General features: G+C 38.9%; 58 protein-coding genes, 1 tRNA gene and 1 other annotated feature (2 of these 60 only partly in view). Of the genes, 45 read left to right on the plus strand and 14 right to left on the minus strand.

The annotated features are described in order from the left end of the window. The 8 genes from IGI52_RS19640 to IGI52_RS19675 all read left to right on the plus strand — a co-directional run. Positions 1-663, plus strand: partial view of a tyrosine-type recombinase/integrase gene (locus tag IGI52_RS19640; protein ID WP_438782180.1) — the 3' portion only. Its footprint begins 525 nt before the window's first position; 663 of the gene's 1,188 nt are visible here — the last part of the coding sequence; its start codon lies beyond the left edge, outside the window; the stop codon is at positions 661-663. A 382-nt stretch (positions 664-1,045) separates the two neighbouring features. Then, positions 1,046-1,594, plus strand: coding sequence for a DUF1836 domain-containing protein (locus IGI52_RS19645; RefSeq protein ID WP_127978657.1), 549 nt, complete (start codon positions 1,046-1,048; stop codon positions 1,592-1,594). Then, positions 1,584-2,441: a DegV family protein gene (locus tag IGI52_RS19650; protein WP_161169075.1), complete on the plus strand. Its 858-nt coding sequence runs from the start codon at positions 1,584-1,586 to the stop codon at positions 2,439-2,441. The genes IGI52_RS19645 and IGI52_RS19650 overlap by 11 nt, the downstream gene beginning before the upstream one ends. 218 nt (positions 2,442-2,659) lie before the next feature. After that, positions 2,660-3,364 carry a response regulator YycF gene (gene yycF / locus IGI52_RS19655; protein ID WP_010740621.1) on the plus strand — a complete coding sequence of 235 codons (705 nt, stop codon included), beginning with the start codon at positions 2,660-2,662 and terminating at the stop codon, positions 3,362-3,364. A gap of 2 nt (positions 3,365-3,366) precedes the next feature. Further along, on the plus strand, positions 3,367-5,196 hold the full coding sequence (gene walK, locus IGI52_RS19660) for a cell wall metabolism sensor histidine kinase WalK (protein WP_016180436.1): 1,830 nt from the start codon (positions 3,367-3,369) through the stop codon (positions 5,194-5,196). After that, positions 5,193-6,506, plus strand: coding sequence for a YycH family regulatory protein (locus IGI52_RS19665; protein WP_127978661.1), 1,314 nt, complete (start codon positions 5,193-5,195; stop codon positions 6,504-6,506). The genes walK and IGI52_RS19665 overlap by 4 nt, the downstream gene beginning before the upstream one ends. Continuing rightward, positions 6,507-7,352 carry a two-component system regulatory protein YycI gene (locus IGI52_RS19670; protein WP_016180438.1) on the plus strand — a complete coding sequence of 282 codons (846 nt, stop codon included), beginning with the start codon at positions 6,507-6,509 and terminating at the stop codon, positions 7,350-7,352. A gap of 48 nt (positions 7,353-7,400) precedes the next feature. Beyond that, entirely contained in the window at positions 7,401-8,210 is an 810-nt protein-coding gene (locus IGI52_RS19675; protein ID WP_102872468.1) for an MBL fold metallo-hydrolase, read from the plus strand. A gap of 29 nt (positions 8,211-8,239) precedes the next feature. On the opposite strand, the gene IGI52_RS19680 is transcribed toward IGI52_RS19675, so the two are convergent. The 3 genes from IGI52_RS19680 to IGI52_RS19690 all read right to left on the minus strand — a co-directional run bounded on the left by IGI52_RS19680 (position 8,240) and on the right by IGI52_RS19690 (position 11,151). Then, positions 8,240-9,685, minus strand: coding sequence for an IS1182-like element ISEfa7 family transposase (locus IGI52_RS19680; protein ID WP_438780458.1), 1,446 nt, complete (start codon positions 9,683-9,685; stop codon positions 8,240-8,242). 123 nt (positions 9,686-9,808) lie between these two features. After that, positions 9,809-10,429, minus strand: coding sequence for an NAD(P)-dependent oxidoreductase (locus IGI52_RS19685; protein ID WP_438782181.1), 621 nt, complete (start codon positions 10,427-10,429; stop codon positions 9,809-9,811). 80 nt (positions 10,430-10,509) lie between these two features. Beyond that, the gene (locus tag IGI52_RS19690; RefSeq protein ID WP_102872470.1) at positions 10,510-11,151 is read right to left on the minus strand and encodes a CPBP family intramembrane glutamic endopeptidase; all 642 of its coding nucleotides are present in this window, start codon (positions 11,149-11,151) and stop codon (positions 10,510-10,512) included. Between the two features lie 196 nt (positions 11,152-11,347). Between IGI52_RS19690 and groES the strand changes: the two genes are divergently transcribed. The 8 genes from groES to IGI52_RS19730 all read left to right on the plus strand — a co-directional run bounded on the left by groES (position 11,348) and on the right by IGI52_RS19730 (position 22,357). Further along, a complete protein-coding gene (groES, locus tag IGI52_RS19695) occupies positions 11,348-11,632 on the plus strand; it encodes a co-chaperone GroES (RefSeq protein WP_016180442.1) in 285 nt (94 codons plus the stop codon). A 24-nt stretch (positions 11,633-11,656) separates the two neighbouring features. Then, positions 11,657-13,285 (plus strand): chaperonin GroEL, encoded by a 1,629-nt coding sequence (gene groL / locus IGI52_RS19700; RefSeq protein WP_016180443.1) that lies wholly within the window; start codon positions 11,657-11,659, stop codon positions 13,283-13,285. Between the two features lie 291 nt (positions 13,286-13,576). Continuing rightward, positions 13,577-13,936 carry a DUF1827 family protein gene (locus IGI52_RS19705; protein WP_016180444.1) on the plus strand — a complete coding sequence of 120 codons (360 nt, stop codon included), beginning with the start codon at positions 13,577-13,579 and terminating at the stop codon, positions 13,934-13,936. A 186-nt stretch (positions 13,937-14,122) separates the two neighbouring features. After that, the gene (locus IGI52_RS19710) at positions 14,123-15,595 is read left to right on the plus strand and encodes a nicotinate phosphoribosyltransferase (RefSeq protein ID WP_127978664.1); all 1,473 of its coding nucleotides are present in this window, start codon (positions 14,123-14,125) and stop codon (positions 15,593-15,595) included. Between the two features lie 16 nt (positions 15,596-15,611). After that, the gene (gene nadE, locus IGI52_RS19715; RefSeq protein ID WP_102872758.1) at positions 15,612-16,436 is read left to right on the plus strand and encodes an ammonia-dependent NAD(+) synthetase; all 825 of its coding nucleotides are present in this window, start codon (positions 15,612-15,614) and stop codon (positions 16,434-16,436) included. A gap of 249 nt (positions 16,437-16,685) precedes the next feature. Continuing rightward, on the plus strand, positions 16,686-18,491 hold the full coding sequence (locus IGI52_RS19720; RefSeq protein ID WP_438782182.1) for an LTA synthase family protein: 1,806 nt from the start codon (positions 16,686-16,688) through the stop codon (positions 18,489-18,491). Between the two features lie 22 nt (positions 18,492-18,513). Beyond that, entirely contained in the window at positions 18,514-19,293 is a 780-nt protein-coding gene (locus tag IGI52_RS19725) for a tRNA 2-thiocytidine biosynthesis TtcA family protein (protein WP_161169071.1), read from the plus strand. 388 nt (positions 19,294-19,681) lie between these two features. Further along, positions 19,682-22,357 (plus strand): cation-translocating P-type ATPase, encoded by a 2,676-nt coding sequence (locus IGI52_RS19730; RefSeq protein ID WP_438782183.1) that lies wholly within the window; start codon positions 19,682-19,684, stop codon positions 22,355-22,357. A gap of 50 nt (positions 22,358-22,407) precedes the next feature. On the opposite strand, the gene IGI52_RS19735 is transcribed toward IGI52_RS19730, so the two are convergent. Beyond that, the gene (locus IGI52_RS19735) at positions 22,408-22,914 is read right to left on the minus strand and encodes a GNAT family N-acetyltransferase (protein ID WP_438782184.1); all 507 of its coding nucleotides are present in this window, start codon (positions 22,912-22,914) and stop codon (positions 22,408-22,410) included. Between the two features lie 151 nt (positions 22,915-23,065). On the opposite strand from IGI52_RS19735, the gene IGI52_RS19740 reads away from it, so the two are divergent. Further along, positions 23,066-23,491, plus strand: coding sequence for a hypothetical protein (locus IGI52_RS19740; protein ID WP_016180452.1), 426 nt, complete (start codon positions 23,066-23,068; stop codon positions 23,489-23,491). Positions 23,492-23,842: 351 nt separating this feature from the next. Here IGI52_RS19740 and IGI52_RS19745 read toward each other — a convergent pair whose 3' ends face one another. Continuing rightward, positions 23,843-24,004 (minus strand): hypothetical protein, encoded by a 162-nt coding sequence (locus IGI52_RS19745; RefSeq protein ID WP_164872420.1) that lies wholly within the window; start codon positions 24,002-24,004, stop codon positions 23,843-23,845. Between the two features lie 34 nt (positions 24,005-24,038). Further along, entirely contained in the window at positions 24,039-25,058 is a 1,020-nt protein-coding gene (locus IGI52_RS19750; protein ID WP_438782185.1) for a lactonase family protein, read from the minus strand. Between the two features lie 106 nt (positions 25,059-25,164). Here IGI52_RS19750 and IGI52_RS19755 point away from each other — a divergent pair, with 106 nt between their 5' ends. Both IGI52_RS19755 and IGI52_RS19760 read left to right on the plus strand, forming a co-directional pair. Beyond that, positions 25,165-25,509, plus strand: a complete 345-nt coding sequence (locus IGI52_RS19755; RefSeq protein ID WP_127978669.1) for a PTS glucitol/sorbitol transporter subunit IIA — start codon at positions 25,165-25,167, stop codon at positions 25,507-25,509. 12 nt (positions 25,510-25,521) lie between these two features. Beyond that, positions 25,522-26,691, plus strand: a complete 1,170-nt coding sequence (locus tag IGI52_RS19760) for an AI-2E family transporter (RefSeq protein WP_102872477.1) — start codon at positions 25,522-25,524, stop codon at positions 26,689-26,691. 15 nt (positions 26,692-26,706) lie between these two features. Here the strand turns inward: IGI52_RS19760 and IGI52_RS19765 are convergent, their stop codons facing one another. Together IGI52_RS19765 and IGI52_RS19770 are read right to left on the minus strand one after the other, a co-directional pair. Further along, on the minus strand, positions 26,707-27,327 hold the full coding sequence (locus IGI52_RS19765) for an FMN-dependent NADH-azoreductase (protein WP_016180457.1): 621 nt from the start codon (positions 27,325-27,327) through the stop codon (positions 26,707-26,709). A 99-nt stretch (positions 27,328-27,426) separates the two neighbouring features. After that, positions 27,427-27,735, minus strand: coding sequence for a rhodanese-like domain-containing protein (locus IGI52_RS19770; protein WP_016180458.1), 309 nt, complete (start codon positions 27,733-27,735; stop codon positions 27,427-27,429). Between the two features lie 303 nt (positions 27,736-28,038). Between IGI52_RS19770 and IGI52_RS19775 the strand changes: the two genes are divergently transcribed. The 3 genes from IGI52_RS19775 (at position 28,039) to manA (ending at position 31,081) form a co-directional block, all read left to right on the plus strand. Continuing rightward, the gene (locus IGI52_RS19775; RefSeq protein ID WP_127978671.1) at positions 28,039-28,860 is read left to right on the plus strand and encodes a VOC family protein; all 822 of its coding nucleotides are present in this window, start codon (positions 28,039-28,041) and stop codon (positions 28,858-28,860) included. Between the two features lie 148 nt (positions 28,861-29,008). Next, positions 29,009-30,040, plus strand: a complete 1,032-nt coding sequence (locus IGI52_RS19780) for a serine hydrolase domain-containing protein (protein ID WP_438782186.1) — start codon at positions 29,009-29,011, stop codon at positions 30,038-30,040. 90 nt (positions 30,041-30,130) lie between these two features. After that, positions 30,131-31,081 (plus strand): mannose-6-phosphate isomerase, class I, encoded by a 951-nt coding sequence (gene manA / locus IGI52_RS19785; protein WP_161169063.1) that lies wholly within the window; start codon positions 30,131-30,133, stop codon positions 31,079-31,081. A 65-nt stretch (positions 31,082-31,146) separates the two neighbouring features. On the opposite strand, the gene IGI52_RS19790 is transcribed toward manA, so the two are convergent. The 4 genes from IGI52_RS19790 to IGI52_RS19805 all read right to left on the minus strand — a co-directional run bounded on the left by IGI52_RS19790 (position 31,147) and on the right by IGI52_RS19805 (position 35,544). Beyond that, positions 31,147-31,833 carry a type 1 glutamine amidotransferase gene (locus tag IGI52_RS19790; protein WP_438782187.1) on the minus strand — a complete coding sequence of 229 codons (687 nt, stop codon included), beginning with the start codon at positions 31,831-31,833 and terminating at the stop codon, positions 31,147-31,149. Next, positions 31,826-33,178, minus strand: coding sequence for a Mur ligase family protein (locus IGI52_RS19795; RefSeq protein ID WP_016180463.1), 1,353 nt, complete (start codon positions 33,176-33,178; stop codon positions 31,826-31,828). Before IGI52_RS19795 ends, IGI52_RS19790 begins: the two co-directional genes overlap by 8 nt. Positions 33,179-33,297: 119 nt before the next feature. Then, positions 33,298-34,695 carry a TrkH family potassium uptake protein gene (locus IGI52_RS19800; RefSeq protein WP_016180464.1) on the minus strand — a complete coding sequence of 466 codons (1,398 nt, stop codon included), beginning with the start codon at positions 34,693-34,695 and terminating at the stop codon, positions 33,298-33,300. A gap of 117 nt (positions 34,696-34,812) precedes the next feature. Beyond that, positions 34,813-35,544, minus strand: a complete 732-nt coding sequence (locus IGI52_RS19805) for an SDR family oxidoreductase (protein WP_016180465.1) — start codon at positions 35,542-35,544, stop codon at positions 34,813-34,815. A gap of 82 nt (positions 35,545-35,626) precedes the next feature. On the opposite strand from IGI52_RS19805, the gene IGI52_RS19810 reads away from it, so the two are divergent. Beyond that, a complete protein-coding gene (locus IGI52_RS19810) occupies positions 35,627-36,085 on the plus strand; it encodes a MerR family transcriptional regulator (protein ID WP_016180466.1) in 459 nt (152 codons plus the stop codon). 16 nt (positions 36,086-36,101) lie between these two features. Here the strand turns inward: IGI52_RS19810 and IGI52_RS19815 are convergent, their stop codons facing one another. Next, positions 36,102-37,637, minus strand: coding sequence for a YfcC family protein (locus IGI52_RS19815; protein WP_016180467.1), 1,536 nt, complete (start codon positions 37,635-37,637; stop codon positions 36,102-36,104). Positions 37,638-37,846: 209 nt separating this feature from the next. Between IGI52_RS19815 and IGI52_RS19820 the strand changes: the two genes are divergently transcribed. The 6 genes from IGI52_RS19820 (at position 37,847) to upp (ending at position 43,683) form a co-directional block, all read left to right on the plus strand. Further along, a complete protein-coding gene (locus IGI52_RS19820) occupies positions 37,847-38,431 on the plus strand; it encodes a thymidine kinase (protein ID WP_016180468.1) in 585 nt (194 codons plus the stop codon). Between the two features lie 63 nt (positions 38,432-38,494). Beyond that, positions 38,495-39,568: a peptide chain release factor 1 gene (gene prfA, locus IGI52_RS19825; RefSeq protein ID WP_016180469.1), complete on the plus strand. Its 1,074-nt coding sequence runs from the start codon at positions 38,495-38,497 to the stop codon at positions 39,566-39,568. Then, on the plus strand, positions 39,561-40,391 hold the full coding sequence (gene prmC, locus IGI52_RS19830) for a peptide chain release factor N(5)-glutamine methyltransferase (RefSeq protein ID WP_016180470.1): 831 nt from the start codon (positions 39,561-39,563) through the stop codon (positions 40,389-40,391). Before prfA ends, prmC begins: the two co-directional genes overlap by 8 nt. Before the next feature lie 179 nt (positions 40,392-40,570). Further along, complete coding sequence (locus IGI52_RS19835; protein ID WP_016180471.1) at positions 40,571-41,584, plus strand: L-threonylcarbamoyladenylate synthase; 1,014 nt, start codon at positions 40,571-40,573, stop codon at positions 41,582-41,584. Positions 41,585-41,652: 68 nt separating this feature from the next. After that, the gene (gene glyA, locus IGI52_RS19840; protein ID WP_016180472.1) at positions 41,653-42,894 is read left to right on the plus strand and encodes a serine hydroxymethyltransferase; all 1,242 of its coding nucleotides are present in this window, start codon (positions 41,653-41,655) and stop codon (positions 42,892-42,894) included. A gap of 159 nt (positions 42,895-43,053) precedes the next feature. Further along, entirely contained in the window at positions 43,054-43,683 is a 630-nt protein-coding gene (gene upp / locus IGI52_RS19845; protein ID WP_016180473.1) for a uracil phosphoribosyltransferase, read from the plus strand. A gap of 111 nt (positions 43,684-43,794) precedes the next feature. Here the strand turns inward: upp and IGI52_RS19850 are convergent, their stop codons facing one another. Beyond that, complete coding sequence (locus IGI52_RS19850; RefSeq protein WP_154059440.1) at positions 43,795-44,031, minus strand: hypothetical protein; 237 nt, start codon at positions 44,029-44,031, stop codon at positions 43,795-43,797. A gap of 134 nt (positions 44,032-44,165) precedes the next feature. Here IGI52_RS19850 and IGI52_RS19855 point away from each other — a divergent pair. The 16 genes from IGI52_RS19855 to IGI52_RS19930 form a co-directional block, all read left to right on the plus strand. Then, a tRNA-Thr gene (locus tag IGI52_RS19855) sits at positions 44,166-44,238 on the plus strand. Between the two features lie 159 nt (positions 44,239-44,397). Next, positions 44,398-45,018, plus strand: coding sequence for a DUF1361 domain-containing protein (locus tag IGI52_RS19860; RefSeq protein WP_154059640.1), 621 nt, complete (start codon positions 44,398-44,400; stop codon positions 45,016-45,018). 89 nt (positions 45,019-45,107) lie between these two features. Then, entirely contained in the window at positions 45,108-46,304 is a 1,197-nt protein-coding gene (locus IGI52_RS19865) for an FtsW/RodA/SpoVE family cell cycle protein (RefSeq protein WP_070558304.1), read from the plus strand. Beyond that, on the plus strand, positions 46,297-46,650 hold the full coding sequence (locus IGI52_RS19870) for an arsenate reductase family protein (protein WP_016180477.1): 354 nt from the start codon (positions 46,297-46,299) through the stop codon (positions 46,648-46,650). Before IGI52_RS19865 ends, IGI52_RS19870 begins: the two co-directional genes overlap by 8 nt. 4 nt (positions 46,651-46,654) lie before the next feature. After that, the gene (locus IGI52_RS19875; RefSeq protein WP_016180478.1) at positions 46,655-46,987 is read left to right on the plus strand and encodes a glycine cleavage system protein H; all 333 of its coding nucleotides are present in this window, start codon (positions 46,655-46,657) and stop codon (positions 46,985-46,987) included. Between the two features lie 62 nt (positions 46,988-47,049). After that, positions 47,050-47,302 (plus strand) — a binding site (T-box leader). A gap of 423 nt (positions 47,303-47,725) precedes the next feature. Then, the gene (locus IGI52_RS19880) at positions 47,726-48,760 is read left to right on the plus strand and encodes a methionine ABC transporter ATP-binding protein (RefSeq protein WP_438782188.1); all 1,035 of its coding nucleotides are present in this window, start codon (positions 47,726-47,728) and stop codon (positions 48,758-48,760) included. Next, complete coding sequence (locus tag IGI52_RS19885) at positions 48,753-49,439, plus strand: methionine ABC transporter permease (protein ID WP_311895131.1); 687 nt, start codon at positions 48,753-48,755, stop codon at positions 49,437-49,439. The genes IGI52_RS19880 and IGI52_RS19885 overlap by 8 nt, the downstream gene beginning before the upstream one ends. A 55-nt stretch (positions 49,440-49,494) precedes the next feature. Beyond that, positions 49,495-50,337 carry a MetQ/NlpA family ABC transporter substrate-binding protein gene (locus IGI52_RS19890; protein WP_311871978.1) on the plus strand — a complete coding sequence of 281 codons (843 nt, stop codon included), beginning with the start codon at positions 49,495-49,497 and terminating at the stop codon, positions 50,335-50,337. A 227-nt stretch (positions 50,338-50,564) separates the two neighbouring features. Beyond that, on the plus strand, positions 50,565-51,023 hold the full coding sequence (locus IGI52_RS19895; protein WP_438782189.1) for a PTS sugar transporter subunit IIA: 459 nt from the start codon (positions 50,565-50,567) through the stop codon (positions 51,021-51,023). Further along, complete coding sequence (locus tag IGI52_RS19900; protein WP_142447352.1) at positions 51,020-52,417, plus strand: PTS fructose transporter subunit IIC; 1,398 nt, start codon at positions 51,020-51,022, stop codon at positions 52,415-52,417. The genes IGI52_RS19895 and IGI52_RS19900 overlap by 4 nt, the downstream gene beginning before the upstream one ends. Next, positions 52,417-53,277, plus strand: a complete 861-nt coding sequence (locus IGI52_RS19905; RefSeq protein WP_271819191.1) for a ketose-bisphosphate aldolase — start codon at positions 52,417-52,419, stop codon at positions 53,275-53,277. Before IGI52_RS19900 ends, IGI52_RS19905 begins: the two co-directional genes overlap by 1 nt. A 95-nt stretch (positions 53,278-53,372) precedes the next feature. Then, the gene (locus tag IGI52_RS19910) at positions 53,373-54,143 is read left to right on the plus strand and encodes a DeoR/GlpR family DNA-binding transcription regulator (protein WP_102872497.1); all 771 of its coding nucleotides are present in this window, start codon (positions 53,373-53,375) and stop codon (positions 54,141-54,143) included. Between the two features lie 160 nt (positions 54,144-54,303). Continuing rightward, positions 54,304-54,726: a GFA family protein gene (locus tag IGI52_RS19915; RefSeq protein ID WP_438782190.1), complete on the plus strand. Its 423-nt coding sequence runs from the start codon at positions 54,304-54,306 to the stop codon at positions 54,724-54,726. 140 nt (positions 54,727-54,866) lie between these two features. Further along, positions 54,867-55,637, plus strand: coding sequence for a Fe-S cluster assembly ATPase SufC (gene sufC / locus IGI52_RS19920; protein WP_438782191.1), 771 nt, complete (start codon positions 54,867-54,869; stop codon positions 55,635-55,637). A 13-nt stretch (positions 55,638-55,650) separates the two neighbouring features. Then, positions 55,651-56,928: a Fe-S cluster assembly protein SufD gene (gene sufD / locus IGI52_RS19925; RefSeq protein ID WP_438782192.1), complete on the plus strand. Its 1,278-nt coding sequence runs from the start codon at positions 55,651-55,653 to the stop codon at positions 56,926-56,928. Beyond that, positions 56,928-57,671 carry the 5' portion of a cysteine desulfurase gene (locus tag IGI52_RS19930; RefSeq protein ID WP_438782193.1) on the plus strand. Its footprint extends 492 nt past the window's final position, so the window shows 744 of its 1,236 coding nt (coding positions 1-744); its start codon is at positions 56,928-56,930; its stop codon lies off the right edge, out of view. Before sufD ends, IGI52_RS19930 begins: the two co-directional genes overlap by 1 nt.

A 57,671-nucleotide genomic window follows, 5' to 3' on the forward strand; every position in this document is an offset into this window, starting at 1 on the left:
GTAAAAAGACCAAAGAAGAACCATTTTATGCAAAAATATTACAATAGTGAAGAAGTTACAGAGCTGATAAAAGCTGCTCATGGAGAGAAACTTAAACTAGTAATACTACTCACTGCTTTCTATGGTTTAAGAAGAAGTGAAGTTCTAGGTCTAAAATGGAGTGCCATAGATTTTGTTGAAAAAAAAATTACAATAAATCATGTTGTAACTGATAATCCAGCAGACTACTCCAATCCACTTCGTTTGGATCGAACAAAGAATAGTACCAGTTATAGAACCTTGCCTTTAGTAGAAGGCATAGAAAAGGAGCTGGTTAATTGGGCCAAATGGCAACAATCAAATAGGAAGGATTATGGAAAAGAATATTACGAAGACGATAATGAGTATCTTTTTACTATGGAAGATGGACATCTTATGAAACCAACTTATATTACTCATCGTTTAAATAAAATCATGAAAAAGAATAATCTTAGAGTCATTAGATTTCATGATTTGAGGCATTCAAATGCATCCATTTTACTTGCTAATGGTCAAGATATGAAAAAGATACAAGAATGGTTGGGCCATGCTTCTTATACAACTACTGCTAATCTATATACGCATTTAAATGCTAATTTCAAAACTGAAGTAGCAAGTTCATTAGAAACCTCGCTGCAAATTTAGGATTTAAAATAACAGAAAAGGACTAAGCGACTCTCACATTGCTTAGTCCAAAAAACAAAAAAAACGATTTAAAATCGTTGGCAATTTGTTGGCAAATTATTGTTGTTAACAAAAACCTCATCAAAAATCCCCTTAGAAACCTTACATATCAACATTTCAAGAAGAATCCCTTTATTTCAGCACCGCTGATTAAGAGTCAGCTGCTCTACCAACTGAGCTAACGGCCCAAACAAAGTACTTTCATATATTAGCACTGAGAAAAAAAGAATGCAAGGATAAACTAAAAAAATTTCATTAAAAATCTCTTCAATTACCTAGTTTTAGAAACTATATTGTATAATTTCCATAATTTTGATAAAATGACACTGAAAGGGGTGTAAAAATGGAAGAGACTAAGCTCAGATCCTGGGCAGAAGGACTAAAGGAATTACGATTGCCTCGTTGGGAAGAGCTACCCGAATTAGAATTATATATGGATCAAGTGATTACTCTAGTTGATCGGTATTTATCGCCGCTGATTGAAGATGAAAAACATCAACTTTTATCTAGTGCGATGGTCAACAATTACGTTAAGCATAAATTAGTACCACCACCAGTAAAAAAGAGATACAATCGGAATCATTTGGCATATCTGATCGCGATTACCTTATTAAAACAAGTTTTTGCAATCCCAGATATTAACGAGTTGATTCGTATGCAACTGGCAATTAACGAACCGAAGGATGCTTACAATAGTTTTTGTGAGGTACAAGAAGAAGCATTGAGGCAAGTTTCTAAAATCGTTTTAGGTGAGGACGTTCATTTGACTCGCAGGAGCGATGACTTTTATTATTTAGCGATGGAAAGCGCTGTTGCTTCATTCACACAAAAAATGTTAGCTGAAAAAATCATTCAATTGGATCAACAGAAAGAAGGCGAAAATGATGAATGAAAAAATTGCGATCCTAGTTGACTCTGGGACGGATGTTCCAAGAGAAGTTATAGATAATGGTCCTTTTTTTATGGTACCATTACGGATCATTTTTAGTGATCGAGAATACCGCGATGGGATTGATATCAGTTCTGATACTATTTTTCCATTGATCAAAAAAGAACTACCGACGACTTCTTTGCCTGATGGTGAATTGATTCATCAAGTATTTGATGATATCAAAGCACAAGGGTTCACACATGTAATCATCGTAACGATTTCCAGTGGCTTGAGTGGAACGTACAATGCATTGCGTGTGCTGGGCGAACATTATGAAGGCTTAGTCTTTCAATCAATTGATACGAAAAATGTTGGGATTGGTGCGGGGATTTTAGCAATCTATGCTGGTGACTTGGTTAAGCAAGGAAAATCTTTTACAGAGATTATCACAGAAGTTGAGAGCAAAATTCCAAAAACAAAAATTTTTTTCAATGTTGATACATTGGAATACTTGCAAAAAGGTGGAAGAATTGGCTTAGTTTCTTCTTTATTGGGCAGTGCCTTGAAATTGAAGCCGATCATTTCATGTAATTCAGATGGTATTTACTATACTGTTGCAAAAGTAAGAGGGTTGAATAAGAGTATCGACAAAACACTTCAATTGGTGAAAGAGCACATTGGAAATCACAAGCGGTTCAATTTAGCAGTCACACAAGCTGATGCATTGGAAACAGCAGAAAAAATTAAGCAACGATTACAAGAACTATTTCCTACAGCTGAGAATATTTATTTCGGTAAAGTCTCACCAGCATTGTCAGTCCATACAGGTCCTGGTTCGCTGGGTGTGGTATGCCAAGTATTGGACTAATATAAAGGCGTAAGTCTCTATTGGAGATTCTGGAATAAAAGATGGGCGTGTGCTCATCTTTTTTATTATGGCTTCAATAAATGAATATTTTATCTAGTTTTTCTTAAGTAATAGTTGTAAAAGATTCGTCGTCTGTTTGAAAAGATGAAACAGCTCTGAAATTATTGTATAATGGTATGGCGTACATACAATCTTACAAAGGTATGAGGTGACTCTTAGTGAAAAAAATTCTAGTAGTTGACGATGAAAAGCCGATTTCGGACATCGTGAAATTCAATTTAACCAAAGAAGGCTATGAAGTCTTTACCGCTTACGATGGTGAAGAAGCCTTGGAAAAAGTCGAAGAGGTCAATCCAGATTTGATTTTATTAGATTTGATGTTACCTAAAAAGGACGGTTTGGAAGTGGCTCGTGAAGTGCGCAAGACCCATGAAATGCCGATCATTATGGTTACGGCAAAGGATTCTGAAATCGACAAGGTTTTAGGGTTAGAATTAGGAGCGGACGATTATGTAACTAAACCGTTTTCTAATCGTGAATTAGTGGCTCGTGTAAAAGCAAATTTACGTCGGGGCGGACAAGCGCCAAAAGAAGAAGAGCAAACAACACAAAGTGATTTGACTATAGGTGATTTAACGATTCATCCAGATGCTTACATGGTAACTAAGCACGGAGATACGATTGAATTAACTCATCGTGAGTTTGAATTGCTGCATTACTTAGCAAAACATATTGGTCAAGTGATGACTCGGGAGCATTTATTGCAAACTGTTTGGGGTTACGATTACTTCGGGGATGTACGTACCGTGGATGTGACTGTGCGTCGTTTGCGAGAAAAAATCGAGGATAATCCAAGCCATCCAACCTATTTAGTAACAAGACGTGGCGTAGGTTATTATTTACGCAACCCTGAACAGGAGTAAGTATGGAAAAGAAAGTCCGTTTTTATCGATCAGTCAACTTTAAAATCGCCTTTTCATTTATTTTAATCTTACTGATATCCATCGAGATCATCGGAGCGTACTTTATTCGAGGGCTTGAAAAATCAACGATTGAGAATTTTACCAAAGAAATGAATCAACGAGTAGCATTGTTGAGTACAACACTTGGTTCGACGATGGCAGAGGATAGCGAGAACGAAGCTGATCAGCTGCAACGTCTCTTGGAAAACAACTCCGCTGCTGATATTAAGGAAATGTGGGTTGTAGATGATAAAGGAATCGTTCTAGCAACCAATGACGTAGGCCAAAAAGATTCTATCGTTGGGAAACGAAACGAATATAGTGATATTGATGACTTTTCAATGAAACAATACGTCACTTTGGATGACAATAATAAACGGGTATATATCAATGTTCAACCAATTCAGTCCCCGACCGGCGATTCGGCTGTGATCGGGGCTCTTTATGTTAAGAGCGATATCGAACAGAAATACTCGGAAATCGGTAATACTGCATTAATTTTCTTCACTGCTTCTTTGATTGCAGGGTTAATTTCAATCGTTGTGGCATTATTGGTGGCGCGTTCCATTACAAAGCCGATCAAGGAAATGCAAAAACAAGCAGTACGAATCGCACAAGGTGATTATTCAGAAAAGGTTGATGTTCAAGGACATGACGAATTAAGTCAATTAGCGGAAACCTTCAATAAACTATCTGATCGAATTGAAGATGCCCAAGATACGATGGAAGCAGAGCGAAATCGTTTAGACAGTGTTTTGACTCATATGACAGATGGGGTTATTGCTACGGATCGCCGTGGAAAAGTTATCACTATCAATGAGATGGCTCTGTCCTTGTTGAACACGACGAGTGAACAAGCCATCGGTCAATCAATTTTGACTTTGTTGGATTTAGAGGAAGAGTACACATTACGGAAATTATTAGAGACACCAGAAGAGATATTAATTGACCGTTCAAAATCTGACTCTGAGGAAGATCGCATGACGTTACGATCAGATTTTGCTATGATTCGTCGTGAATCTGGCTTTATCAGCGGTTTAGTTGTTGTCATCCATGATGTCACTGAACAAGAAAAAACGGCGGAAGAGCGACGTCAGTTCGTTTCGAATGTTTCTCATGAATTACGCACGCCCCTAACTAGTGTTCGCAGCTATTTAGAAGCATTAGAAGAAGGCGCATGGGAGGATAAGAGCGTAGCACCAGAATTTATCCATGTGACTTTGGGTGAAACTGACCGTATGATTCGTATGATCAATGATCTGTTAAATCTTTCTCGGATGGATTCTGGAGCACAGCAGATGGATCTTGAGTTGGTTAACTTCAATGAACTGGTGGATTATATTTTGGATCGCTTCGACATGATGGTCAACAACCAAGAGAAAAACTATCGAATTGTCCGTGAATTTACAGAGCGGGATTTGTGGGTTGAAATCGACACAGATAAGATTATGCAGGTAATCGACAATATCATGAATAATGCGATCAAGTATTCACCAGACGGCGGAAAAATCGAAGTTCATTTGATGGAGACGCACAACAATGTTGTTTTGAGTATTTCTGATGAAGGCTTGGGAATTCCTAAGAAAGATTTAGAAAAAGTATTTGAGCGTTTCTATCGTGTAGATAAGGCAAGAGCCCGTCAACAAGGGGGCACAGGGCTAGGTTTAGCTATCTCTAAAGAAGTTATGAAAGCCCACCAAGGTCAAATTTGGGTCGAAAGTGTTGAAGGGAAAGGTTCCACCTTCTACATTTCTTTACCTTATGAACCTTATGAGGAGGATATTTGGGAATGAAATTATCAGAAAAAATCATCCGCATCGCGCTTTTTATTCTGATCTTGCTCAGTCTCGTCTTGACTTATGCCATTTGGCTTAGTCCCACCTCAAAAACTGCCGATATCAATACAAGTAAGCAAGCAGTGAAAAATGATCAGAATTACGCGAAGGCAACAGATGCTTTTTTACCGATCCGTGGTATTTGGGATGTGAGCGAAGGTAAATTTCAAACAAGTAGCGAAAATTTATTAGCTACAACCCAAGCACGTTTAACAGAAAGTACTTATGGACAACTTCAAGAGGTCGCACAGGGTGAAGAAGAGATAAAGAATTACTACAGCTTAAATGATGGAATTGAGTTGAATTACGAAGGCGGCTTCTCTTTGACTGAATACGTAAAGGTTTTTGATATGCCGATTAATTTGAATTCAGTGAAGGAATCAGAAAAGCTGACGTTTTCAAAAATACAAGTAGATTTTTCTAAGAAAAAAATTCGTTTTTTAAATTACAGCAAAGACACAGTATATGAAGCGACGATTTCAGCAGATTTCACTGGTTTAGAAACGATTTATCAAAAGAATCAAGAGAAATATTTGCCAATGTCGGCTGAAAATCCTTTAGTTCCCCGTCTTTTGCGCACAAAAGATCGAGTTCGTTTAAAGAAATATAGTTATATTTTAACTACCCAATCTTATTCACTATTTCGTAATGCGTTCTTTCAAAACCCTGATCAAGCTAGAGGCGAGGAAGAAGAAAGTGGTATGCGTTCTTTTGTTAGTGGACATGAAGAACTAGTGATGGACGAACAAAAACGTTTGGTTACATTCAATGGTGAATTACCAAGTGATTTATCTAAAGAAAGCATATATAGTCAGAGCTTCAATTATGTTAGCCGTCTAGGAACTGCTGTGGGTAATCTGCGCTACTTTGATCATCATGAAGGACAGATTAATTTTCGGATCTTTGTTGAAGGCTATCCGATATTTAGCCCATCATCAAAAGGAAAAATGAGTGTGAAAATTGAAGATTCGACTACTGCATCGACACCGCAAATTAAAATTGAAACGAGTATGGATACTGTACAGGTACCAATTCCTTCAGATGAAGAAGTAGAACTACCCAGTACCTTAGAAGTTGAAAATAGTCTGGCCGCAGTTGGCTTTGATCTTGATAAAGTTCAAAGTTTTATTATCGGCTACACATGGCAAGATATTGATGGTGTGAATAAGTTGGTTGCTTTGACTCCGGAATGGTTTGTTAAATATGACAATAATTGGTATTCTGCTAATCAGCTGATGCAAGGAAACTTTGAAACGGAGGCGAGTTAATTGGATTTCAGAAAAATCGAATGGATCTTTTTTCTCGTCTTTGTTGGATTGAACATCTTTCTTTTCAGTATTTATTGGAATAATCAACATGAGCAAAGTCTTGTTACAAGTTCGAATCAGCGAGAGGATATTTTGCAACGTTTGGATAATGATGAAATCAAGATCAAGGAAGACGTATCTGATGAGCACCGTGAAGGATATTATCTAAGTGCTGAGCAAGATAATTTTGAAACATTATTAGGTGCTTCAGGAAATCAAACAATTGCGAGAAATTCAAATATCACAGACAGAGTATTAACGAGTTATCCAGGTGGAGAGAAAAAATTTGATTTGAAAAAAGCTACCAGCAGTTTTAATCGTCTCATGAAGGATGCGGATTTCATTATGGATGGACAAGAGTATACTTACTTGCCAGATATTTCTAAGAAAGACGATGAGTTAAGTAAAATTGTCGGAGCTCAATCCTATGAAGGAATTCCATTTGTGGATGAGACCTCTCGTGTGACACTGGACATCGAAAAAAACAATGATCAAGAACAAATCATCAAGTATACTCAGACTCGTCTAAAAGAAATTGAACCCTTACGTGAAAAAATGACACTTTATTCTGAAAAAGAGATTTTAAATACGCTGTATATCAATAACAGTATTCCAAGCGATTCGACGATTACCAATATTTATTTGGGGTATTTTAGAACACTTGAGGTGCGGGAAAAAAATGTCTATGTTCCAGTGTGGTTTGTTAAAATAAGCACTCCAGACAAGACAACGCAAATTGAAAAAGTCAATGCGTTAAATAATCAGGTGATTACGAATAATTTAGTTCCAAAGGTGGAAAATCCATAAAAAGGGTTGTATACTGAGGACAGTTTTAAAAAAGGGGACCAATTGCTCATGTTAGAAATGAATAATGCCTTCAATATCAGCATCTTAGCCAGCGGCAGTACTGGAAATTCTTTATACTTAGAAAGTCCGCAAAAAAGAATCTTGGTTGATGCTGGCTTAAGTGGGAAAAAAATCACTTCGCTATTGGCAGAGGTCGATCGAAAACCTGAGGATTTAGATGCGATTTTAGTCACTCATGAACACCGCGACCATATCCATGGCGTTGGAGTTTTAGCGAGAAAATATAAATTACCTGTTTATGCCAACGAAAAAACTTGGGAAGCGATGGCTCCTTTGATCGGGAAAGTTGATGTGGAACAGAAACATATCTTTGAGATGGGGAAAGTATTGACTTTGGGTGATTTAGACATCGAAAGTTTTGGCGTTTCACATGATGCTGCTGCTCCGCAGTTTTATCGTTTCTATAAGGATGGCCATTCTTTCGTGATGCTGACGGATACTGGATATGCTAGCGAGCATGTGAGAGGAACGATTCGAGATGCCGACGCATATTTAGTTGAGAGCAATCACGATTTGGAAATGTTGCGTATGGGAGCCTACCCATGGAGCTTAAAGCAACGTATTTTGGGTGATCGCGGACATTTGTCTAATGATGATGGAGCATTAGTTATGACCGACATTTTAGGCGACCGGACAAAGAGAATCTATTTAGGACATTTAAGTAAAGAGAATAATATGAAGGAATTGGCGCATATGACGATGGAAGAAACACTTACGCGTTATGATCTTGGTGTGAATCACCAGTTCCAAATTTTTGATACCGATCCAGATAGTGCAACCGAATTATATGCGATCTAAAAAGGCAAGCTTGCTTTTGCAGGCTTGCCTCAGACTGTAGACAAAAGCTGTTCCAAGCTCGTAACTCGAGCTTGGAACAGCTTTTTATCTACTTCGTTTCGAATTTTTGAACAAAAAAATAAAGGCTCCTTGCCTTTCCATAGCCAGGTGGCTAATTTCTTTAAATTCATTGCAGCAAACACTAGCATCGTATGCGTCGCGACTTTTTCCAAGCCTCGATACTTGGTCCAACGCATCCCATGCTTTTCTTTTGCATCCGCAAATATTCGTTCAATCGTTTGTTTCCGTTTTTTGTAAATTGATTTATTCAGATCCGTTAGGCGAAGATGTTCCACTTCATCCATCAGATCTCCCCAAACATGTCTCGTGATGACTCGTTGATGATTTTTACTTTTGGTACATTGGTTTAGCAGAGGACAGTTCACACATTCTTTTGGATTGGATTTGTATTCTCGGTACCCTTCTCGAGTAACCGTTGAAAAAGCGAGCATTTGATCTTGCGGACAAATATAACAATCAAAATACTCGTCGTAGAGAAACTCATTTTTTGATAATAGCCCCTTTTTCCCTTTGGGCCTTGAATAAGGCAAACAAGGTCGAAGGTTCAAATGAGTCAAAAAGTGAACAAACTTAGGTGTCTTATACCCAGCATCAGCGACAACACAATTGATTTCAGGAAAAAGTCTCTTCGATTGTTTGACGAGCTGAAAGGCGACTTGACTGTCATGAATATTTCCAGGAGTGATGATTGTGCTAAGAATAAATCCGTTGTCGTCGCATGAAGTATGGGCAGAATAAGCAAATTGTTTTTCTCGTTCGCCTTTGACGTAGTAGCCGCTTTCCGGATCAGCTTTACTTATTTTTCTTTCTTTCAGCTTCACTTCCTTTTCTAAGTCCAAAGTAAAAGGGCGTTTTCCAGCCTCTATTCGTTGACGATTGATCTCATCTTCTAATTCATCCTGATAGGCTTTCGCTTCATCATGGGTCATTTCTTTCGTAAACTTATGTTTATTGGCGTTAGCTTTGATGTGGGTAGAATCAAGATACAAATGATCCTCTGTTACAAAACCTGCTTTAACTGCTTGTTCTAAAATATAGGCAAAAATATCCTCAAACACCGTCGTTTCTCTAAATCGGCGGACATAATTCTTTCCAAAAGTTGAGAAATGGGGGATTTTCTCCTCGAAGGAATAGCCTAAAAACCAGCGGTAAGCGACATTGGTATCGACTTCCTTAATGGTTTGCCGCATGGAACGGATACCGAATAAATACTGAATAAACACCAATTTGATCAGAATCACTGGATCGATACTTGGGCGACCTAAATCGGAGTAAGTGGCTTCAACGATTGGATAAATAAATTCAAAATCAAGCGCAGCATCAATCTTTCGAACGAGATGATCTTGAGGAACCAAATCATCAATCGTGAGCATCGCAAATTGATTTCTACCGTTCGTATTGTTTTTAGACATCATAACTATCACTCCTTGCATTCGTTTTCATAAATCTATTATAAAAGAAAAGACTGTAGACATCATCCATAAAATGGACTTTGTCTACAGTCTGAGGCAAGCTTGCTTTTGCAGGCTTGCCTTTTTCTAACTGTAAACACTAAAATGCTGATTTAAGTGTCTCGGTACAATGACTTCATCGATCATTGCAATGGCATAGTCTGCCATACTGATCTCACTTTTACCAGCGGCATTTTTGCGTAAGTGATCATCACTAACTTGATAATGGCCCGTACGTAACCCGTCTGGGATAAAGTTTGCCGCTGGACTTAGGTAGGTCCAATTTAATTGTTGCGCGGCTTTCAAGTCTAAAAACGCTTGGTACATATTGTAGGCAGTTGGATAATAATTGGCGTTTGGATCAGAAAGTTCAATCATTCTATGCTTATCGTCAATAAACAGCGAAGAAGCTCCGCCAACTACAATCAAACGTGTATCAGTTCCTCGTAAAATAGTGATGAGATGTTTTAGGGATGTTTGGTGCAGTTGTTCTTTTCCGACTGGTGGACGAAACGCGTTGATTACAACATCAAAAAATTCCATATCATTTTTAGTAAGTTCAAATAAATCCTTCACTAAAATTGGTACCTCTACCTCTAATTTTTCTGGATGGCGTACGATTGCGGTTACAGCTAAATTACGATTCAACGCTTCTGCTAAAATCAGTGAACCGGCATGACCGGTAGCACCGATAATTGCTACTTTCATACAAAAACCTCCTTAGGCTACATTGTATCTTTAGTCTAAGGAGGTTTTTATAAAATAGCAAAAGATTCGATTGATATCACTTACGACTGCAATGCCAATTGTGTCAATATAACTAACAGATTCATACCTACATGAGTGATCATAGAAGTCCAGATGCGACCGCTATAACGATACATACCGCAAAACAAGAAACCTAGACCTGCATATAAAAGATAGTGGCCATCATTATGAGCAAAAGCGAATAGGGCAGAGCTTAGTAGTGCAGGTAAGAAAAAACCAAATCTTTTTTCTAACGAGCCGAAAATCGCGCGGCGAAATACAAATTCTTCCATAATTGGCCCAGCAATAGTGGTTGCTAAGATGAAAATCATATTGTTCATAATTAGTTGGACAATGTTTTGAGTATTCTGTGAAGCCACTGATTGCCCAAGAAAACGCTGCTCGATTTGCAAAATAAGCATTTGTAGCAATAAAGAAACAGGAATTCCAACTATCCCAATTAAAATGGTGATAAGAAGATTTTTTTGTCGCATTTCTAAGCCAAACGTTTTTGATTTGATACGATAAAAAATCATTAGGATAGCACCTAGAAAATAGGTTAGAGTCGTTAACTGAATAATCAGTGATGGTCCGGCTTTTAGAAGACTCTGAAAAAGAACTGGTGAAAAAAGCACTAATCCATAAGTGAAGATTGTAATAAAACTATATTTTTTTTCAGTCATTAGTATTCCTTTCTAAACATTTATCGTTCCCAAGTATACCATATATCATTAAAAACTTAGTGTAGAAAAAATCAAAAAAGCAGACGAAGGACTTGCAAAAAGAAACAAAAATGGTATTATAAGAATTGTGAGTTAGCACTCGGTAACCAAGAGTGCTAACAACTTAGAAAATCATTACTAGTTGGAGGGATTTATTGTGTTAAAACCATTAGGTGATCGTGTCATTCTTGAAGTTACTCAAGAAGAAGAAAAAACAGTTGGAGGCCTAGTCTTAGCTTCAGCGGCCAAAGAAAAACCGCAAACAGCTAAAGTTGTAGCTGTCGGTGAAGGCAATGTGCTGGAAAACGGTCAAAAAAGTCCAATGCCAGTAGCTGTTGGTGATATGGTAATGTTTGAAAAATACGCAGGTACAGAAGTGAAATATGAAGGCAACGAATACTTAATCATCGCTGCAAAAGATATTATGGCAATTGTAGAATAAAAAAAATAATGAGGTGAAAGAATCATGGCAAAAGATATTAAATTTTCTGAAGATGCTCGCGCAGCAATGCTACGTGGTGTAGACAAATTAGCAGATACAGTCAAAGTTACATTAGGACCAAAAGGACGCAATGTTGTTTTAGAAAAATCTTATGGTTCTCCGTTGATCACAAATGACGGTGTAACAATCGCAAAAGACATCGAGTTAGATGATCATTTCGAAAATATGGGTGCAAAATTAGTTTCAGAAGTTGCTTCAAAAACAAATGATATCGCTGGTGATGGTACAACGACCGCTACCGTTCTTACACAAGCAATCGTTCGTGAAGGCTTGAAGAACGTAACTGCTGGGGCAAACCCAATGGGTATCCGCCGCGGAATCGAATTAGCTACAAAAGCAGCAGTTGAGGAATTGCATAGCATTTCTAAAGTTGTTGATTCGAAAGATGCTATTGCACAAGTTGCGGCTGTTTCTTCTGGCAGTGAAGAAGTCGGTAAGTTAATTGCTGAAGCAATGGAAAAAGTTGGTAACGATGGAGTTATCACAATAGAAGAATCTAAAGGGATCGATACTGAACTAGACGTAGTTGAAGGAATGCAATTTGATCGTGGTTACCTATCACAATACATGGTTACTGATAACGATAAAATGGAAGCTGCTTTAGAAAACCCATATATCTTGATCACAGATAAGAAAATCTCGAATATTCAAGATATTTTGCCATTGTTAGAACAAGTATTGCAACAATCTCGTTCACTATTGATTATCGCTGATGACGTGGATGGCGAAGCATTACCAACATTGGTATTGAATAAAATTCGTGGAACATTTAATGTTGTAGCAGTGAAAGCTCCTGGTTTTGGTGATCGTCGTAAAGCTATGCTTGAAGATATCGCAATCTTAACTGGCGCTACTGTAATTACAGAAGATCTTGGATTAGACCTTAAGGAAGCAACAATTGAAAACTTAGGTACTGCTGGTAAAGTTGTTGTAGACAAAGATAATACTACAATCGTTGAAGGTTCTGGCGATAAAGCTGCATTGAATGATCGTGTTGAAATGATCAAACGCCAAATTGGTGAAACAACTTCTGATTTTGATCGTGAAAAACTTCAAGAACGCTTGGCTAAACTTGCTGGCGGTGTTGCGGTCGTTAAAGTTGGTGCGGCTACAGAAACAGAATTAAAAGAACTAAAACTTCGTATTGAAGATGCCTTAAACTCAACACGTGCTGCTGTTGAAGAAGGAATCGTATCTGGTGGTGGAACTGCCTTAGTTAATGTTATTAAAAAAGTATCTGAATTAGAGGCTGAAGGCGATGCTGCAACTGGTATAAAAATTGTAGTACGCGCACTAGAAGAACCAGTTCGTCAAATTGCTGAAAATGCTGGCTTTGAAGGTTCAGTTGTAATCGATAAATTGAAAAATGCTGATCAAGGAACTGGTTTCAATGCAGCATCAGGTGAATATGTCAATATGATCGATGCTGGGATTGTTGACCCAACAAAAGTTACTCGTTCAGCCTTGCAAAATGCTGCATCAGTATCTGCGTTGCTATTAACAACTGAAGCAGTTGTTGCTGACAAACCTGTTGAAGGTGGAGCTGCTGCTGCACCAGCAATGGACCCATCAATGATGGGCGGTATGATGTAATTAGTTCATCATAAGGCGTAAAGTCATCGGAAAATTTCCGGTGGCTTTTTTTTCTAAATGGACTGATGAATTCTATAAATTTTTTAGAATTCTATACCTTTAAAAAACAAATTAAGCAGAATAGATTTTTTGATTACAAGTGATTATAAGGCGATTTTATCAATCTATTTCTTTTTTATAAGATTTTTTTTATTCATTAAAAAACGTTTGCTTCATATGGTAAAATGGTCATTGTAAAGAAAATAAATCAGTCTTATAGAATAAAAATATGTAGGGATAGGAGAATGTTGAATGAAATTAATCGAAACACCGTTGAATAGTAATGTTAACTTAGAAACACTGTATCCTAATCTAACCAAATATTTTTTTGATAAACGCCCAGCTGTAAAGCTGCTTAAATTATTTGCATATGATCGGACGAAGATCATTTACGCCGACCGCTTTGATACAATTGATTTATTGTTGCTGAATCGCAAGCGCAAAATCAGTCATCAAGAAGTAGATACAATTATTCATCGATTGTTAAAAGTGGATCGTGAAGATGTTACCGTAGATGTTGGCTACAAAAAACAAATTATCGAAGCGGGTCTTAGACCTAAAGAGTCCTATAAAGATATCATTGCGGTGGAGTATAAAATTCCAAAAGAATAATCTTGAATCGAGAAAGGCTTAAGGCCTTTTTCTTTTTTTCCTTTTCCAACCAGCAATAAATAGATATAGAGTAGTCATTTTAAATAGATTTTTTTATGTTGAAGAGCTAACACTGTTGCCTCGGAATTCTTGTGCTATAATAAGTGAAATAGTTTATTTTACTAAAAACAAATGAGGAGCATGACTATGAAAAAGTTGTACGAAGATGACAGTTTGACACTTCATACGGACCTTTATCAGATCAATATGATGAAAACTTACTGGGAGACAGGACGAGCAGATCTTCATTCCGTATTCGAGTGCTATTTTCGCAGTATGCCATTTGATAATGGTTATGTCATCTTTGCCGGTCTTGAACGACTTGTAAAGTATTTGGAAGAATTAACTTTCAGTGAAAGCGATTTGGCCTATTTATCAGAGGTAGAACATTATCCGGCCGATTTTATTGATTATTTGCGTGACTTTAAGTTTACTTGCACTGTTCGTTCTGCAGTGGAAGGTGAATTGGTCTTCAGCAATGAACCGATTATTCAGGTGGAAGGGCCATTACTCCAATGTCAATTGGTTGAAACGGCACTTTTGAACATTGTGAATTTCCAAACGCTGATCGCTACGAAAGCTGCTCGAATCAAATCAGTAATCGGTGACGATCCTTTATTAGAGTTTGGTACACGCCGAGCTCAGGAATTAGACGCTGCACTTTGGGGAACCCGGGCTGCCTATATTGGTGGAGCCGATGCTACAAGTAATGTACGAGCAGGAAAGATTTTTGGAATTCCTGATAGCGGTACCCATGCCCATTCATTGATCCAATCCTATGGCAATGATTACGATGGTTTTAGAGCTTATGCTGAGACTCATCGAGACTGTGTTTTTTTAGTAGATACCTATGATACGATCAAATCAGGTGTACCAAGTGCAATCAAAGTTGCTCGAGAAATGGGTGATAAAATCAATTTCTTGGGTGTAAGGATTGATAGCGGTGATATGGCTTATATTTCCAAACGAGTCCGCCAACAATTAGATGAAGCGGGTTTCCCTGACGCGAAGATCTATGCATCTAACGATCTAGATGAAAGTACGATTTTGAACTTAAAGATGCAACATGCGAAGATCGATGTTTGGGGAGTTGGTACAAAACTAATTACGGCTTATGATCAGCCAGCGCTTGGAGCCGTTTTCAAGTTGGTTTCAATCGAAAATGAGCAAGGGGAGATGGTGGATACCATTAAACTCTCTAGTAATGCAGAGAAAGTTACGACTCCCGGTAAAAAACAAGTTTGGCGGATCACACGTAAATCTGATGGCAAATCAGAAGGCGATTATGTCACATTATGGGATGAGGATCCACGAGAAGAGAAAGAAATTTATATGTTCCATCCAGTTTATCCATATATCAATAAAACGGTGAAAAATTTTGAGGCTCGTCCAGTCTTAAGAGACATCTATGTAGATGGCAAGCTTGTTTATGATTTGCCAGATTTAGAAGAAGTTAAGCAGACTGCTAAAGCCAGCTTAGATTCACTGTGGGAAGAGTACAAACGTGATCTAAATCCACAAAAATATCCAGTTGATCTTTCTACGAAGTGTTGGAACCATAAAAACAAAATTATGGACCAAGTGCGTAGATCTGTGGTAAAAACAGAGCAAGAAGATTAAAGGAGTGAAGCTTATGATGAAGCTGCAAGAAGAAATCATTAAGGAATTAGGGACGAAACCTACCATTGATCCCAAAGAAGAAATTCGTAAAAGTATTGAGTTTTTAAAGGCTTATCTAAGAAAATATCCGTTTCTAAAGACATTTGTTTTAGGAATCAGCGGAGGGCAAGATTCATCCTTGGCTGGTCGGCTTGCTCAGCTTACGATGGAAGAGATGCGGCAAGAGACAGATGATGATACGTATAAATTTATCGCTGTACGATTGCCTTATGGTTCTCAGGCTGATGAAGCGGATGCTAAGCGAGCATTAGATTTTATCAATCCAGATGTTAGCTTAAGCGTGAACATCAAGGAAGCTGTCGACGCGGAGGTTGCCGCATTAGAAGAAGCTGGTGTTGCAATCAGTGATTTTAACAAAGGAAATATCAAAGCACGTCAACGAATGATCACTCAATATGGAATTGCTGGCGGCAATCAAGGAGCTGTTATCGGAACAGATCATGCGGCTGAAAATATCACAGGTTTCTTTACTAAGTTTGGCGATGGTGGCGCGGATATTTTACCACTGTTCCGCTTAAATAAACGTCAAGGTAAAATGCTGTTGAAAGAATTAGGAGCGGAAGAAGCTTTGTATTTGAAGGTTCCGACGGCTGATTTAGAAGATGGGAAGCCGTTAATCTCTGATGAGGTAGCATTGGGAGTAACCTATGATGATATCGATGACTACTTAGAAGGTAAGTCAATTGACGAAACGGCGCAAGCAACGATTGAAAATTGGTGGAATAAAACGCAGCATAAACGCCATTTACCAATCACGATCTTCGATGATTTTTGGAAATAGTAAATTTAATCGTAGTCTAGCGGAGCTTCAACTCTGCTAGACTTTTTTGTTTTACCCAACGATTTTAGTGTAAACTTATCGTTCTTTACTTTCTTCTAATTTCTCGCTAAACTATTTAGGATGCCTTGCTAATTCAAAAGCTTATATAGACTGGCTGAAAGATATGTGCGAAGGGCATTGGAAGGATATTTCGTATTTTAAAGATAAAAGAATTAATACGATTTAGAAATCCATAGATAGGAGAGACACATGCACAAATTTCGAAAAATTCCTTGGCAACAGCTGTTAAAAATTATTGGTGTGATAGGATTAATTGTTAGTTCAAATCTTTTTTTTCAACTAACACAAAATGAGTTTTCCTTTGAATTAATGTTCAAATTTGCTTTTTCTTGGCACACTGAAAAATTCCTTTTAGGGTGCTTTGTACTGCTTATTTTTTATGGGTGGGTCAGCAGTCTTTTAGGCTCACTGAAATCGGGTAGTGTATTTTATCTTTTAACGGTGATTGGTGTAGGAATTGCGAATTATTTGAAGATGAACTATCGGATGGAGCCGATCTATCCAAATGATTTGAAAATGATTACTGAATTCGGAATGATCTACGACATGATTGGTCTTCCATTATTTCTTCTGTTTTTACTGATGTTGGCGTTAGGAATTATTTTAGTTCTCTTTAGTTTGAAGAAAAGCTGGAAGTTAGAGAAAAAACAACAACGGATGCGTTTTGTATTTTTCATTTTAACTAGCAGTTTGTTGCTGTATATCGGTGGATTCAACCAGCAAGGGAATCTATTGCGCAAGGCTTATAATAAAACGGCTTTATGGATTCCCTATAGTCAAAAAATGAATTATTACAACACTGGGTTTATGGGTGGCTTTTTGTATAATTTACCGGTGGAGGCGATGGAAAAGCCAGCGGATTATTCTCAAGTGAATGTAGAGAGAATTACTAAGAAATATCAAAAAAAAGCAAAAACAACTTCAGAGGAAAAACCGAATATTATTTATGTTATGAGTGAAAGTTTTTCTGATCCAAGTCGTTTGAATGGCTTAGAAATTTTAGGTGGGGATCCACTGCAAGATTATCGTACAATCGCCGATCAAACCTATAGTGGTCAGATGCTATCGCAAAATTATGGCGGTGGGACGGCGAATATCGAATTTGAAGCCTTGACGGGTTTTTCCATGGAGCTATTCAATGCACAGATGACTACGCCTTATACAATGCTGATGTCGGATTTTGATTCATTTCCTTCGTTGGTCGGAACATTGAAGGAACGCGGGTACGAAACGACGGCAATCCATCCTTACAATACTTCAATGTACAAGAGAAAAGATGTCTATGAAACATTTGGGTTTGATCAATTCTTGGACGAAAAAACAATGAAGCATACGGATAAACTTGAAAATAATCCGTATATTTCAGATGCAGCGGCCTATCAAGAAATCTTTGATCAATTAGATAAAAATAAAAAGCCGCAATTTTTGCATTTAGTGACAATGCAAACGCATATGCCGTACGAAAATAAATACTCGAACATTCCTTACTTAGTCAAAGGGGACGATAGCTTATCTGTTCGGGCTTATTTGCAAGATATTGCATACAGTAGTCAAGCGTTGAAGGATTTTCTGCAAAAATTAGACGATCTACCGGAACGAACCTTGGTTGTTTTTTGGGGAGATCATTTGCCAGGAATTTATTCAGAGAATATTCAAAAGGAGAATCAAGGACATTTACTACATGAAACAGAGTTTCTGATGTATGATAATCGCCATCAACTCAGCAATCAACAAGTGACAACAAGTCCCTTTTATTTTGCTGCAGATCTTTTTCAGCAAGGCGGTCTTCAAATGACTGGGTTTCAAAATTTGTTAGTGGCGTTACAAAAAGAGTTCCCCGCTTTTGAAAAAGGAATGTATTATCAAAGCGGGCAATGGTTCAAAGAAGCTCGGCTCAATCAAAAGCAAGAAAAAATTTATCAAGAATATCAAATGATCCAATACGACATTACAGCTGGTCATCAGTATAGCTTGAAAGAAAATTTTTTTGAATAAACACGAGATTAAAGGAGCAAATATGGGGTTTAAAAAGAAAGACAATCAGAATTATTACAATCCACTGCGTCGGGCAATCTTAACTCATCAAATGATTGAGCCTGGTGATAAAGTGGCGATTGGAATGAGCGGGGGAAAGGACAGTACGACGTTGCTCTATTTATTAGATCAGATTCGGCGTCAACGGCGTTTAGGTTTTGACTTTGAAATTGTACCGATTACTCTTGATATGGGATTTGAAGGCTGTGACATTACTCCGATGAAAAAATTTGTTGAAAACTTAGGCTATCAATTAGAGGTAGTTCCGACAAATATCGCGAAAGTCGTTTTTGATATACGTGAAGAAAAGTCGCCCTGCTCTTTATGTGCGAAGCTTCGCCGTGGAATCCTGTATAATCGCGCAAGTGAGCTGGGGTGTCAAAAAGTCGCTCTAGGTCACCACGTAGATGATGCGATTGAAACCTACTTTATGAACTTTTTGTTTCACGGACGTTTAAACAGTTTTGAACCAAAAAGCTATTTATCAAAAACGAAGGTGACATTAGTACGCCCAATGATCTATTTAGAGGAGAAACAAATTATCCGTCTTGTGAAACGTGAAGAACTCCCTGTAATTTTTAATCCTTGCCCTGTGGATAAAAAAACAAAAAGGGAAGAAATCAAGAACTTGGTGACGCAGCTTGCTAAAAACTATCCAGATATCCGAGAAAAGTTTATAATGGGCATGGAACAAGGAACAGCTGAAGATTTTTGGACAGAAGTCTCTGCTGGAAACTCTTACAATTCATTAATTAAAAAGTAGTAATTGTATTCCAGCCTTTTCTCATGCTATAATTCATTTTGTATTCATGAGGGAGTAACTAGCAGCGCAAGCTGTGGCAACGCCACCAGCAAGAAAAGCAATTTTCTGGTGTTGTCTTAAATAGTGAGACTTATGTATGTGTCTTTCGCATACACAAGTCTATTTTTTTATTCCTAAAAGGAACATCATTTTAAGGATGTCAGTTCAACTTTGCCAGTTTTTCTATACGCTTTGTCAGTTCAACTTCCTGTTTTAGCAGAATAGTAGAATGATATGTCTTCGAAGGTCCAGATAAGTTCTTTTAAGAATTTATCACCATAAATTAAGAGCAGACTAGCGTAATTAGAAGAATGGTATACGACATTCGAAACGAATAAGGAGGATAATAATGTCAGAGGAGAAAAAACAACAACTGCTAAAGCCTTTTTATACTGAGGAAACAGAACAGGTCTTAGCAGAAGTTCAAACGACGGAAGAAGGATTAACAACCGCTGAAGCAGAAAAACGCTTAAGTGAGTTCGGTTTGAACGAATTAGAAGAGGGCGAAAAGAAAAGTATGTTCGCTCGTTTTATCGAACAGTTCAAAGATTTAATGATCATTGTCTTATTGTTCGCGGCAATTATATCTGCGGTCGTCTCTCATGAAGTAGTGGATTCGATCATTATCTTAGCTGTTGTTATCATTAATGCTGTGATGGGTGTGGTACAAGAATCAAAGGCCGAAGAAGCAATCGAAGCTTTGCGGGAAATGTCTACACCAAATGCGAATGTTTTACGTGATGGTCATATCAGTTCAGTAAAATCAACGGATCTTGTGCCTGGTGATATCGTGATGCTAGAAGCCGGAGATGTCGTTCCTGCAGATTTACGTTTGATTGAAGTTGCTTCATTGAAGATTGAAGAAGCAGCACTGACGGGTGAATCCGTACCGGTAGAAAAAGAACTGATTGTGATTGAGGACGGAGAAGTTGGTATTGGCGATCGTGTCAATATGGCCTATTCAAATAGTAATGTGACCTATGGTCGAGGTAAAGGTGTCGTTGTTAACACAGGAATGAATACCGAAGTTGGTAAAATTGCTGGTATGTTGGCGCAGGCAGATGAGACAGAAACGCCACTTAAAACGAATTTGAACCAATTGAGTAAATTCTTGACCTTTGCAATTATTATTATCGCTATCGTGATGTTCTTTGTTGGGATTTTCTTCAACGATACATCTTGGGTTGATATGCTGTTGACTTCGATCTCGTTGGCGGTTGCAGCAATTCCAGAAGGGCTACCAGCGATTGTAACAATTATCTTGGCTCTTGGAACGCAAGTAATGGCAAAACGAAATTCTGTAATTCGTAAACTGCCAGCCGTTGAAACATTGGGTTCAACTGATATTATTGCTTCAGACAAAACTGGGACATTAACCTTGAATCAGATGACGGTTGAAAAATTATACGTAGACAATCAACAATATGATGCAAATGGTGAAGTACCAGTAGATAGTATGGCGATGAAAGTCATGAACTATGCGAATGACACGAAGTTTACCCAAGAAGGTGGCTTAATTGGAGATCCAACCGAGACAGCTTTGGTACAATTTGGACTAAATAATGCTTTTGATGTTCGTGAAAAAGTAGCTGAAGAACCACGTGTCGGCGAATTGCCTTTCGATTCTGATCGTAAATTAATGAGTACGCTACACGAAGAAGGAACCGGTAAAATTTTGGTTGCTGTCAAAGGTGCTCCCGATGTGCTACTTGGTCGTACGTCGCGAATCCTATTGAATGGTCAAGTTGTACCAATGACTGACAAAGAGAAACAAGATATTTTAGCTAATAATAAAGACATGGCACAACAAGCGTTACGTGTTCTAGGCATGGCTTATAAATATGTCGATGTTGTTCCGGTTGAATTAGAATCTGAAGTAGTGGAAAATGATTTAATCTTCGCTGGTTTAGTCGGTATGATTGACCCAGAACGTGCTGAAGCAGCTGAAGCTGTACGAGTTGCGAAAGAAGCTGGCGTTCGTCCAATCATGATTACGGGCGACCACAAAGATACCGCCGAAGCAATCGCTGCTCGTTTAGGAATCATCGAAAAAGGTGATGATGCATCTGTTCTAACTGGTGCGCAATTAAACGAAATGTCTGATGAAGAATTTGCTCAGAAAGTTGAACATTATTCTGTCTATGCTCGAGTTTCTCCAGAACATAAAGTTCGGATCGTGAAGGCTTGGCAAAAAGAAGGTAAAGTAGTGGCTATGACTGGGGATGGTGTAAACGATGCGCCAGCCTTGAAGCAAGCGGATATTGGTATTGGTATGGGAATCACGGGTACAGAGGTTTCTAAAGGCGCTTCTGATATGGTTCTTGCTGATGATAACTTCGCGACGATCGTTGTTGCAGTTGAAGAAGGTCGTAAAGTCTTCTCAAACATTCAAAAAGCAGTCCAATATTTATTAGCAGCCAACTTGGGTGAAGTATTGACATTGTTTATTGCAACTTTACTTGGTTGGGATACCTTATTACCTATTCATTTATTGTGGATTAACTTAGTTACGGATACCTTCCCAGCGATTGCATTAGGGATGGAACCTGCTGAAAAAGATTTGATGAAGCATAATCCTCGTGGGCGCAGTTCAAACCTGTTTTCTGGGGGCGTTTTATCAAGTATTATCTATCAAGGGATATTAGAAGCAGGTACGGTACTATTTGTTTACTGGTCCGCAATTCAGTGGCCAGTTCATACAACGTATGCAGAAATCCATTCTGATGCTTTGACAATGGCATTTGCAACATTAGGCTTGATGCAGCTATTCCATGCCTTCAACGTAAAATCTGTTCATCAGTCATTGTTCCAGGTCGGACCATTCCGCAACAAGAGCTTTAACTGGGCAATCTTGTTATCCTTTGTTTTAATGATGATCATTATTGTTGTACCAGGTTTGAATGATATTTTCCGGGTAGCACATCTTGATCTTTATCAATGGGGGATTGTAATTGGGGCATCCTTTGCGATTATTCCAATTGTTGAAATTGTTAAAGCCTTCCAACGAAGTGCACAAAAAAAATAGTTTAAATAAAAACTCGCATGAAGGCATTAATGTTGCTTCATGCGAGTTTTCTATTTGATCAAAGAATACATCTGCATATCTAGTAATACACCATTTTTTATTGCATTTTTTCTCAAGGTACCTTCCAATTGAAACCCATTTTTCTCCAACAAATGACAAGATGCATGATTAGTTGAAAAAGGTTCCGCAAAAATTCGAATGATATCAGTATCGCCAAAAAGGTGGTCTGTGAGTTGTTTGATTGCTTTTGTACCGATTCCTTGGCCCCAATACTCCTCAGCAATATAATAGCCCATCTCAGCAGTTAGACGATGGATATTCTCGCAGCGAAAAGCTCCGATACTTCCAATTGCTTCATCTTTTTCATTCACGATTGCAAAGGCAAAGGTTTTGTTCGGATCAGCTTCCAGCATGCTTTGAATAAAATCTGCGGCGTCTTGCTCAGTATAAGGATAAGGCAGCCCGTCTCGCAGATTTGCTTGAATTTTTTTATTGTTTAGCGCATTCGCTAAATTTTTAGCATCCTGATTGCGCCATTTCCTTATGATCCTGTGCATAGTTGTTTTCCCCCTATAAAATGTATTTCTTTTAAGGTATCATCAAATAAATAATAAATGAAGCAATTTTTAATATTTTCTGAGCTGCTTTGCATATTGTGCGAAAATCGGTAAAATGAAAGTATAAAAAAAAGAAAGTAGGAATAAATGAATGCGACCTAATACAGGGTTTTATGCTAGAGAAATCAACGAAATCGTTCAAAATACGGAAAAAATGGGTGAACGCTTGCACCCAAGCTATGAAGAGATTCGTACTGCTTTAGACGAAAAGAAAATGGCTGATTTTGACCAAGAACGTTTATCAGAAATCCATGAACTTTTTAAAGAGGGAACACAGTTTTATCAATTGAATTTAGAAAAAATCGGTATGTTAAAGGCGCCAGCAAAAGTAATGGGAAACCATAAAAGCTTTGAAAAGGCGTATATTCAATATGTAGCTGGCTGTCAAGAAATGACGGATAGTTTGTTACCGGAAGTAAATGAAGAAGCCTTCAATGCAGCTGAAAAAAAACAGGATGCTGCAACGGATACAATCTACAAAACGATTCAAAAAATAACTAATCTGTTATTGAAATAGTAAACAAGTGGAATATCAAAAAGAACAAAGGTTTTCTAATTTTTTTATAACGTTATTTTAAATACAGATGAAGAAGGATCGAGTATTATTAGTTCATAACCAATAACAACCTTTTCTTTTTCATTGCATTTAGGTAATACTCCTTTAGCACCGATTTGCCGATCGGTGCTTCTTTTTTTGAATTTTTACTTTAGTAGCGTAGCAAAATAAAAATGAATACGAAACTATTTTAAAATTTTATGCTAGAAGAAATCTTTCTATAATTATGAATTACGTTTCTATCGCTGATTAATAAAATATCAAAAGAGCTGGCTACCGAGTATAATACTCAGTAGTCAGCTCTCATTTTGTTTAATTTTCGATATTTCGTACGTAATTTTCGAAATAATCATTCAAATCATTTTTAATTTTTTGATATTCTTCTTCGCTATATTCTTTTTCTTCTAAACGTCCTTTAAAATTTGGTAAATCCAAATCTTTTTTCAATCGTTCAATAACTTCCTCTTTATTCATAAGTACTACCTCCATAGTAGAGTCTTGCTGTCTACTAATCAAAGTAGACACAAACAGCTTCTGGTGCAAAGACATCCTTTTGAATCATACTTAGAAGACCAGTCTCGCTATCACGGCGATAAAGGGTTAAGTTGTCACTATTTTGGTTTGCCGCGACTACATATGCATTATCAGGACTCAATGCAAAGTCTCTTGGGAAATCTCCCTCGGTTGAAATGGTTTGAATCGAATCAATGCTTAAGCCATCTTCAGCGATTGCGAAAACAGCAATTGAGTTGTGTCCGCGATTTGACGCATACAGATAACGCCCATCATTTGATACACGAATCGCTGCACCGCCATTTTCACCATCAAAATCCTTTGGTAAAGTAGAGACTTTCTGTGTTTGAGTGAAGCTGCCATCTGCTTCGTCATACGTTAGAACGGTAACGCTGCTGTCCAGCTCGCCAAATAGATACGCAATCATTTTATTAGGATGAAAAACCAAATGACGAGGACCGGTACCCGGTTCTGCAACATAGACTGCTACTTCTTCGACCTCACCAGCTTCTGAAACATCATAGGTGTAGACGCGATCGGTGCCAAGATCACATACAACGAGGCGTTGATCAGGTGCAAGATCAGTATAGTGAGTATGAGCGTGATCTTGATTTTTATGTGGGCCTGTTGGTTCTTTATGAAAAAGGGCAGCTGCGGATTCAAGAGAACCATCCGGCAGAATTTTATAGGTATTCAGCTCCCCTTTATGATAGTTGGCGCCGTAAACAAGTTGACGTGCTTCATCGACAGCTACGTAACATGGTGAAGCGCCTTCTTCTGTCACCGCATTCAAAAATTTGTTTTGTGGATCGTAACTGGACATCCCGCCGTGACCATCTCTACTTGTGACTGAGTAAAGAAAGCCCTCTTTGCTTTTTGCGAAGTAGGTAGGGCTGGTTTCTTCTGTTACTAATTGTAAATTGTTTAACGTTTCAGTCGCTGTATCTAATTCGATCTGATAAATACCTTGACTGATGCGTCGTGTGTACGTACCTAAAATTATTTTGTGGATCATTAAAAAACCTCCTTCAATGTATCTACATTTTAACAAGTTTATTCTCACTTGGATAGCGCTAACTTTGTGATATAATTGAAAAATAAATGTGAAAAGAGCGTGACCTATGACTGAAACAGAAATTACTCAAATTGGAAAAAATGCGATTAACGATGAAAATATCTTGGTACTTTTTGGTGAAAGTGTTACACCAGACTTATTAGATGTTTCGATTGTTCAAAAACCTATTAACGATGAACCAATTATATTAGAAAAAGGTGGACAATTGATCTTTGGGGATCAGGCTTATCAGGTAATTGGGGTAGGACCTTTAGCTAATCAAAATTTAAATGAAATTGGACATGCGACAGTTTTCTTTCAGAAAGAAGCTGGAGTGATTCCAAATGCGATCTATGTTGTTCCAGAAAAGCTTCCAGACTTGGAAGTAGGGATGAAAATTACCTTTCAGTAGGGGTGTGAGTGAGTGGATAAAAAGAAATTAACGCAAAAAACCTCTTGGTTTTGGAAATGGTTTTTAAACAGCCAGGTAGTTGTAGCATTGATCATTGTATTACTGCTGCTGTTGATCGCGTTGGTCTTTACAAAAGTATCCTATTTGTTTGAGCCGGTGGGACAATTCTTTGCGATCGTCGGCCTTCCAATGGTAATCGCAGGTATTCTCTATTATTTGATGAATCCTGTGGTCAATTTTCTGGAACGTAAAGGACTGAAGCGGACTTTTGCGATTGTACTGCTTTTCATCGCGGTAGTTGCCTTACTTATTTGGGGAATTGTAGTGATTATTCCGCAGATTAGAGAGCAGATCGGTTCAATGATGAAAAGTCTACCTAGCTACTTTGACACAATAAGTGATAAATTAAATGATATTTTTAAGGACCCTGCCTTCAAGCCGTTTCAACAACACATTGATAATAGTCTGCAGAAAATCTTAGAGTCATTAACGGATACTGCGCAAAAGATTTCACGAGTTACACTGCAAGGATTAGGAAGTGTTGTTTCTACGCTAGCTACAGTGGTGATCGCGTTGATTACAGCGCCGATCATTTTATTCTTTTTGCTAAAGGATGGCGATCAATTAGCGCCTTACATTCTTAAGCTTTTGCCGACAAAAGCACGAAAGCCGACACTTAAGGTCATGACTGAAATGAACTCGCAGTTAGCTTCATATATTCGTGGGCAGTTAACGGTGGCTTTTACTGTAGCCGTTATGTTTATTATTGGCTTTTCTTTAGTAGGAATGAATTATGCGATTACTTTAGGTATTTTAGCTGGATTTTTAAATTTGATTCCTTATTTAGGCTCCTTCTTAGCAATGGTGCCAGTGGTCTTCATTGCCATTGTCACTGGGCCAATCATGCTTGTAAAAGTCATTATCGTTTTTGCGATCGAACAAACGATTGAAGGGCGTATTGTCTCACCTTTAGTATTGGGGAATCAATTGGAAATCCATCCTGTCACAATCATGTTTGTACTGTTGACGGCTGGGAAAATTTTTGGAATCGTTGGAGTTATATTAGGAATTCCATTTTATGCGGTGGCGAAAGTTATCGCAATCCATGTATTTGAGTGGTACAAAGGGGTATCGAACTTGTACGAAGACGAAACAAAAGAAAAAATGCCTGTCGACGAATAATCGACAGGCATTTTTTTAAAATTGTGCAGCCAATGATTTGGCTTTTTCTTTTGCCGCAGCCATAATCTCAGGTGCTCTTGCTGGATCATAATCCGCACCTTCAATGTAAATAGAATCAAAATCAGTGATACCAATAAAATTCAAAATTCCCTTAACATATTGTGCTGAGAAATCTTGACCGTTATATGTACCGCCACTTGATTGGATGTGAAGAGCTTTTTTATCTGTAATCAATCCAGTTGGACCTTCTGCTGTATATCTGAAGGTTTTACCTGCGACGTTGATTGTGTCGAACCAAGCTTTTAACTTCGTTGGAATATTCAAATTCCATAAAGCATTGGCGATGACGATTTTTTCACTAGCTAAAAATTGATCAGTAAATTCATTGAAAACGCGCACCTTTTCTTGCTGAACACTACTCAATTCTGTAAAATCAGTTCCCTTTTGTAACGATTTCCAAGCTAATAGTAAGTCGCCATCAATCTCAGGGAGATCTGTATAATACAAATCTAACATGGTGAATACATCTTCTGGATGACTGGCTTGATGTGCTTCAATAAAAGTATCCAGAATAGTGACAGTTTGTGAGTCTTCTGCGGATAACGGGTGAGCATTCACTACTAGAACATTTGCCAAAACTAACACTCCTTAAATTTAATTACAAACGAATCGTACACAAAATATCCAAAGCAGACAATTTATCTGCTTGGAAGCTTTAGTTAAAATTAGATTTTGTTAACTCGCAAGATATTGTTTATATGCAGTGGTACCGCCAATCACATTTGCGACTTGGAAGCCTTCGTTTCTTAAAAATTGCGCCATCGTTTTTGAACGACCGCCGAATTGAGTAAATAGGTAATACGTTTTACTTCTGTCAAGTTGGTCCAAACGATTTGGCAATTGTGTCAACGGGATATGAGTTACGTTTGATCCTTCGGGTAAATCAAAGGAGTCAATAAAGTCAGGGTCTCTCAAGTCTAAAACTTCCACGGGTTCTTTAGCAGCAAGTAGCATAAATTCTTTTGTTGTTACCGAATAATTCATTTTTTCAACAGCCTTTTCTTTCTTAATAGTGATTACAACGTTAATGTATGTATCGTCTAATTACAAGTGTTATCATAGACATTTTACTTGAAATTGACAAAAAGTAAAGCTAACATTCAAAAAAAATTCAAAACTAGAAAAAGTTGACAAGTTTTTTTCATGGATTTAGTGAAAATATCATTTTTTTGTTATTGGATAAGTTTTTTTTGAGTTGGAAAATAATTGCAGAATTTTTTAGGGAAGATATTACTTGCGTGAATCAGAAGGCATCGTTAGAATAGTAGTGACGGAGGGAAGAGAATAATGGAAAATTTTCATTTAGGGAAACTTAGTTTGAAAACAATTGCTATTCGTGTACGTGATCGTGATGGCATGATTCATTTTTATCGCGATATCATCGGACTGCACTTGCTGCGTGAAGAAAACGAATTGGCGATTCTTGGATACAAAGATCCGGCTAGCGAATTACTTTGGCTGGAGGAAAGTCCGCGAGCAGATGAGCATCGCGGAGAGATCAAAAAAATGCAACGGGTCTCATTAGTAGTACCCAATTTAGAGGAGTTAGCAAACGTTTATTACCGTGCCAAAGAAGAAAATTATCCTGTTAAATCTGCTTTACAAGCTGATGATGAAAAAGGGCTGCTTTTTGAAGACCCTGAAGGAAATGAAATCGAAATTTTCTTTGCTCCTAGTAAAGAACGTTCCACCTCAGAACCAGTTGAATTAGATTTTAATGAATTAGCAAAAAAAGCAACTAAGCGTGAAAAGATCCACGGAGCTTATTTTGATAAGCTTCATCTAAATGTCAGCGATCTGAATAAACAGCAAAGCTTTTTAGCAGATATTCTAGGGTTGCAAGTTCACGATGAAAGTGAAGAAGAATTGTTGTTGAATCGTGGAGATTTTAACGTAGGGTTAACGACTGCAAACGGTGGTACAATTGATTTACCTACCGATAAAGTACTCGGCTTGGACTTTTTGCAATTTAAAGTTTCGAAAACGAAACTGTTGGAGTTGTCTCAACATCTCAGCAATAATCAGTTCAATTACTTCATTGATAAAAAGAAATCCTTGATTACGATTTATGATGCGGCCGGAATTGAATGGTGGTTCGTATTGAAGTAAAGATAATGAAGTCGCGAGAAATCGCGGCTTTTTTGATTTTACCTCTAAATTCCCCCTTTAAGCAAATCGTATTTTAAAAAATGTTCAGAAGTCTTGATTAATCATTTTGTGCTATACTCTTTTAGAATTACTACTTACGGAGGTTGTTATGTACCCTGAAACGTTTCAATTAATTGAAGAAAAAATGCAAAAAGCTGTTTTTCCAGGAGCAGTTCTTAGCTTTGTTGAAAATGAGGAAACTGAAGTTCAAGTTATGGGAAATGCACAAGTGGAACCAACAATTATTTCTATGCAGGAAGATTACCTTTTTGATGTGGCGTCCTTAACAAAAGTGGTCTGCACGACAACTGTTATGTTGAAATTAAAGGAAGCAGGCAAGGTTACGTGGGATCAATCTCTTCACAGCTTATTGCCGGAATTTCAAAATGAAGCGATTACGTTGCGTCATTTATTGACTCATACATCAGATATTCAAACCTATATTCCAAATCGAGATCAGTTAAATGCTGAAGAATTACGGACTGCGTATTTAAGTCTACAACCGGGAGAAGACCTGGGGAAAGTCGTTAAATATACTGATGCGGGAACAATTTTGTTGGGATTTCTGCTTGAAAAACTATATCAAAAAGATGTAATTGATGTCTTTAGGCAGGAAGTCCTACAGCCTCTTAGTATGTCCAATAGTCATTTTTTACTGCAGCCGCCATATGATAAGGTTGTTCCCACTGAAAAATTGATAGATGAAACGATTTTAAAAGGCCTTACTCATGATCCAAAAGCCCGAGTATTAGCAGAGCATGCTGGCAATGCGGGTCTGTTTTCGAATATGAAAGATTTAAGTAAATTTGCAAAAATGTATTTGAATCTTGGGGTTGTTAGCGATATGATTTATTTGCAGGATAAGACAATTCAAGAATTGCTTCATGATCAAACACCAACAGGAAAAGGAGAACGTTCGATTGGCTGGGATTTAAAATTCAGCCCGTTAGATCACACCCCATTACTTTTCCACACTGGGTACACTGGAACATTCATGCTATTGGATGTCGTCAAAAAATCAGCATTCATCTTTTTGTCGAATCGCGTTCACACGGAAGATCATCGTGCTAGTTATGTGGTTCATCGTGATGAAATTTTGGCCTGCTATCTGAGCGAACGTATGGAACGATTAAAAAAATAGTACAGGCGATTGCTTTTATTAACTTGAAATGATTATCTTTTCGCAGCTTGCTTAGAGCGAAATAAAAAAATTGAAAAAGGAGCAAGAAGTATGGAACCATTATTTTTACAACCAGTCTTTCAAGAAAAAATTTGGGGCGGAGATCAGCTGCATACGGTTTTCGGATTTGATATCCCTAACGACAAAATTGGAGAAGATTGGGCAATCAGCGGACATCCACATGGCGTTAGCATCGTAGAAAATGGCCCTTACAAGGGTTGGAAGGTCAGCGACCTTTGGAATGAGCATCGTGAATTGTTCGGTAATGCAGAGGGCGACGTTTTCCCATTATTAACCAAGATTTTAGATGCCGAAGACGATTTATCAGTTCAAGTTCATCCAGACGACAGCTATGGTTTGAAACATGAAGGAGAGTTAGGAAAAACAGAATGCTGGTACATCATTAATGCCAAACCCGGTTCAGAGATTGTTTATGGACATAATGCGAAATCTCGTGAAGAACTGGCAGAAATGATTGAAAACGAACGTTGGGATGATTTATTGCGTCGTGTACCTGTAAAAAAAGGCGATTTCTTCTATGTACCAAGTGGTACGATCCATGCCATCGGTAAAGGCATCATGATTTTAGAGACACAACAAAGTTCAGATACAACGTACCGCGTTTATGACTATGATCGTAAAGATGATCAAGGCAACACACGTGAACTGCACATCCAACAATCAATTGATGTAACCACTGTACCGGCGATCAGTCCCGAGTTAGAAGTTACTGAAAAGAAAAAGGGAACATCTTCTGTGATCACGTACTTGAAGACAGATTTTTTCAATGTTTACGAATGGGATGTTATTGGTGAGCTTTCACTTAAAAAAGAAGGCGATTATACGTTGGTGACAGTCGTAGAAGGATATGGTAATTTGATCGTTGATGGCCAAAGCTATGAAATGAAGCCTGGTACAAGTTGCATTTTACCAGCACAAATAACCGAGTGGAAAGTCGAAGGCGAAATGAAAATCATCGCTTCCACTCCAGGAACAAAATAGTAAATGTCTCATTTTTTCATATACAAAAAATGCTCATCCGACTAACGCGGATGAGCATTTTTATTTTATGGTAATTCTGGCAGATCAACATCTTCCCCGTACTTATTTTTTAAAGCGGTATGAAGTAAGCGCACAGCCAATGATTTGTTACGAGCTAAGATCGGACCGTGGAAGTATGAGCCATAAACATTTTTGTAAATGACGCCTTCACCTTGGTCTTCGCCATTATTCCCATTACCCTTAACGATCGTACCAAGAGGTCGTTCACCTTCACCTAAGAAAGTACGGCCATTGTGATTTTCAAAGCCATAGTAGGTTTCACCAAATTCTTCGTTATGGATCTCGATATCCCCGATGAAACGATGGTTGTCTTGGCTTAGGGTATAATGATCCAATGCATCGATACCATCGATTTTTTCTCCATTTGCACCAATATAGTAGTGGCCCAGTAACTGATAGCCGCCACAGATTGAAAGAATGACCCCGTTGTTTTCGATGTACTTAATCAAGTCTTCTTTTTTATCTTGAATATCTTTTGATACGATTACTTGTTCATAATCTTGCCCGCCACCGATAAAGACAAAATCGTATTTATCTGGATCGAATTCTTGATAGATGCTGACGATCTCTGAATGAATCTCGATGTCCATTTGTTTGGCATAATAATTCAAGGTTAAGAGATTGCCGTTGTCGCCATAGGTATTCAATAAATTTCCGTATAAATGCGCTAAGTTCAACTCGTATTTAGCCACGATCCATACCTCCGTCAATGTAGCCTTTTTGTGCTAATTCTTTGCGTAGCTGTAAAACGGCTGTGTAGGTCGCTAGGATATACACATGCTCCGTCGGCAATAGTTTGATCTTTTCAATCACGTCCGTCAAATCTGCCGTCTCAATCAGCTTGTCTTCAGGGATCCCTGCGACTTTCAGACGAAGGGCCATGTCTTCGTGGCGATCTCCACCTGCGATCACTGCCGGGATGTCCATCTCAGCAAAAGCTTCATGATTGCCATCCCAGATCCAGCTGATGTCGATACCATCTGCATAATTGGCATTTAATAGAGAAACCAATGAAAATGGATAGGGAGCTAAACCAATCATGTCGATGACTTGATTTAAGCCGACCGGATTTTTTACTAAAACCAGCGTGCATTTTTTACCATCGATTACAAATTCTTCTTGGCGTCCAAAGACTTTTTCATCATAGCCAAGTCCGCGTTTGATCTTGTCTTTAGAAACGCCATAGTATTCTGCTACAGCAGTTGCGGCAAGGGCATTGTATACATTGTACATACCGCCGACTTCGATCTTGTAATCTTGCCCATCAATTACAAATTCTGAAGATTTATTATCCATTTCTTTCATCTCCGTTAATTTGTAATCTAATTCTGGGCGGTGGAAGCCGCAGTTTGGACAATAGTATTTTCCCAGATTGGCATAGGTAATCATTTTGTACTTTAAGATGTGCTGGCATTTCGGACAAAGCAAGCCGTCCGTATTGTAATGGGCATCTTGGTCTTTGTCAGGTAAATGATCGAAACCGTAGTATTTTCTTGGATTGACTGTTTCCAACGAATTAAAGATTGGTGAATCACCGTTACACAATATCGGGGCGCTTGGTGATTTAGCTGCGCCGTCCACGATCAATTTGTAGGTCGTATAGATTTCACCGTAACGGTCCATCTGGTCGCGGAAGATATTCGTAAATAGAAATAGCTCTGGTTTGATGTATTCTGTGACTTTGCTTAAGCTGGCCTCATCGATTTCAAGAACTGCAATTTTTTTGCCGCCTTTTTTTCCTTTGGCGTTTAAAAAAGTTGATACGATTCCCTGGACCATGTTGGCACCTGTTGGATTCGTTAATACATAATCAAATTCTTGTTTCAAAATATTAACGGTCAAGGCGGTAGTCAAGGTTTTTCCGTTGGTTCCCGTCACTACAACCACTTTATAATCTTTTACTAATGTATCTAAAATTTTCGGATCCATCTTTAATGCAAGCTGACCAGGATAACTGGATCCACCTTTAAAGAACGTTTTTAATACCCATTGGGCAGTCTTTCCGGCAGAAATAGCCACTTGACTTCGTAACCCCATTACACATCCTCCATGTCTGTAACAAATTTAATTCATCTTATCATATTTAAAAAAAAAGTTTAAATAGGTTTTCCTATTCTTAATTTTTCCATAGAAAAAGCTAGGGCAAAGTTTTGCTCCTAGCCAATAATAATCTTTTCTTCCGGAAATTCATAGCCTAAGTCCTGTGTTTCTTTTGGAACAAAGAGCATCAGGGTATACAGCATACCGACACGTCCGATAAACATCAAAACAGCGATCATGATTTTTCCGGTATTTGAAAGGTCATCAGTGATTCCTAAAGAAAGTCCAGTCGTTCCAAAAGCAGAGGTAACCTCGACAATAATGGAGATTAGCGAATGATCTTCAGTTGCAGTTAAAAAGAGAATACTAAACAAACACATTCCAGCAGAAAGCATGAAGACGACCACCGATTTTCGCACATCCTCTTGGGCGATTTTCCGACCAAAAATATTGATGTCATTTTCATTTTTCAAGAATGAGTACAAATATAGACCGATGATTGCGATCGTTGTTGTACGTATCCCGCCGCCGACAGAACTTGGAGAGCAACCAATGAACATCAATAATGAGAAAATAATCAAGGTTGTATTTTGAAATAGATTCAAATCATGAATTTGCAATCCGGCATTGCGAGTTGTCATAGAATAGAAGGACGAATTTAACCACTGATCAAACAGATTCATGTGAGCGAAGTTGTGGTCTTTTTCTAAAAGCCAAATAGCTACTGTACCGCCAATAAAAAGTACGAAGAAAGCCAATAGGGCGATTTTCGAAAAGAGACTAAAGCGAAAGGGCAGCCGTGATTTAGATTTTTTATGGTAAATCCAGCCATGAAAATCCATTAAAACGGGGAATCCGATTCCACCAATAAAGATCAGGACCATGATTGTCACGATGAAGAAAACATCATGAGAAAAAGGGATGATCGATTCACCAGTTACGTCAAAACCAGAGTTCGTCACTGCAGAGATCGCTTGATAAAATCCGAAAAAAACGGCTTCAGAGATTTTATGGTAATAGCCTGCTAAATAGAAATAAATTGAAAAGATAGTTCCGAAAAGAACTTCGATCGCCAGTAGCATAGTGAAGGTAATTCGGATCAAATTAACGATTCCGCTAAGGCGCGGCTGATTCATATCGGTCATGATTAGTTGTCGCTGTTTTAACGTGATCCGACGTTTGGACACGATAAAAAAGAAGGTAGTAATCATCATGATTCCTAAACCACCAATATGGAATAACACCTCGAGCATCAAAACACCAGCATCATTAAAGACTGAATTGATATCAAAGGTGGTTAAACCAGTCACTGAAATGGTCGAAATGGCCATAAATATCATATCAAGAAAGGGTACGTGTGAACCTGGTTCACGAAAAATTGGTAAATGAAACAAGATCAAAGAAAGAATGGTCATCGCTAAATAGTAGAAGACGATGATTTGAATCGAAGAAAATCGATTATTAAGCTTTTGCCAGCTTTTTTTGAGAAAACTTACTCGGCGATCAAAATTCATAGAAGACTCCTTCAATCAACAGTGGGAATTTTTTACAATAGAGATAGTATAGCATGCTTCCGTGAAAAAAACTCCCACCGTTTTGGTAGGAGTAGAGGAGATAAAGGTTGTGTTTGATTAGTTGTCTTGCGCAGTCGCTGCAATGTCGATTTCACGAATCGTAACTTCCTGTGGCATGTCATAGATAAATTTAACTGTCTCAGCAACATGAACTGGATCAAGTGTAATGCCGCCCATGCTTTCTTTCCATGCTTGATAATCTGTTAGGGCACCTTGATCAGTCACATGTGTAAGTAATTCTGTTTCAGCAGCGCCGGGTGCGACCAAAGAAACGCGGACATTTGAACCGGAAACTTCTTCACGAATTGTTTCGCTTAGACCGTGGGCACCAAATTTTGATGCGACATAGGCAGCATGGTTGGTAAAGGTTTTCTTACCCGCAAGAGATGACATATTGATGATTGTTCCCTGCCTACGCTCGGTCATACTAGGTAATACGATTTGCATACCGTTTAGTACCCCCATTACATTCGTGTTCATCATTGTTTGCCATTCTGCTGGATTTTGGTTCAAGACATTACCAAGTAGCATTACACCAGCATTGTTTACTAATAGATCTACTGGGCCAAAGACAGCTTCTGCTTTTTTGATGCTGGAGTCAAAGGCTTGGTAATCTGTTACGTCAACCTTTTCAATCATGACATTTTCGAAATTCAATGGTAGTGCTTCGATTTTTTCTACGCTACGTCCTAATAACAGTAACGGATTGCCAGCTTGATTAAAAAGTTTGGCGATCTCGGCACCAAACCCGGAACTCGCGCCTGTAATTACAACTAAAGATTTTTTCATATAAATTGCCTTCTTTCAAAACTATGATACACTGACTTTACTACTTGGAGTTAACTCCAGATCAAGAAGGAAGTTGAAAAAAATGAAATCTTTTTTGATTGGTGATATTTCAAAGATGTATGGTATCTCCCAAGACACTCTGAGATATTATGACAAAGCGGGCCTATTACCATTTGTTAAAAAGAATCAAGCAGGTCGCAGGGTATTTACTGAGGATGATCTTGGTTATATCGAAGTAATTGATTGTTTGAAGCGCTCTGGAATTCCTGTTAAGGAAATTGCGAAATTTATGGATTGGTGTGTAGAAGGTGATAAAACTTTGCCGCAGCGCTACGCTTTTATGGTGGAGCAAGAGGCAGTCTTAGAGAAAAAAATCCATGAATTACAGGCTCAACTTGATTTTTTACGTTGGAAAAAATGGTATTACCAAATTGCGAATGAAGCAGGAACGGAAAAAATATTTTTTAAAGAAGGTTCACGGCAAGTCGATAAGAAGTGGCATCAAAAGTATATAGAAATAACAAAGCCCGAATCTGAATAGGATTCGGGCTTTGTTGCTATGAAATTAAAACACCGATTGCTAAGAAAGCAAGGATCAAGATAATAATAGTGATTAATAATTTTGTAACAAATTTTATCCACTTATCAAAACCAATATTAACGACTGATAAGGAAACTAAAATCAATCCAGTTGGGGCGATCAATCCGATCAAGCCTTGTCCCCAGTTATAGGCATCAATAATCAATGCACGATCAATCCCAACAACATCAGCCAAAGGCGCCATAATTGGCATTGATAATACCGCCAAACCAGAGGAAGATTGAATGAAGAAACCTAAAATGACATAGACTAGGAACATAAACCAAATGAAGACGACATTGTTCATCCCGCTGATGGCATTGCTGAAGAAGTTCATGATCGTATCACTGATAAAACTGTTTTCCATCACGATACCGACCGAACGAGCTAACCCGACAATCAAGGCAACCCCTAATAGATCCGCAGCACCAGTAACGAAGCTGTTGATGAATTTCTTTTCTCCTAACCCTGAGACGAAGACTAGTATATAAGTAACTGCTAAGAAGACTACTGCAATCTCGGTAAAGTACCAGCCTAGTTGCTGCACGCCATAAATCATCACAACAAAGCCTAAAGCAAAAACGATCAATGAAAATTTTTGGCGATTGGTAAAGTCTGTATTTTTCTCACGAGTTTGATCACCTAAAAAACGTTCACGATCACTTTCTGCTTGATCAGCAACTAATGATGCGGCTGGATTCAAACGAACCTTTTCCGCGTAACGAATCGTATAAAGGATCGAGATGCTAATTGCAGTCACCCACATCAAAATACGTAAAGGCATGCCATCAGTAAAACTGATTCCTGCCGCATTTGAGGCGATGACCGTAGAGAAAGGATTGATCGTAGAGCTCATGGTTCCTATCGCAGTTCCCAAATAAATCGTGGCGACTGCTGTTAATGTGTCGTAGCCAGCCAATAAGAAAATCGGGATTAGGATCGGGTAAAAGGCAATGGTTTCCTCTGCTAAACCAAAAGTAGTCCCGCCAATGGCAATCAAGGTAGTCACAATGACAATCAGCCATTTTTGTTTTCCCTTTAATTTTTCGGAAAGACGCATCATGCCAGCATCCATCGCTCCGGTAGCATTAACGATTCCAATAACACCGCCTAAAATCAAAATGAAGATCATAATATCGACACTTTCAGTAATTCCTTGAACCTGAGATTTTAAAAATTGAGTGATAGTTCCAACCACACCACGCTCAGGCTTTTTGATTCTTTCATAGGAATTAGGAATTGCGGCTGGACGATAAATTGTGCCATCTCGAAATTTGTCGACTTTAATGTGGATATCATATTTATCCAATGTTTTCTGTGTTGCCGGCTCCATGATCGTTTTATCCTGAGCATCTGTAATCGCGAATTGATCTTTCCCGCTGTCATAACTCAACGTACTGTACTTGCCTGAAGGAATAAAGAATGTTAGTGCTTGAACCAAAATCAGTACAATAATGATAACTGTGTACGCAGAAGGGAAACTCCGCTGCTTCTTTTTACCAGATTGTTGCATGAAAATGCCTCCTAGTTTTATATTAATAAAAATAATTACCAACGAAAAGTATAGCACTGGGCCCTTATATTCTTAAAAAGATAGCCTGTGAGTTTGTTGAAATTAATGATTGATTCTTCTAAGATGAGGTATTAATGAAAATTATTACTGTAAATAATCTGGCTTTTCCGCTATAATACGATAGGAACAAAAGGGAAAGGTGACAAGAAATGGCCCAGCTTTTTTTTAAATACGGTGCAATGAACAGCGGTAAAACAATTGAAATACTAAAAGTCGCTCATAATTATGAGGAACAAAATAAACCAGTAGTATTGATGACTAGCGGATTAGATACACGTGAAGGTGTGGGAAATATCTCTAGCCGAATCGGACTGAGCCGTCCTGCTGTACCGATTTTTTCTGAGACCAATATTTTTGAATTTATTAAAAGTCTTGACTACAAGCCTTACTGTGTATTGATCGACGAGTCGCAGTTTTTAACAAAAGAACACGTGATTCAATTAGCGAAAGTCGTAGATGATTTAGACATTCCAGTTATGGCCTTTGGTTTAAAAAATGATTTCCGCAATGAAATGTTTGAGGGGTCAAAATACTTACTATTGTATGCAGACAAATTGGAAGAGCTAAAAACGATTTGCTGGTTTTGTCATAAAAAGGCAACGATGAATCTACATTACATTGATGGTCGTCCAGTCTATGAAGGCGATCAAGTCCAAATCGGCGGCAATGAGGCCTATTACCCCGTTTGCCGTAAGCATTATCTACATCCAGAGATTACCAATCCTGCTAAATAAAATAGTTAGTAGACATAGCCGACAAAAAAATTACATTAATATGAATTAGGAGGAGTTTTATCCATGTACGATCAATTGCAAGCAATCGAAGATCGTTATGAAGAGCTTGGAGAATTACTGAGTGACCCAGAAGTCATCAGCGATACGCAGCGCTTCATGCAACTGTCAAAAGAAGAAGCCAATACTCGTGACACAGTAGAAACCTATCGTCGTTATAAAAAAGTGATCGAAGGCATCAGCGATGCTGAAGAATTATTAGGTGAAAACCTAGATGCTGAGATGGCTGAAATGGCAAAAGAAGAACTGTCAGATTTGAAGAAGGAAAAAGAAGTTTTAGAAGAAGAGATCAAGATTCTTCTGTTACCAAAAGACCCAAATGACGATAAAAACATTATTATGGAAATTCGCGGAGCTGCTGGTGGAGATGAAGCGGCACTATTTGCTGGTGACCTTTTCAATATGTACCAAAAATACGCAGAAAACCAAGGCTGGAAGACGGAAGTCATGGAGGCCAATGTTACTGGTATCGGCGGATACAAAGAAGTGATCATGATGATTACAGGGGACAACGTCTATTCGAAGCTGAAATATGAAAGTGGCGCGCACCGTGTTCAACGTGTACCGTCAACGGAGTCTCAAGGTCGTATTCATACATCGACTGCGACTGTCGTGGTTATGCCAGAGGCTGAAGAGGTTGAGATTGATATTGCAGACAAAGATATTCGGACAGATATTTATCATGCATCTGGTGCCGGTGGACAGCACGTCAACAAAACGGCATCTGCGGTTCGTTTGACGCATATCCCTACTGGTATCGTCGTTGCGATGCAAGACGAACGTTCTCAAATCAAAAACCGCGAAAAAGCAATGAAAATCTTGCGCGCACGTGTGTATGATAAAATTCAGCAAGAAGCGCAAAGTGAATATGACGCAAGCCGTAAATCGGCTGTCGGAACAGGCGATCGTTCAGAACGTATCCGTACGTATAACTTCCCACAAAATCGTGTAACGGATCATCGAATTGGGTTAACGATACAAAAATTAGATCAGATTCTAGCAGGCAAGCTTGATGAAATTATTGATGCTCTAATTATGTATGATCAAACGCAGAAGCTGGAAGAGATGCAAAATGGCTAAAACTTACGTAGAAGTCCTATCTGGGGCTTCTTCTTTTTTAGAAGCTAACGGAAAAGAAGGTTATGCAATCGAGTATCTTTTTCTGGCTCGCAAAAATTGGGATAAGACGCAATGGCTCATGAATATGAGAAACGATATTTTACCAGATGATGAAGCAATGATTGAGAAAGATATTGAGAGCTTAATGAAAAATATTCCTCCGCAATATTTGTTAGGCTATGAATATTTTTTTGAACACCGTTTGAAGGTGACCGAAGATACCTTGATTCCGCGACCAGAAACAGAAGAATTAGTTGCTTTATGCTTATCTATGACTGAAAGTAAGAGGAAAAAAGTTGTAGATATTGGTACAGGAACGGGCGCCATTGCGATCAGTTTGAAATTAGCGCGACCAGATTGGCAGGTAACTGCTCTTGATATTTCACAAGAGGCGTTACATGTCGCAGAGGAAAACGCAGAAAACCTACATGCAAAAATTAATTTCAAACGAAGTGATGTACTATCTTCAATGAATGAAAAACAAGATATTATCATCAGTAATCCTCCGTATATCAGCCAAAGTGAATGGGCTCTGATGGACGAGAGTGTTCGAACCTATGAACCTAAGTTAGCACTTTTTGCGGAAAACGACGGGTTAGCTATCTACCAAAAAATCGCTGCAGAAAGCCGAGATCTTTTGCAGCCAGCTGGTATGATTTTCTTAGAGATTGGCTTCCAACAGGGGCGAGCGGTTCAAGAAATTTTTCAAAAAGCCTTTCCTGAAAAAAATGTACGGGTCCATCAAGATTTATCAGGAAATGATCGGATGGTTGTCATTAGCTAAAAATTATTTTTAGTGTAGAAAATAATAAAAGAACATTGATGCGACAATGCTAAAAAAGAAAAAAAGTTATCAACATGGTTATACACACTTGACAACCGCGTTATCCACAATACGGGGATAAGTCAGAAAAGAAAGTTTATAAATGAGGAAAGTTAGAATAAAGGAGCTGTGGAGAAGCTGTGGAAACAAAAATTTATCGAACAGATCAAATAAATCAAGCGGCAGCACTATTGCGTCAAGGAGAGTTGGTGGCTTTTCCTACTGAAACAGTCTACGGACTAGGTGCTAATGCACTTTTGCCGGAATCAGTGAAGCGAGTATTTACGGTCAAAGGACGTCCCAGCGACAACCCGCTGATCGTTCATGTTTCAGATTTTTCGATGACTAAAGAATTTGTGGAAAGTTATCATCCATTGACTGAAAAAATTGTTAAAAATTTTTGGCCCGGTCCTCTAACATTGATTTTTTCGATTAAAGCTGGGAGTTTGAGTACGGTCGTGACCGGTGGTTTATCCACAGCGGCTTTTCGAATGCCCGATAATAAAAAAACATTATCTTTAATTGAAAAAACTGGTGCACCTTTAGTAGGTCCAAGTGCGAATACGTCAGGTAAGCCAAGTCCAACAACAGCAATGCATGTTTTTCATGATTTAAAAGGGAAAATTGCTGGGATTTTAGATGATGGGGCAACACAAATCGGGGTAGAATCGACGGTGTTGGATTTAAGTGGAGAAGTGCCGACAATTTTGCGTCCAGGTGCAGTGACAAAAGAAAAACTGGAAGAAGTTTTGGGTATTGAAGTTCCTTTAGACAAACATCTAGTCAAAGAGAGTGAAACACCGAAAGCGCCCGGAATGAAATATAAGCATTATTCGCCTGATGTGTCGGTTTTAATGATTAAACCGGGCGATTGGGGAAAAGCCATCGCTTGGGCTGATACAAACGGGAAAAAAGTCGGTTTACTAGCGACGCCTAAAATTGCTGATAGCTATCCTTCAGCAGATCGCTTTGTTTTTGAAGACGACTCAATTGAGGCGGCCACTCGCGGATTATTCAGCGGATTGAGGGCATTGGATGAAGCCAATCAAGCGGATATAATCTTTGCCGAAGTCTTTCCAGAGGATCATTTAGGCCTAGCCTATATGAATCGGTTGAAGAAAGCAGCAGCACAAAAATATTTTGGAGAAAAGTAAACAAAAGATTCGATTATCTGCTGAATCTTTCGTATACTTAAATCAGAAAATTGAAAGGTGGCGTTGGGATGGATTATAAAACACTAGATCCCGAACTATGGGGAGCAATTGAAAATGAGGCGGAGCGTCAAGAGCAGAATATCGAACTGATCGCTTCAGAAAACATCGTTTCAGAAGCTGTAAGAATGGCACAAGGTAGCGTCTTGACAAACAAGTATGCAGAAGGGTATCCTGGCCGACGTTATTATGGTGGTTGTGAGTTTGTTGATGTCGTAGAAAATTTAGCAATTGAACGTGCGAAAGAATTATTTGATGCAAAATATGCGAATGTGCAAGCACATTCTGGTTCACAAGCCAATCAAGCGGCGTATTTTTCTTTGATCCAGCCTGGCGATACTGTTTTAGGAATGGATTTGTCAGCAGGAGGTCACTTAACTCATGGCTCACCGGTGAATGTCAGCGGAAAGCTGTATAACTTTGTTAGCTATGGCGTGGACCCTCATACAGAGACGATCGACTATGAAGTCGTTCGTATTTTGGCACGGAAACATCAGCCTAAACTGATTGTCGCAGGAGCGAGCGCTTATAGCCGGACGATTGATTTTGCCCGTTTCCGTGAAATTGCAGATGAGGTAGACGCAAAATTGATGGTGGATATGGCTCATATCGCAGGATTAGTAGCAACTGGTTTACATCCTAACCCTGTCCCATATGCAGATGTTGTAACTTCAACAACACACAAAACCTTGCGTGGACCACGTGGCGGTTTAATTCTGACAAATGATGCGGATATAGCTAAGAAGATTAACAGTGCTGTTTTCCCTGGATTGCAGGGTGGGCCTTTAGAACACGTAATCGCAGCTAAGGCTGTGGCCTTTAAGGAAGCATTGGCTCCTGATTTTAAAGAGTATAGTGAACAAGTTCTAAAAAATGCACAGGCAATGGTTAAGGTATTTAATCAAGCACCTGAAACTCGTGTGGTATCTGGCGCTACGGATAATCATTTGCTTCTGATTGAAGTGACAGGTTTTGAGCTAACTGGACGTGAAGCAGAAGAATTGTTGGATAGTGTGCATATTACCGTTAATAAAAACTCCATTCCTTTTGAATCAAAAAGCTTTAAAGAGACTAGTGGTGTCCGAATCGGAACTCCAGCCATTACTAGCCGCGGTTTTCTAGAAGAGGACGCAAAACAAGTAGCAGAATTAATAATTGAAACCTTACGTTCTAATGGAGATGAAGAGAAATTATTAGAGATTCGCCAGGCAGTATTAGAATTAACAGAATCTCATCCAATTCAATCACATTAGACTAGTTTTCTGACACTAGTTGTCTTATAATTAGGAGAAATGCAGAATAAAGGATGTCTTTTTTCTATATTATCTTTAGAGAAGGGACCCCGATGAAAATTTCTCTCGTTTTTCTCTATGAAAAATGAACACTTCAAAATGAGTAAGGAGCAATTTATTATGGGTAAGTTTCAAGTAATTGATCATCCACTGATCCAACACAAATTAACGATTATTCGTGATAAAAACTGTGGAACGAAAGTTTTTCGTGAAGTAGTTAATGAAATCGCAATGTTGATGGCGTATGAAGTTTCACGAGATATGCCATTGGAAGATATCGAGATCGAAACACCGATCACATTATCTACACAAAAAACGTTATCAGGTAAGAAAGTTGCGATCGTACCAATCTTACGTGCGGGTATTGGTATGGTGGATGGTATTTTAGAATTGATTCCGGCAGCCAAAGTTGGACATATCGGTATGTTCCGTGATGAAGAAACATTGGAGCCGCATGAATATTTCTTCAAAATGCCTGAAGATATCGACAGCCGTCAATTGTTCATCGTTGATCCGATGTTAGCAACTGGTGGTTCAGCGATTATGGCCATTGATTCATTAAAAAAACGTGGCGCATCAAACATGAAATTTGTTTGTCTAGTTGCAGCGCCAGAAGGTGTAAAGGCATTACAAGATGCTCATCCAGACGTTGATATCTATACAGCTGCTTTAGATGACCAATTGAACGAACAAGGTTATATCGTTCCTGGTTTAGGAGATGCTGGCGACCGTTTATTCGGAACAAAATAAAAGAACAAACGTGGTCGATTTCATTTCGATCACGTTTTTTTGAAAAAAAGAAAGTACGCCACAATACTCGGCGTGCCTTCTTTGCTTTAGATGTGTAGCTTTATGAATCCTTTAAATCTTTTCCATTTGTTTATAATTGATAACGACAACGCCATTGGAATGACTGATTAATTCTTCGTTGTCTTGCTTCTCATCGATTTCAACGACGGCTGCGTTTTTCAATTGTTTAGCGATGACCCCAGTTTGGGATTTGCCGCGAATGGTGAACATGACGTGTGTCTTGACGGGAAATTTTTTCCCGAATTCAGAAGGATCAACGTGCGTCTCTATTTTGCCAAATGTAGCCATATTTTTTGAACGCCCCCTTTTTTCACATACCTTATTTTAGCACATTTTCAAGTTTTTTTCATGTAATCGCTTTTTGGGAAGAATCTTACTTTACTTTTTCGTTGAAGTTTCTTATAATTTCTTTTGTACGAATCGCCAGCTTAGCTCAGTTGGTAGAGCAACGCACTCGTAACGCGTAGGTCACAGGTTCGAATCCTGCAGCTGGCATCATTAAAAAACACCATCGTCTCAAAGCTTCGGCTAAGAATTCGGTGGTGTTTTCTTTATCGGCAGTTTCTATTGGTGATGGTCATAGCTGATTTTATGTACCAGCTATTTTGATGTGTTCAAAAAAATTGTTTTGGAGAAATCTTTTGAGGGAGAATTATGAAAAAAGTTTACGGATTCCATTTGAGTGTATGGGTGTATATTTTATTTATGTACTTTACGCAAGGAACTTTTTCCTTTATGGCTTTGAATGTCTTTCTGGCATGGTTACCAATCGTTTTTGCGGAATTATTTTTGAAATTAGAAAGTAAATGGCGCTGGTTTTTCATTTCGTTATGGTTATTATTTTTTCCAAATATTCCGTATCTAATGACTGATTTGTTTCATTTGACTAGTTTGAGGATTTATCAGCCTGGGGGACATTTTCTAGATGACAGCAATGCTTGGTGGTCCTATCTTTTATTGTTGCTGCCAATTCTTTTGATGGTGTTTGTGGGTATGGTGCAAGTATTTAAAATAATCTCGGCTGTTAAATTACAGATGATACAGAAAATCAGTGGCATTGTATTATTGTCAGTTCTTTCTAGTATAGCGGTTTATATTGGACGCTTTGACCGCGTTCATTCGATCGAGCTGTTCATTCATCCTATGACTGTATTGAAATTACTTATTGGTAATTGGAGTGTTGGGAAATTTCAGTTTGTCCTGATGTTTAGTATTTTGCAATTAGGGATTTGGGGATTGATCTATTTTTTACCACATGTTTTTCAAGAAGAATAAAGATTTTGCAAAGTCAGCGATGCTGACTTTTCATTAGACAAATAAGCGTCTATAATAAGGCAAGTATACTGTGGGAAAAGAGATGAACAATGGATAGATTAAGAAAGAATAATAATGACAGCCGAATTGATTATGGCGTTATTTTACCTGTTTTTATATTGTGTTTGATTGGGCTCCTTGCTTTATATGTGGCACTGACTCAGGATCCGAGAAATCCGAATGTTTTTCGTGGTTTAGCCATGCAAGCTGTTTGGTACGTGGTTGGTGCATTAGCTGTAGTAATTATCATTCATTTTGATGCAAAACTTCTATGGCGTTTAACTCCTTTTCTGTATGTGATTGGTTTAGCAGTCATGTTGGCATTGTTGAAATATTACGATACGGCTTTATTTGCCTCTACAGGTTCGAAAAACTGGTTCAAGTTTGGGACACTGACTTTCCAGCCTTCGGAACTAATGAAGATTGCTTATATTTTAATGATGGCGATGATTATCACTAAACATAATGTGGCGAATAAGCTTCGAAGTCTTAAGACTGATACTATGTTGATTGGTAAAATGTTTTTAGTAACTATTCCGGTTTTAGTTTTAGTTTTGGCGCAAAAGGACTTTGGTACAATGCTTGTCTTTTTGGCCATATTTGCAGGAATGTTTTTGATGTCGGGAATTTCATGGTTAATCTTAGTTCCCACGATTATCTTAGCAATTATTGTGGGTGGCACTTTGATATTTTTTGTCACGACAGATACGGGTCGAGAAATTTTATCACACATCGGGTTCAAGAATTATCAGTTTGCTCGGATTGATTCTTGGCTTGAGCCTTTCCATGATCCAAAAGGAATTAGCTTTCAGCTTGCTCATGCATTGATGGCAATCGGTTCTGGTGGGATGTTTGGGACTGGCTACAATGTTAGTAATGTCTACGTGCCAGTTCGGGAATCGGATATGATTTTTACAGTCATTGGTGAGAACTTTGGCTTCATCGGCGGTGCTTTTGTAATTTTGATTTATTTTATTTTGATTTATCGTATGATTCGGTTATGCTTTGACATGAATAATGAGTTCTATGCTTATATTGCATCAGGAATTGTTATGATGATGCTGTTCCATGTTTTTGAAAATATCGGTGCAAATATCGGTTTGTTACCATTAACGGGAATTCCGTTGCCGTTTATTAGTCAAGGTGGATCATCGATTCTGGGAAATATGATCGGAATCGGTTTGATTCTATCAATGCGTTATCAAAGCGCAGACAAACAACCTATTAGGAGGACACGCAGTGCTTAAATTTTATTGGTATCCCAAATGTTCAACTTGTCGTAAAGCCAAAGCATGGTTAGAACAGGCGGATGTACAGTTTGAAACAATCGATTTGGTTCAAGACACGCCTTCAGCTGATACTTTTGAAAAGTGGATAACAGCTAGTGGGTTGCCAGTTCGCAGATTTTTTAATACTAGCGGCATGAAATATCGTGAATTAGGTTTGAAGGACAAAATGGCAGATTTATCGGTAGAAGAAGCCAGCGAATTATTAGCAAGTGACGGGATGCTAGTGAAGCGCCCATTACTGATCAAAGATGATCAATTTTTAACGAATGGATTTAAGGAAACAACATACGAAAGGAAGTTCTAATTAAATGAGTTACTTGAAAAAAAATGAAGGTCTGTGGATCTTACACAATGATAAAGACTATTGCATGGGTTTAACTGCTGAAATGGCGGATACACTTGGTGAAGTGACCTTCATCTCATTGCCAAAAGTTGGACAATCAGTTAAGGCTGGTGAACCATTACTGGAAATCGAAGCAGAAAAAGCGGTCCAAGAATTCAAAAGCCCGTTGACGGGTGTGGTTTCATCTGTTAGCGAAAAGGTGGTTGCTGATCCTGCTGCGTTGAATGTGAAAGAAGAATTGGATGCATGGATCTTGTCTTTACGAGAAGTCGATGTTGACGAGTTTGAAAACCTATAAAGAAATTTTCATTTGATGTTTGACAGGAGAAAATCAGCCTGATATAATCCTTTCATACACATGAGAAAGCGATGAAAAGAAAAGTACATCTGATTAAAGTACAAAGAGAGCTCCGGTATGCTGAAAAGGAGTTATGGCAATGAGATGGAAAATGGTCTTTGAGCAGGATGGACGAAGCGGGTGCTAAGTCTATCACGGGAGTGCCCGTTACAGTACCTCAGTATACGCGTGAAGCAAGTACTGGCAGAGGTTGTGATCGCAAGGTCAGAACGAATTTTAGGTGGTAACACGGAAGTCAAAGCTTTCGTCCTAAGTGTACATTCGTACATTTGAGGGCGGAAGCTTTTTTTGCGAGTTACACTTTTCGCAGTATCTATTATTCGTATCAGCTTGATAACGATTTAAGCTGTCGAAAGTGTCGAGCGTTTTAGTGGAATCGTATGCGAGGCGAGAATCAGATTCATTTTTCGTGTTTTTCGAAAAATGATTACTATTCTTCCGAGATAGCTGTCTGTTCTGCTTTTTGCAGTTTGTTCAGTAAGACGTTAAAAAATTTTTTATGAACGACATTACGTGCAAGCAGTTTAGCAGAAAGATATGCGTACGAAAATAAAACATTTTTTCAGTCTTTGAAAAAATGAGTCATTCAACCTGAGCTAGCTACTACAAGCTCAATCAAAATATAATCGCATACGCAAGACAATAAACTATTCGTTAATTAGAAAGGGTGTAAGAAATATGGCATTGATTGAGTTAAATCAAGTGGGGAAAAGTTTTGCCGGCAAGACTGGACCAATCCACGCAGTCAATGGAATTAATTTAGCAATTGAAGAAAAGGATGTTTATGGCATCGTTGGTTATTCAGGAGCTGGCAAGAGCACATTGGTTCGTTTATTAAATGGATTAGAAACACCTACTGATGGACAAGTATTAGTCAATGGTGAAGATGTTGCCAAGCTGCAAGGAGCAGCATTAAGAACGTTTCGAAAAAAAGTTGGGATGATCTTCCAGCATTTCAATCTATTATGGTCACGAACAGTCATTGAGAATATTCAATTACCCTTAGAATTGGCAGGCGTAGCAAAAGACCAACGTCGCAAAAAAGCAGAAGAACTGCTAAGTCTAGTCGGACTTGATGGCAGAGGAGACGCTTATCCATCTCAACTATCAGGCGGACAAAAACAACGGGTCGGGATCGCACGAGCGTTAGCGAATGACCCAGATATCCTACTCTGTGATGAAGCGACCAGTGCGCTGGACCCGCAGACAACGGAAGAAGTTTTAGAATTACTAGCCAATATTAATAAGAAATTAGGGTTGACGATTGTGTTGATAACCCATGAGATGAATGTGATCCGCAAAATTTGTAACAAGGTCGCTGTGATGGAGTTAGGTAAAATTGTAGAAGAAGGTTCTGTTCGCGAAGTATTCCGTCATCCACAACAGGAAGTGACTAAGATTTTTGTACAGCAGGATCTTGAACCCAAAGCTGATCCATCTGAGTTACTGAAGGAATTTATTAATGAAAATCCCCATGGAACATTAGCGACATTGCACTTTTTAGAGGACAATGCCAATGAACCGGTTGTATCACAAGTAATTCGTAATTTTCCAGTGAATATCAGCATCGTTTATGGCAATATCGAACGAGCAACGGGAAATTCCTTCGGCACATTGACGGTTCAATTGACTGGCGATGCGGATAAGGTTGAAGAAGCGATCGCCTTTATTGAAAATCAACAAGTGGAAGTGGAGGTGCTGCACCGTGGATAAGAGTTTTTCAGAGACATATTTAAACTTTCAACAGGTATCGTGGGATACGCTAAAGGAAGCCATCAATGATACCTTGTTTATGACGATCGTTTCTATGTTGATCGTGTTTGTCTTAGGATTATTGCTGGGATTGATGCTTTACTCATTAGGTCGGAAACGCTCCGCTGCTCGCAGTTTCTTATATGGACTAGTTTCAATTCTCAGTAACATTTTCCGATCAACGCCCTTTATGATTCTAATGGTTTTGATCATTCCATTTACCAAAGCATTGGTAGGAACAATGCTAGGCGCGAAAGCAGCGATTCCGGCATTGGTTTTATCAGCGGCTCCATTTTATGCACGACTGGTTGAAATTGCTTTTCGTGAAGTTGACTCCGGTGTGCTAGAGGCGGCAGATTCGATGGGGGCTAGTTACTTCCAAACAATCTATAAGGTTTTGATTCCAGAAAGCTTGCCAGCATTGATTTCAGGGTTAACAGTTACCTCGGTTTCAATGATTGGTTTCACAGCGATGGCGGGTGCAATTGGTGCAGGTGGACTTGGAGCATTGGCCTGGCAAGAAGGCTATCAACGTGGGAATTACACAGTCACATTGGTAGCGACAGTAATCATTTTGATTATCGTATTTATCGTTCAAGGACTTGGCGATTTCTTGACAAAACGAACAGACAAACGTTAACACAGAATAGCAATTATTCTTAAAAATAAATCCAAAAAAATAGGGGGAACCATCAATGAAAAAGAAAATTTTAGGTTTTGCAGCAGTAGCATTATTAACAGTTGGCTTGGCAGCATGCGGAAATAGCAGTTCAGGCTCATCAGACAGCAGCAGTAAAGAAAAGAGCGACACATTAGTCGTCGGTGCATCACCAACTCCGCATGCGGAAATCTTGGAGCACGTAAAGCCATTGCTTGAAGAAGAAGGCGTGACTTTGGAAATCAAAAAATTTGATGACTATGTGTTGCCAAACAAAGCGCTGGCAGACAAAGATATCGATGCAAACTATTTCCAGCACAAACCTTTCTTTGAAAAGGCAGTGAAAGAGAATGACTACAAATTCACGGATGCAGGTGCTGTTCATATCGAACCAATGGGCTTGTACTCTAAGAAAATCAAAGACATCAAAGATTTAAAAGAAGGCGCAACAGTTATCACTTCAAGTTCTGAATCAGACTGGGGACGCATCATCACAATCTTGCAAGATGCGGATTTAGTCAAGGTTAAAGACGGTGTAGATTTAGAAACAGCAACATTTGATGATATTGCTGAAAATCCTAAGAATTTAAAATTCGATCACTCAATTGACCCTGCTTTGTTGGCTACAACTTACAGCAATGATGAAGGCGATCTAGTAGCGATCAATGCCAACTTCGCTTATGGTGCTGGTTTAAATCCAGTGAAAGATGCTGTCTTGCTTGAAAAAGATACTTCACCATATGCCAACATTTTAGCCGTTCGTACAGAAGATAAAGACGATCCTCGGATTGAAAAACTGAACAAAGTCCTACATGAAAAAGATGTTCAAGATTGGATCTTAGAAAAATGGGACGGTTCTGTAAAACCAGTTGATAAATAAGTAGACTTTTTGACCTCAATACAAGTGTATTGAGGTTTTTTATTTAGTCACTTTCTAAATAGCTCAAAGATTATGATCTAAACAGGTCATAATCTTTGAGCTATTTTGTCGTCAAAAGACTTTTAAACCGAAAATCAGTCAAAATATTGAACGCTTTAGATAGCGATGCTATAGTTATCAACATAAACAGGAAAGCGCTATCCTAGTTATGAAAGTAGGTTTTTATCGTGAAGTTAATTGATTTGATGATGAACGATTTGATTCTTTTTGATGAATCAATCCGTTCAAAAGATGAGCTGTTTGAAACATTAAGTCGCTTGCTAGAAAAAAAGGAGCGAGTGACAAAAGCCAAAAAGGTTATGAAAGATTTGTATCGTAGAGAGTCAGAAACATCTACAGGAATAGAGGATGGGTTCGGTATTCCGCATACGAAAAGCAAAGCGGTTTTAGCACCTACGATTTGCTTTGTGCATACAGGGAAAATTTCTGGTTATGTTGGACTGGATGATAAAGAGATTGAATGGTTTTTTGCCATTTTTGTCCCTCAAAAGACATCGGATATGCATTTGGAAATATTGAGCAATTTATCACGAAAATTGATGAATGAAGCATTTAGAAGTCAGTTAAAGGAAGCTACTAATGCGACGGAAGTGTTAGAGATCATGAGTAAGGAGGAATCATCATGAAAATTATTGGAATCACTGCTTGCCCCACTGGAATCGCTCATACGTACATGTCTGCCGAAAAGCTGGAGGTTACCGCAAGAAGTCTAGGATATGAAGCGAAGTTTGAAACACAAGGGGCAAAAACAGAAAATGTTTTAACCTCATCGGATATTGAGGAAGCGGATGCCATTATTTTGGCGGTGGATAAGGACGTTGATACGAGTCGCTTTGCCGGGAGAAACATTAAGCGTGTATCTACTGCTCGAGCAATCAAGGAGCCAGAGAAGGTTATCGAAGAAGCGCTAGAAAATATTGGAACCACTAAAATTTCTTTGGATAAGAAAAAGAATTCGCAGGAACAAAAAAGCGGGATTTATAACCATTTTATGAATGGTGTCAATTACATGCTGCCATTCGTCATTGCGGGTGGGATCATTATCGCGTTGAGCTTTGCCTTTGGAATAACGGCGTCTGATCCAAAATCTGACGATTACAATGTTCTTGCTGGTGCTTTATCTACGATTGGCGGAGGAACAGCCTTTGCGATGATGGTTCCTGCTTTAGGAGCAGGGATTGCCAGTTCAATTGCCGGAAAAGCTGGATTCGCACCGGGAATCGTGGCTGGATTACTGGCGGCAAATGGTGGATCAGGTTTCTTAGGCGGGATGATCGGCGGTTTATTAGCTGGGTATATGACGGATCTTTTAGCAAATAAAATTAACGTTAAGAAGCAATTTGCCGCTATTTATCAATTGATCGTCGTTCCCTTAGTTTCTATTTTAGTGATTGGTCTGGCGATGGTTTTCCTAATTGATAAGCCGATTGCCTGGGTTTTAGACGCATTGACCAGCTGGCTGAATGGACTGGGAAATACGTCTGGCCTGATGTTTGGCTTGTTGATTGGCGTCATGATGGCAGCGGATATGGGTGGACCCATTAATAAATCCATTTCGACCTTTTCGATTGGCTTGATGTCTGCGGGGGTGAATGCTCCAATTGCTGCTTGTATGGCTGCAGGAATGACACCTCCTTTAGGCTTAGCGTTAGCTACAATTCTATTTAAAAACAAGTTTACGAAAGAAGAACGCACTTCGGGGCAATCGTGCTGGATTTTAGGGGCTTCTTATATTACTGAAGGAGCGATTCCATTTGCGGTAGCAGATCCAATTCGGGTAATTCCTAGTCTGATGTTAGGCTCAGCTACGGCCGCGGGAATTTCGATGGCTGCTGGTGTGACTTCGATGGCGCCTCATGGCGGCATTTGGGTGATGCTGATTCCGAATGTAATGAATAATTTACCAATGTATCTATTAGCAATCGTTGCCGGTACTTTAGTGACAGCTGTAGCTGTTGGACTATTGAAAAAGCCAGTGACTGTTGAAGAAACAAAAATGATGAATGAGGTGGAAATGTAATGTTATATACAATGAAGGATTTATTGAAAGTCGCGAAAGAGAACAAGTTTGCTGTACCAGCATTTAATATTTGCAGCTACGATATGATGAAGGCCATTATGGAGGAAGTGGAAGCTCAGAATGCCCCGGTGATTCTAGAAATCCATCCAGATGAAATCGCCTATTTAAATAATGAGTTTGTGGCAGCAGCGAAAGAGTATGCGCATAATAGTAACGTTCCAGTTGTCATCCATATGGATCACGGAGGGTCGGTCAAAGATGTGATGCGGGCAATTCGCAATGGATATACCTCGGTAATGATCGATGCTTCGACACAAGCATTTGAAGCGAATCTGCAATTAACAAAGGAAGTTGTGAAGCTAGCACATGATGTAAATGTATCGGTCGAAGCAGAATTAGGAACTATCGGCAATAATGGATCAGCAGAAGGTGGTTCGGCGAACATTATCTATACAGATCCTGATCAAGCCGAAGAATTTGTCAGAGAAACAGGCATTGATACATTGGCTGTGGCCATTGGAACGGCACATGGACTTTATCCTAAAGATATGACGCCAAAATTAAATATCGAGTTACTTAAAGAATTGAATAAACGCATTGATATTCCGTTTGTTTTGCATGGCGGTTCGGGTAATCCTGATGCCGAAGTAAGTGAAGCAGTGAAATATGGCGTGGCGAAAGTCAATTTGAGTTCTGATTTAAAGAGTGTCTTCTTTGATGCTTTGAGAGAGATTTTAACGAAGAATCCTGCGATGTTTGAACCGGGAGACGTTTTCCCAGAAGCCAATGAAAAGGTCAAAGAAGTAGTCAGACATAAGTTAGGTGTTTTGAATACGATCGGAAAAGCTGAATTATACTAATCAAAAAAGGCAGAACTTCCATTTTTTGTGGAAGGGCTGTCTTCTTTTCCTTTGGAGCAGGTATAATTAGAGAGAAGAAGTAGAGGGGGAGAAAGATGCTAAGTGCGATAGAAGATCGGCAGCAACAGATCGTCAATCACTTAAAGGTGAATCAATTTGCAACAGTGGCGGATTTGATTGATTTGGTTAATTACAGCGAGGCGACGGTCAAAAGAGATCTTGTTTTATTGGAAGAGAGTGGATTAATCAGGCGAACACGTGGCGGCGCGATGATTATAGACAACAAGAAAATTGATGTTCCATACTTAATGAAGGTAACACGTCTAAACGAAGAGGATAACAAACAATATATTGCCGACGTTGCAGCAACATTAGTGAAGGATGATATGGTGATTTTTGTAGATTCCAGCACGACGAGTTTGCATTTGATCAAAAATTTAAGCAAGTTTGATGGGTTGCAGGTCATTACTAATGGTGTACTAACTGCGGCGATGCTAAGTGAATTTACGACAGCTCATGTATCCGTTCTAGGAGGGTCAATCGTACCCAAACGAGCTACGATCAATGGTTCTAAAGCGTACAATGACATTCTAACCTATAATGCGGATATGGCTTTTATTGGTTGCCGAGGACTAGATTTTGATCATGGAGTGACGGAGACACATGAAGGAGAAGCATTAATCAAAAAAGCCTTCCGCCGACAAGCCAACCATGTAGTCGTGTTAGCGACAGAAGATAAGCTGGATCATAAATATATGTATCAGGCGATTGCTTGCCATGAAATCGATTATTTAATCACCGAAAAACCTGTATTAGCAGAGAAAATGGAGAAGCTGAATCATCATCATATTAAATGCTTGTATTAATTGTCTTAAAGGCGCTGAAGGAAATAACTCTTCGGTGTCTTTTTATTTTTATGAAAAAGGAATTTTGTATTCCAAGGCATTCTTGATACACTAGAATAAAAGAATAGTTCTAAAAAGCAGCGATAGTCTTGCCTGGATCAAAAAATGAGGAGGATATACGATGGAATTACAGGGTTATTGTCTTTGTGGAGAGGTGCATGTCACTATTCCTGAATTGTCTGAGGAAATCACCGTCTGTCATTGTCATATGTGTCAAAAATTCTTCGGTGGACCATTTTTGTCATTAGCGGGTGTGTTGCCAAAGGATGTTGAGATCAATGGAGAAGAACAGATTCAGCGCTATCTGTCTTCGGAATGGGCAGAACGGGGATTTTGCAAACAATGCGGCAGCAGTCTATTTTATCATAGCTTGGCAGATGACGAGTATTATTTTCCGGTAGGCTTGTTTGATGAAATCGATCAGGCGAAGCTGACGACGGAAATTTTTTATGATCAGAAGCCGACGTTCTTTCATTTTAAGGAGTCGACAGAAAAATTAACCGAGGAAGCGTTCTTACAAAAACTCTTTACAGATTCTGATTAGTTCAGTCGAGAAAAAAGCATTTTTATAATTATTCTAAATAAAGGATAGTTTTTTAGAAGAAAATTGGTGAATCGGTTTGTATTCCATTCTCATTTAGTCTAAAATATGTGAGAACGAGAAAAAATTTTGGAGGTACTTTCATGTCAGTTTTAGAAATCAAAGACTTGCACGTTGCCATTGACGATAAAGAAATTTTAAAAGGTGTAAACCTTGAGATGAAGACAGGCGAAATCCACGCCATCATGGGACCAAATGGAACTGGTAAGTCAACTTTATCCGCAGCAATCATGGGCAACCCAAACTATGAAGTGACGAAAGGCGAAATCCTTTTCGATAGAAAAAATATCTTAGACTTGGAAGTCGACGAACGCGCACGTTTAGGGTTATTCTTAGCGATGCAATATCCAAGCGAAATCCCGGGAATCAGTAATGCTGAGTTCATGCGAGCAGCGATCAACGCTCGTCGTGGAGAAGATGAAAAAATCTCTGTGATGCAATTTTTGAAAAAATTAGATAAAAAAATGGAATTGTTGAATATGCCGGAAGAAATGGCGGAACGCTATTTGAACGAAGGCTTCTCCGGCGGGGAAAAGAAACGCAATGAGATTTTACAATTATTGATGATCGAACCTACTTTTGCAATCCTAGATGAAATCGACTCAGGTCTAGATATTGATGCCTTGAAGGTCGTAGCTAAAGGGATCAATGAAATGCGCGGCGAAGAGTTTGGCGCGTTGATCATTACCCACTACCAACGTCTATTGAACTACATCGTACCTGATGTGGTGCATATTATGATGGATGGCCGAGTAGTCTTGACTGGCGATGCAGAATTAGCGAAACGTTTAGAAGCTGAAGGCTACGCAGGTATCTCTGCTGAATTAGGTATCGATTACAAAGAAGAAGTTTAGGAGGGCAAGATAGATGAAAAAATGGACAGAATATCTTGAGGCCGTCAAAGCTTTCTCAGCCGAATGGGCCGAACCTCAATGGATGACCGATCTACGGGTCAATGCGTTAACAAAAATTGATGAGCTGCCTTTACCAGTGATTGAAAAGGTAAAATTCGCTCGTTGGAACCTTTATAATGTAAAACCTGAACATCAAGAAGCAGCGGGGACAATTCCAAGCTTTGATCAAATGAAGGACAATCCTATGATCGTGCAAAGTGGGGAGACGACTGTTTTCGAACAAATCTCACCAAAGCTTGCGGATCAAGGCGTGATCTTCGCTGATTTAGTGACAGCGATGCAAGAGCATCCTGAATTAGTCAAAGAATACTACATGCAAAAAGCGGTACCGGTTGAAGAAAATTCTTTGACGGCGTTACATGCCGCTTTCATGAACAATGGGATCTTCTTATATGTACCGAAAAACGTGGTGATCGAAGAACCAATCGAAAGTCTCTTCTTGCATAACGGCGATGACGATGCGCATTTCTTCAAGCACGTCTTGATCGTGGCTGAAGACAATAGTGAGTTCTCTTACTTAGAACGTTTTGAATCACAAGGCGAGATAGCGAAGAAACTTTCTGGGAACGTAGTGGTCGAAGTGATCACGAAACCAGGTGCTCGTGTGAAATTCTCAGCGGTAGATTCAATGGGAGCAAACATCGCGACTTATATGAACCGACGCGGTTACCTAATGCGCGATTCCATGATCGATTGGGCAATCGGCATCATGAATGACGGCAATGTGATCGCAGATTTTGATTCTGATTTGGTGGGTGAAGGCTCACATTCAGAAGTGAAAATCGTGGCGATCAGCGATGGCAAACAAATTCAAGGGATCGATACTCGTGTAACCAATAAGGCCCCACATACGATCGGGCATATTTTACAACATGGCGTTATTCTTGATAAGTCCACCTTGACCTTCAACGGGATCGGGCATATCTTAAAAGGAGCGAAGGGCGCCGATGCACAACAAGAAAGTCGTGTATTGATGCTGTCTGAGAAATCTCGCGGCGATGCCAATCCGATTCTTCTGATCGATGAAAATGAAGTTACCGCCGGACACGCAGCCAGTGTTGGTCGCGTTGACCCAGATGAACTCTTCTATTTAATGAGTCGCGGACTAGAGCGCGCGGCAGCGGAGCGTTTGGTTATTCGCGGATTCTTAGGACCTGTTATTACTGCTATTCCAGTCAAAGCCACTCAAGAGCAACTGATCGATACGATCGAAGGGAAGTTGAGTAAATAATGAGGGATTTTTCTACTATTAGAAAAGATTTTCCGATTCTTTTCCAAGAAGTAAATGACGAACCATTTGTTTATTTAGACAATGCGGCGACCACGCAAAAGCCGACGCAAGTCTTGGATGTTTTGCGCCATTATTATGAACATGACAATGCCAATGTTCACCGTGGGGTGCATACGTTAGCTGAACGGGCGACAGCCGATTATGAAAATAGTCGCGAAAAAGTCCGGGCCTTTATCAATGCGAAGGAAACAGCAGAAGTCTTATTCACACGGGGAACGACCACCGGCCTGAACTGGTTGGCTCGCAGTTATGGCGATGCCTTTATTAAAGAAGGTGATGAAATCGTCATTTCTTATATGGAGCATCATTCTAATATTATTCCGTGGCAGCAATTAGTCGAACGCAAAGGAGCAGTTCTGCGTTATTTGCCATTAACGGATCAAGGCTTCATTGATATGACAGCCGCAAAAGACATCATCAACGAAAAAACAGCGATCGTTTCATTGGCCTACGTGTCAAATGTGCTGGGTGTGATTAATCCGATCAAAGAATTAGCGGAAATGGCTCATGCCAATAACGCGGTAATGATCGTGGACGGTGCGCAAGCTGCTCCACATATGGTCGTTGATGTTCAAGCACTTGATGCCGATTTCTTTGCCTTCAGCGGGCATAAGATGTGCGGACCAACGGGAATCGGTGTATTATATGGCAAACGTCAATGGTTAGAACAGATGGAACCGGTA

This window comes from Enterococcus sp. DIV0187 (assembly GCF_051713785.1).
Taxonomy (GTDB): Bacteria; Bacillota; Bacilli; order Lactobacillales; family Enterococcaceae; genus Enterococcus_A; species Enterococcus_A avium.

Bases quoted from the DNA above. Each gene is read 5' to 3' on its own strand.
- IGI52_RS19645 (WP_127978657.1), top strand. From the start codon at position 1,046: ATGGAAGAGACTAAGCTCAGATCCTGGGCAGAAGGACTAAAGGAATTA.
- IGI52_RS19650 (WP_161169075.1), top strand. From the start codon at position 1,584: ATGATGAATGAAAAAATTGCGATCCTAGTTGACTCTGGGACGGATGTT.
- walK (WP_016180436.1), top strand. From the start codon at position 3,367: ATGGAAAAGAAAGTCCGTTTTTATCGATCAGTCAACTTTAAAATCGCC.
- IGI52_RS19665 (WP_127978661.1), top strand. From the start codon at position 5,193: ATGAAATTATCAGAAAAAATCATCCGCATCGCGCTTTTTATTCTGATC.
- IGI52_RS19675 (WP_102872468.1), top strand. From the start codon at position 7,401: ATGTTAGAAATGAATAATGCCTTCAATATCAGCATCTTAGCCAGCGGC.
- IGI52_RS19680 (WP_438780458.1), bottom strand. From the start codon at position 9,685: ATGATGTCTAAAAACAATACGAACGGTAGAAATCAATTTGCGATGCTC.
- IGI52_RS19685 (WP_438782181.1), bottom strand. From the start codon at position 10,429: ATGAAAGTAGCAATTATCGGTGCTACCGGTCATGCCGGTTCACTGATT.
- IGI52_RS19690 (WP_102872470.1), bottom strand. From the start codon at position 11,151: ATGACTGAAAAAAAATATAGTTTTATTACAATCTTCACTTATGGATTA.
- groL (WP_016180443.1), top strand. From the start codon at position 11,657: ATGGCAAAAGATATTAAATTTTCTGAAGATGCTCGCGCAGCAATGCTA.
- IGI52_RS19705 (WP_016180444.1), top strand. From the start codon at position 13,577: ATGAAATTAATCGAAACACCGTTGAATAGTAATGTTAACTTAGAAACA.
- IGI52_RS19710 (WP_127978664.1), top strand. From the start codon at position 14,123: ATGAAAAAGTTGTACGAAGATGACAGTTTGACACTTCATACGGACCTT.
- nadE (WP_102872758.1), top strand. From the start codon at position 15,612: ATGAAGCTGCAAGAAGAAATCATTAAGGAATTAGGGACGAAACCTACC.
- IGI52_RS19720 (WP_438782182.1), top strand. From the start codon at position 16,686: ATGCACAAATTTCGAAAAATTCCTTGGCAACAGCTGTTAAAAATTATT.
- IGI52_RS19725 (WP_161169071.1), top strand. From the start codon at position 18,514: ATGGGGTTTAAAAAGAAAGACAATCAGAATTATTACAATCCACTGCGT.
- IGI52_RS19730 (WP_438782183.1), top strand. From the start codon at position 19,682: ATGTCAGAGGAGAAAAAACAACAACTGCTAAAGCCTTTTTATACTGAG.
- IGI52_RS19735 (WP_438782184.1), bottom strand. From the start codon at position 22,914: ATGCACAGGATCATAAGGAAATGGCGCAATCAGGATGCTAAAAATTTA.
- IGI52_RS19740 (WP_016180452.1), top strand. From the start codon at position 23,066: ATGCGACCTAATACAGGGTTTTATGCTAGAGAAATCAACGAAATCGTT.
- IGI52_RS19745 (WP_164872420.1), bottom strand. From the start codon at position 24,004: ATGAATAAAGAGGAAGTTATTGAACGATTGAAAAAAGATTTGGATTTA.
- IGI52_RS19750 (WP_438782185.1), bottom strand. From the start codon at position 25,058: ATGATCCACAAAATAATTTTAGGTACGTACACACGACGCATCAGTCAA.
- IGI52_RS19755 (WP_127978669.1), top strand. From the start codon at position 25,165: ATGACTGAAACAGAAATTACTCAAATTGGAAAAAATGCGATTAACGAT.
- IGI52_RS19770 (WP_016180458.1), bottom strand. From the start codon at position 27,735: ATGAATTATTCGGTAACAACAAAAGAATTTATGCTACTTGCTGCTAAA.
- IGI52_RS19775 (WP_127978671.1), top strand. From the start codon at position 28,039: ATGGAAAATTTTCATTTAGGGAAACTTAGTTTGAAAACAATTGCTATT.
- IGI52_RS19780 (WP_438782186.1), top strand. From the start codon at position 29,009: ATGTACCCTGAAACGTTTCAATTAATTGAAGAAAAAATGCAAAAAGCT.
- manA (WP_161169063.1), top strand. From the start codon at position 30,131: ATGGAACCATTATTTTTACAACCAGTCTTTCAAGAAAAAATTTGGGGC.
- IGI52_RS19795 (WP_016180463.1), bottom strand. From the start codon at position 33,178: ATGGGGTTACGAAGTCAAGTGGCTATTTCTGCCGGAAAGACTGCCCAA.
- IGI52_RS19800 (WP_016180464.1), bottom strand. From the start codon at position 34,695: ATGAATTTTGATCGCCGAGTAAGTTTTCTCAAAAAAAGCTGGCAAAAG.
- IGI52_RS19805 (WP_016180465.1), bottom strand. From the start codon at position 35,544: ATGAAAAAATCTTTAGTTGTAATTACAGGCGCGAGTTCCGGGTTTGGT.
- IGI52_RS19810 (WP_016180466.1), top strand. From the start codon at position 35,627: ATGAAATCTTTTTTGATTGGTGATATTTCAAAGATGTATGGTATCTCC.
- IGI52_RS19815 (WP_016180467.1), bottom strand. From the start codon at position 37,637: ATGCAACAATCTGGTAAAAAGAAGCAGCGGAGTTTCCCTTCTGCGTAC.
- IGI52_RS19820 (WP_016180468.1), top strand. From the start codon at position 37,847: ATGGCCCAGCTTTTTTTTAAATACGGTGCAATGAACAGCGGTAAAACA.
- prfA (WP_016180469.1), top strand. From the start codon at position 38,495: ATGTACGATCAATTGCAAGCAATCGAAGATCGTTATGAAGAGCTTGGA.
- prmC (WP_016180470.1), top strand. From the start codon at position 39,561: ATGGCTAAAACTTACGTAGAAGTCCTATCTGGGGCTTCTTCTTTTTTA.
- glyA (WP_016180472.1), top strand. From the start codon at position 41,653: ATGGATTATAAAACACTAGATCCCGAACTATGGGGAGCAATTGAAAAT.
- upp (WP_016180473.1), top strand. From the start codon at position 43,054: ATGGGTAAGTTTCAAGTAATTGATCATCCACTGATCCAACACAAATTA.
- IGI52_RS19850 (WP_154059440.1), bottom strand. From the start codon at position 44,031: ATGGCTACATTTGGCAAAATAGAGACGCACGTTGATCCTTCTGAATTC.
- IGI52_RS19860 (WP_154059640.1), top strand. From the start codon at position 44,398: ATGAAAAAAGTTTACGGATTCCATTTGAGTGTATGGGTGTATATTTTA.
- IGI52_RS19865 (WP_070558304.1), top strand. From the start codon at position 45,108: ATGGATAGATTAAGAAAGAATAATAATGACAGCCGAATTGATTATGGC.
- IGI52_RS19875 (WP_016180478.1), top strand. From the start codon at position 46,655: ATGAGTTACTTGAAAAAAAATGAAGGTCTGTGGATCTTACACAATGAT.
- IGI52_RS19880 (WP_438782188.1), top strand. From the start codon at position 47,726: ATGGCATTGATTGAGTTAAATCAAGTGGGGAAAAGTTTTGCCGGCAAG.
- IGI52_RS19890 (WP_311871978.1), top strand. From the start codon at position 49,495: ATGAAAAAGAAAATTTTAGGTTTTGCAGCAGTAGCATTATTAACAGTT.
- IGI52_RS19900 (WP_142447352.1), top strand. From the start codon at position 51,020: ATGAAAATTATTGGAATCACTGCTTGCCCCACTGGAATCGCTCATACG.
- IGI52_RS19905 (WP_271819191.1), top strand. From the start codon at position 52,417: ATGTTATATACAATGAAGGATTTATTGAAAGTCGCGAAAGAGAACAAG.
- IGI52_RS19910 (WP_102872497.1), top strand. From the start codon at position 53,373: ATGCTAAGTGCGATAGAAGATCGGCAGCAACAGATCGTCAATCACTTA.
- IGI52_RS19915 (WP_438782190.1), top strand. From the start codon at position 54,304: ATGGAATTACAGGGTTATTGTCTTTGTGGAGAGGTGCATGTCACTATT.
- sufC (WP_438782191.1), top strand. From the start codon at position 54,867: ATGTCAGTTTTAGAAATCAAAGACTTGCACGTTGCCATTGACGATAAA.
- sufD (WP_438782192.1), top strand. From the start codon at position 55,651: ATGAAAAAATGGACAGAATATCTTGAGGCCGTCAAAGCTTTCTCAGCC.